Origin of the sequence: Paramesorhizobium salinisoli (assembly GCF_003335045.1) — a bacterium.
Lineage (GTDB): Bacteria > Pseudomonadota > Alphaproteobacteria > Rhizobiales > Rhizobiaceae > Paramesorhizobium > Paramesorhizobium salinisoli.
In genome coordinates this window covers 1-56,069 of record NZ_QOZG01000008.1, presented here as the reverse complement: position 1 = coordinate 56,069, position 56,069 = coordinate 1, and the positions used below count along the sequence as shown (strand labels likewise).

Here is a 56,069-nt window from a genome sequence, read left to right as displayed (position 1 = left end):
AGACATTTTCGCGGCAATCCCACAGCGAATAGCTATCCTTGAACTGCGCGCAGGTCGAAAATTCAGGTCTTTTCACAAAAGCGCCGATCGATTCGCCCTTGTAGTCGAAGCTCACGCCCTGGCGCACATAGGCCATCGCCTTGACGTAATAAGTCTGCAGCCTGTCATAGACATCGACATTGTAGGTGTGCTCGCCGACGATGGCCCCGACGATGTGCATCGGATCTATGCCGTAGGCGGCGGCGGTGCTTTTGATCTTGCCGCGGAGAGCTCCGTCATTTTTCAGGAGATTGTAGATCTTGCGGTATTTGGCTTCATAGGTGGTTTTCAGCTCGCGGGTACGCTTGGCGGAGGCGCCGGGAATGTTCGGCTGTTCGGCATGCCTGTTGCCTGGAGGCACTAGGGTGGCCGCGCCCGCTGCCTCGCAAAGGGCGATCGGAATGATAGCCGCGGCAAGAAAGCCTATGCCGGCGACGAGGTTCAGTCGGCTTTTCATGCTGTGCTGTCTGCCCCAAGGTAGGCCGGTTGCGGCCTGAAATTCGAAAGAAGGAAGTCGCCGGAAAATAGAAAACCCCCTGGCGCGAGTCGAGGGGGTTTTACAATTAGTTGCCTGCGATGCAGGAAAGACACAAAGGGCGATAATGTCTGCTTCGCCCTGTGCCGATCGTTCTACAGGATGAAGCGCGACAGATCAGAATTCTTGGCAAGATCGCCTATCCGCTCGCGCACATATTCCGCATCGACGGAAAAGGACGAGCCCCCCTTGTCAGGAGCCGAGAACGAGATCTCGTCGAGCACGCGTTCCATCACCGTCTGCAATCGCCGAGCGCCGATATTCTCGATGCTGGAATTGAGATCGACGGCGATGTCGGCCAGGGCATCGATGGCATCGTCGGTAATTTCGAGCGTCACGTCTTCCGTCGCCAGCAGCGCGATATATTGCTTGATCAGGCTCGCCTCGGTTTCGGTCAGGATGCGGCGGAGATCCTCGCGCGTCAGCGCGTTGAGCTCAACGCGGATCGGCAAGCGACCCTGGAGCTCGGGAAGCAGGTCCGAGGGTTTGGAGACGTGGAACGCGCCAGAGGCGATGAACAGGATGTGATCCGTCTTGACCGGCCCATATTTCGTTGCGACCGTGGTGCCCTCGACCAGCGGAAGCAGATCGCGTTGAACCCCTTCGCGCGAAACGCCGGCTCCGCCGCCGCCATCCCGCGCCGCGATTTTGTCGATCTCGTCGAGAAAGACGATGCCGTCATCCTCGGTGGAACGCAACGCTTCCTGCACGACCTGTTCCTGATCGAGCAACTTGTCAGACTCGTCATTGATGAGCAGCGCGTAGGACTCTTTCACCGACGTCTTGCGCAGCTTGGTGCGTCCACCCATCGCCTTGCCCAGCATATCGCTCAAATTGAGCACGCCGATATTGGCGCCGGGCATTCCCGGTATCTCGAAATTGGGCATGCCGGAACCGGTGTCGGCAACCTCGACCTCGATCTCCTTGTCGTCAAGCAGCCCGTCGCGCAGCTTTTTGCGGAAGGAATCGCGGGTCGCCGGGCTCGCTGTCTTGCCGACGAGGGCATCGAGCACGCGTTCCTCCGCGTTGAGATGCGCCTTGGCCTTGACCTCGTCGCGCTTCTTCTCGCGCACCAGGCCGATGGCGACCTCGACCAGATCGCGGATGATCTGTTCGACATCGCGGCCGACATAGCCCACCTCGGTGAATTTCGTCGCCTCTACCTTGATGAACGGCGCGCCCGCGAGCTTGGCAAGCCGACGCGAGATTTCCGTCTTGCCGACGCCAGTGGGGCCGATCATCAGGATGTTCTTCGGCATGACCTCTTCGCGCATCTGCCCTTCGAGCTGCTGCCGGCGCCAGCGGTTGCGCAGCGCGATGGCCACGGCGCGCTTGGCGTCCTTCTGGCCGATGATGAAGCGGTCGAGTTCGGAAACGATCTCGCGGGGGGAAAAATTGGTCATATCGGATTCTCGTTTGGGTGATGGGAGTATTGCATGATCAGGGTGTCGCCCGTACGGCCCTGCAGATGGGGAACGGGCTTGAAGCCGGCCTTCGCGTAAGCACGCACGGCGCGCATGTTCTCACAATCCGGGTCTATGATGATGGTTTCATGACCTTCATCGCGGAGCTTGCGGACGAATGCCCCGAGAGCCCGCGAGCCGATGCCCATGGACAGCTTCGCCGGATCGCCTATGGAAAGGTCCACGCCAACCGTTTCCGGCGGCAGTTCCTTGAGCCAGGGATGCTCCTTCGTCCACTGGTCGTTCTGGTGGTGCCCCAGGAACCAATACTGGATATAGCCGAGCGGCGCGCCATTCAGCGTCATGATGAACGGCCGGGTCGTATCGCGCCCTTCCACCATGTCGCGGATGAAGCCCATCTCTTCCTCGGGATCGCCCCACCATTCCCTGACATGCGGTTCGGTGAGCCACTTCCGCAGCATCGGATAATGGCCAGGCTCCACGGGCACGAAGCCGATCTCTTCAGGCTTGTTCGGCATCGAGGGTTTCGATGATGATGTTGCCGTTGGTGTAGACACAGATATCGGCCGCGATCTGCATCGCCTTGCGGGCGATTTCCTCCGCATCGATATCTGTATCGATGAGCGCGCGCGCCGCGGCGAGCGCATAATTGCCGCCGGAGCCGATCGCCATCACCCCATGTTCCGGCTCCAGCACATCGCCCGTACCGGTCAGCGCCAGCGTCACCTGCTTGTCGGCGACGAGCATCATCGCCTCGAGACGGCGCAGATAGCGGTCGGTGCGCCAGTCCTTGGCAAGCTCGACCGACGCGCGCATCAACTGGTCAGGATATTGTTCGAGCTTGGCTTCGAGCCTTTCGAGAAGCGTGAAGGCATCGGCGGTCGCGCCCGCGAAACCGGCGATCACATTGCCCTTGCCGATGCGGCGCACCTTGCGGGCATTGCCCTTCATGATCGTCTGACCGAGCGAAACCTGTCCGTCGCCCGCGATCACCACCTTTCCGCCCTTGCGGATGGTGACGATAGTGGTGCCGTAAATGGTGGTGGGATTGTGTTCGATCATGTGAAGCTCCTAATTGCAGGCCCTCACGCCCCTTCAGCGGCGGCAATGTGGGCCCCATATTCACAATCTATGTATGATCGGATGAACGAAATGCAAACTTGTGTCGTTCATCCTGCCTGATCAAAGCGTTTGGCAAAATCCTGGACCTGTTCTAGAACCCGGACCAGATAAACAGGCAGCGAGAATGATCATGGCCTCGAGCAGCAGCCGCGTTGCGTCGGTCGAACGCACGACGAAGGAAACCAGCATCGCCGTTTCGGTCGATCTGGACGGCACCGGTATATTCGACATCGTCACCGGGGTCGGCTTCTTCGACCATATGCTGGAGCAGCTTTCGCGCCATTCGTTGATCGACATGAAGATTGCCGCCAAAGGCGATCTGCATATCGACGATCACCATACCGTCGAGGATACCGGTATCGCCATCGGCCAGGCTATCGCCAAGGCGCTGGGTGAGCGGCGCGGCATCATGCGCTATGCCTCGATCGACCTTGCCATGGACGAGACGCTGACGCGCGCCGCCCTTGATGTGTCTGGCCGACCGTTCCTCGTCTGGCAGGTGGAATTCTCGGCTCCGAAGATCGGTACTTTTGATACCGAGCTGGTGCGCGAGTTCTTCCATGCGCTGGCGCAGAATGCAGGGATCACGCTGCATGTCGCCAACCATTATGGCGCCAACAATCACCATATCGCCGAGACCTGCTTCAAGGCAGTCGCGCGCGCGCTCAGGATGGCGATCGAGACGGACCCGCGCCAGAAGGACGCGATCCCCTCGACCAAGGGAACGCTGAAGGGCTAAGCAGGATTTCCGAAAAGCCGACATCGGTTTTCGGAGCAGGTCCTGCTGAATCGAAGGAATTGAGTCATGGCAAGCTTCGTCATCATGGAGCCTCCGGAAGCACGAAAGGCAAAAGCCGGCGCGAATGCGGCGGAACGAACCCTTTTCGTCCGAGACGGCTTCTCGGTCATGGCGCTTATCCTGCCTTTCCCATGGCTCCTGATCTACAGGCTTTGGTTCGAGGCGGCGCTCGTTCTTGCTGCAGCCGTTGCATTGGGATTGGCCGGCGAACACTGGAATATCGGAGCCCCCGCCGCTGTCCTGTCTTTTCTGGTATCGATACTGGTCGCGTTGGAAGGCAGCAACTGGCGCCTCGCTGCGCTCCGACGCCGTGGCTATACCGAAAAGGGCGTGATCGAGGCATCTGATCGGGCCGAGGCTGAAATCCGCTATTTCGCGGAAGATGTTTCTGGCAATGAGACATCGACCGCGACCCCTGTTCCCGCCGCGCGGGCCGAAAGGCCGGCTCTTCCCGTCTTCTCCCCGCCGGGCGGAACGGTCGGCCTCGTCGGCTACCCCAGAGGAAACTGAGCCCATGCGTGTCGCCATCATCGATTACGGCTCCGGCAACCTTCGCTCCGCAAGCAAGGCCTTTGAGCGCGCCGCTCGCGAAAGCGGCGTCGATGCTGAGATCGAACTCACCGCCGACGCCGAGCGGGTGCGGACGGCAGATCGCATCGTCCTGCCGGGCGTCGGCGCCTATGCGGATTGCCGTCGCGGGCTCGACGCCGTGCAAGGTATGGCTGAGGCCGTGCGGGAAGTGGCGATCGAAAAAGCCCGCCCCTTCCTCGGTATCTGCGTCGGAATGCAACTGATGTCGTCACGCGGACTGGAAAAGACGATCACGGAAGGCTTTGGCTGGATCAAGGGCGACGTGCGCGAGATGACGCCGTCGGACCCAGCCCTGAAGATACCGCAGATCGGCTGGAACACGATTCACGTGAAACATTCCCATCCGCTGTTCGAGGGGATCAGGACCGGTCCGGACGGGCTGCACGCCTATTTCGTCCATTCCTATATGCTCGATGCCGAAAATCCCGGTGACATCCTGGCGACCACGGATTATGGCGGCCCGATCACCGCCGCCGTCGCGCATGGCAATCTGGCGGGCACGCAGTTCCACCCCGAAAAGAGCCAGGCGCTCGGCCTGGCCCTCATCGCCAATTTCCTGAAGTGGAAGCCATGATCCTCTTTCCCGCCATTGATTTGAAAGACGGCCAGTGCGTGCGCCTGAAGCTTGGCGACATGGAACAGGCGACTGTCTACAATTCCGACCCCGCCGCGCAGGCAAAAACCTTCGAGGAGCAGGGTTTCGAATGGCTGCATGTGGTCGATCTGAACGGCGCATTCGCTGGCACGAGCGTTAATGGCGCGGCGGTCGAGGCGATCCTCAAGGCGACGAAGAACCCTGTACAGCTCGGCGGCGGCATCCGCACGCTTGCGCATATCGAAAGCTGGCTGTCGAAGGGGCTGGCGCGCGTCATCCTTGGCACCGTCGCTGTGCGCGATCCGGCACTGGTCATCGAAGCCTGCAAAAAGTTTCCCGGCAAGATCGCCGTCGGGATCGACGCCAAGGGCGGCAAGGTCGCCGTCGAGGGCTGGGCCGAAGCCTCCGAGCTCGGCGTCATCGAGCTTGCCCGAAAATTCGAAGGCGCAGGCGTCGCGGCGATCATCTACACCGATATCGACCGGGACGGCGTCCTGGCCGGGATCAACTGGGAATCCACCTTGTCACTGGCCGATGCGGTCTCCATCCCCGTCATAGCCTCCGGTGGCCTAGCCTCGATCGAGGATATCCGACGCATGACAAAGCCATTTGCTACCAAGCTCGAAGGCGCCATTAGTGGCCGCGCGCTTTATGACGGGCGCATCGATCCGGCAGAAGCACTGGCAATGTTGCGCCAGGCAAAGGAGCGTGCGGCATGACCCTTAAAGCTCGCGTTATCCCCTGTCTCGACGTCAAGGACGGCCGTGTCGTCAAGGGCGTCAATTTTGTCGATCTGATCGATGCGGGCGATCCGGTCGAGGCGGCGAAGGCCTATGATGCCGCCGGCGCGGACGAGCTCTGCTTTCTCGACATCACCGCTTCCTCCGAAAATCGCGAGACGATCTTCGATGTGGTGGCGCGCACGGCGGAGCAATGTTTCATGCCGCTGACCGTCGGTGGCGGAGTGCGGGCCGTTTCCGATATTCGCAAGCTCCTGCTGGCCGGCGCCGACAAGGTGTCGATCAATACCGCAGCGGTGAAAAATCCGGATTTCGTCGCCGAGGCCGCCGACAAGTTCGGCAACCAGTGCATCGTGGTGGCGATCGACGCCAAGAAGGTTTCCGCGCCCGGCGAGGCGGACCGCTGGGAGATATTCACCCATGGCGGGCGCCAGGCGACAGGCATCGATGCCATCGAATTCGCTCAAAGGGTCGTTGATCTCGGCGCGGGAGAACTCCTGCTGACCTCGATGGACCGCGACGGCACCAAGGCTGGTTACGATATCGCGCTGACGCGGGCCGTTGCCGATGCCGTCCGTGCGCCGGTCATCGCTTCGGGCGGCGTCGGCGATCTCGATCATCTGGTATCGGGCGTTCGCGATGGCCACGCGACGGCGGTTCTCGCCGCATCGATTTTTCACTTCGGCACCTATACGATCGGTGAGGCTAAGCGCTATATGGCGGAAGCTGGAATTCCCATGCGGCTCGATCCCACCGCATGATCCCAGATGATCGAATGCCTTATCCGAGCGCGTCCAATCCGGGCGGGAGGACAGATGACTGATTTCACCCTTGGGGATTTGGAGCGCATCGTAGCGGAACGCGCCAGCGCCACGGACGGTTCGTCCTATACGGCAAGCCTCATTGCCAAGGGCACGGCCAAGGCCGCCCAGAAGCTGGGCGAGGAAGCTGTTGAAACGGTGATCGCTGCCGTATCCGGGGACAAGGACGGCGTCGTCGCCGAAAGCGCCGACCTCCTCTACCATCTCCTGGTCGTCTGGAAGATTTCCGGCGTCGAGCTTTCAACTGTTCTGGCTGAACTGGAACGGCGCACCACGCAATCCGGCCTTGAGGAAAAGGCCGGACGCAAGACCTCCTGAGTCGCGCTCTCATGTGGGAATCCATGGATCAGCTCAGCCCCAGCAAATATTCGCCCTATCGCCTGTTTTCAGCGGATGAATGGGCGGAGTTTCGTGCCGATACGCCGCTGACATTGACCTATGACGAGGTCAAGCGGCTGCGCTCGCTGGGCGACCCGATCGACCTCGACGAGGTGCGACGCATCTATCTCTCGCTGTCGCGGCTTCTCTCGGCCCATGTCGAGGCTAGCCAGCTTCTGTTCCGCCAGCGCCAGCAATTCCTCAACATGGACGATGCGGTGAAGACGCCGTTCATCATTGGTATCGCCGGTTCGGTCGCGGTCGGAAAATCAACGACCGCACGCGTTCTGAAAGAGCTTCTCGCCCGCTGGCCCTCCAGCCCCAAGGTCGATCTGGTGACGACCGACGGCTTTCTCTATCCCAATGCCGTCCTGCGCGCCGAAAACTTGATGGAGCGCAAGGGGTTTCCAGACAGCTACGATGTCGGTGCTGTCCTGCGTTTTCTCTCCTCGATCAAGGCGGGGATGAGCAATGTCCGCGCTCCCGTCTATTCGCACCTGACCTATGATGTGGTCCCCGGCGAACATGTCACCATCGATCGCCCCGATATCCTGATTTTCGAAGGCATCAACGTGCTGCAGGTCCGCGATTTGCCCGAGGACGGCAAGATGGTGCCTTTCGTCTCCGACTTCTTCGATTTCTCCATCTATATCGATGCGGAAACCGCGCAGATCCGCAAATGGTATGCCGACCGCTTCATGCGGCTGCGAGAGACCGCCTTCCGCGACCCGCAGTCCTTCTTCCACCGCTACTCCCAGCTTTCCGAGGAGGCCGCGCTCTCCATGGCCGACGGGCTGTGGAACAATATCAATCTGAAGAATCTGAAAGAGAATATCCTGCCCACCCGCCCGCGCGCCGACCTGATCCTGCGCAAGGGCAACAACCATCTGGTCGAGGAAGTGGCGCTGAGGAAGATTTAAATCTGCCCGCGTTAGCGGTTCTGTTTCGACGCGTCGTTTCCCGTCTCAAGCCTTTGTCACCCGGCGCAGGGTCAGGTTGATCCGTCCGCCATTCTTCAGCAATGTCGAGGTGGAGGGATAGATGCGGTCTACGCCATGAAAGGCGAGCCGCGCCTCGCCACCGAGCACGACCACATCGCCGCTTTTCAGCCGGAAGGATTGTGTCGGATCGCCCCGCTTCGTGCCGCCCACGCGGAAAAGGCAGCTATCGCCCAGCGAGACGGAAACCACAGGCGCCTTGAATTCGCTTTCGTCGCTGTCCTGGTGCAGGCCCATCTTGGCTGAAGCCGAATAGAAATTGATCAGGCAGGCTTCGGGTGGATCGGGATAGTCGGAAACGTCGCGCCATAGCGCCAGCAGCATTTCAGGAATAGCCGGCCATGGGCGTCCCGTTGCCGGATGCATTGCCTGATAGCGATAGCCGCGTTCCTTGTCCGTAACCCAGCCCAGAGGACCGCAATTGGTCATCAGCACGCTCATCTCCTTCCCGGTCTTAGGCATGGTCGGGATGAAGAGCGGGGCTTCCGTGACGATGTTTCTGATCGCTTCGACCAGCGTTTGCTGCCCCGTGCGATCGAAGTAGTCCGGAAGATAGCGCAGACCGGTTGGCAGATCCGTCATGATGCGTAAACTCGAATGCAAGCGTTGCAGGCGCGAATTGATGCCAATCCGCGCCTTGCCTGCCGAAATCAGCCCAGCGGCGGAATGCGCAGCACCTGGCCCGGATAAATCTTGTCCGGACTGCTGAGCATCGGCTTGTTGGCTTCGAAAATCAGATTGTTCTTCGCGCCATTGCCCTTGCCATACTGGGCTTCTGCTATCTTCCAGAGATTGTCGCCCTTCTTGACCGTATAGAAGACCGGTTCCTGGGCGGGAGCGGCGCTGCCCACCTTCAGGCCCGACGCATCGACTTTGGAAACTCCGAGCGTGTTCCCGACCGCGACAACAGCCTTTTCGAATGTCGACTGGTCGCTTACGCTGCCTTGCAGGACAGCCTTGTCGCCATTGACGGCCACCTGCACGCCGCTCGTTCCGAGATTGTGCGAATCGAGTCCGTTCTTCAAATCGTCGGCCGTCGGGGCACCGTCACCCATGCCCAGCTTGGCTCCAACTGATTTGACAAAATCGAATATGCTCATTCTTCCAGTCTCCTTGGTCGTTTCAAATCATCCCGCAATGATTTTGCACTTAAATGCCAAAATGAAAAGCAGTTGGTCGAGCAAGTTCAGGAAAACTGCATTGCAGTTTCCGGAAAAGCGAGAGGTTTTCCAAGAAAAGCATGAGGTTTCCCGTCGGGGCTTGCGCAAGGCAAGGATTAAATTATGTCCCCCGTTCAAATCAGAACAGCAACTGCTCTAATCGCCGGTGACCCGCCCGCGCATTTTCTTAACGTCGGAACGGCCGGACTTCGCCTTGAGACGCCGTTCGACAGCACCTTTCGTCGGTCTTGTCTTCTTGCGTGGCGGCGGCGGTGGTTCGGCAGCTTTGGCGACCAGCGCGACAAGACGCTCGCGGGCATCGGAGCGGTTGCGTTCCTGTGTGCGGTAGCGGTTGGCCTCGATGAGAATATCACCGTCCTTGGTGGCGCGTTGTCCGGCAAGCTTGACGAGCCGCTGGAACACCTCGTCCGGCAAGCCGGCCTGCGCCGCCCGGAAGCGCAGTTGGACGGCGGTCGAGACTTTGTTGACGTTCTGTCCGCCCGGCCCGGCCGCTCGAATGAACGTTTCCTCGAGGTCGTCCTCGTGGATTGAGATGCGTCCATTGATGCGGATCAGGTGCCGACTTTGTTCCATGGAGGCATATATAGCAAATCTGGCTTCACGGAACAGAAGAACCCGGCGGTTTCCCGCCGGGCTCTCCCCTGATTCCTGAAATTATTCAGCTGCGAGCGCAAACCCGGGAGCCGCGCCCCTCACCTCGCCATCGACATGGTTTTCGAACTTGCCGAAATTGGCAACGAACATTTCAACGAGCTTCGCCGCCTGCGCATCATAGGCCGCTTTGTCGGCCCAGGTGGAGCGCGGATCGAGAATGGCCGTGTCAATGCCGGGGACTGCAACCGGCACCGCGAAGCCGAAATTCGCATCGATGCGGAATTCGGCGTTCTTCAAGGATCCGTCGAGGGCTGCGGTCAGAAGCGCCCGGGTCGCCTTGATCGGCATGCGGCTGCCCACGCCGTAGGCTCCCCCTGTCCAGCCGGTGTTGACCAGCCAACAATCCACCCCGTGTTCGGCGATGAGCCGGCGCAGCAGATTGCCGTATTCGGAGGGATGGCGCGGCATGAACGGCGCGCCGAAGCAGGTCGAAAATGTCGCTTCCGGCTCGGTGACGCCCTTTTCCGTTCCGGCCACCTTCGCGGTGTAGCCGGACAGGAAATGGTACATCGCCTGCGCCGGCGTCAGCCGGGCGATCGGCGGCAGCACGCCGAAGGCATCCGCTGTCAGCATGATGATGTTCCTGGGCTGGCCCGCCTTCCCTGTGGCGCTTGCATTGGGAATGAAATCCAGCGGATAGGCGCAGCGCGTATTTTCGGTCAGCGACCCGTCGTTGAAATCCGGCACGCGGTCGCGGTCGAGCACCACGTTTTCGAGGACCGTGCCGAACCGCCGCGTGGTGGCGAAGATTTCCGGCTCGGCCTCTGCGGAAAGCCGGATCGTCTTGGCATAGCAGCCGCCCTCGAAATTGAATACGCCTTCCGCTCCCCAGCCATGTTCGTCATCGCCGATCAGCGTGCGCTTCGGATCGGCTGAGAGCGTTGTCTTGCCGGTGCCGGACAGGCCGAAGAAAATCGCCGAATCACCGTCCGAATCCTGGTTGGCGGAGCAATGCATCGGCATGACGCCCTTGGGCGGCAGGATGTAGTTGAGCGCGGTGAAGACGGATTTCTTCATTTCGCCCGCGTAGGATGTTCCGCCGATCAGCACGATCATGCGGGTGAGATCGACCGCGATGATCGTTTCGCTGCGGCAGCCATGGCGCTTGGGATCGGCGCGGAAGGATGGCAGGTCGATGATGGTCATCTCGGGCACGAAGGAAAGAAGTTCGCTCGCACCAGGGCGGATCAGCAGATTGCGGATGAACAGCGAATGCCAGGCATATTCGGTGATGACGCGAGTGCGCAGGCTGTACTGGACATCGGCCCCGCCGATCAGATCCTGCACGAAAAGTTCCTTGCCCCCAGCATGCGCGATGAAATCGGCGTGGAGCGTATCGAAGGCTTCGCGGCTCATCGCCTTGTTGTTGTCCCACCAGACCTGATTGTCGGTATCGACATCGCGAACGATGAACTTGTCTTGTGCCGAGCGGCCAGTGTGCTGCCCGGTTCTGGCGACCAGAGCGCCATGGGCGGTGAGTTCCGCCTCGCCCCGGCGAATCGCTTCCTCGTAAAGCTGTGCTGGCCCGAGATTGTAAAAGACTGCGGAGATATCCTTCAGTCCTGAACTGATGATGGAAGCGGCCGCATTGCGGATGCCGGTCTCTTTCATTGTGTCTCCGCCATTCTTTCGAAAAAATTTAAGGAAGGCTGTCCTTGAGCAATTTCAACTGTCCAAATTGACTGGCCTGGAATTTTGACAACAGAAAAATCGAATGATTTCAAATAAATAATCGATTTAAAAATTCTCAAAAAAAATTAAATCGTTTAAAAATTCCAATAGCGGGAAGGTCGACTCTATTAACAACCTTTACGAGTATTATGTCGGAACATTTGTTTTCATGGCAGAAAAAGTGCTATGCCACATTTTGTACCTAATTTGTCCTGCACAAGCGCGTCGATCGAATTCGCATTGCCGACTGGTTTGACGTTTAAGGAGAGGCGCCGCATGAGGGAGATACCAGCAATGCAGACGATTGCGCTCGTTGATGACGACCGCAACATTCTGACCTCGGTTTCCATCGCGCTCGAATCGGAAGGCTATCGTGTCGAGACCTACACCGATGGCGCCTCTGCGCTCGACGGCCTGACGGCGCGTCCGCCCAATCTGGCGATTTTCGATATCAAGATGCCACGTATGGACGGAATGGAGCTTCTGCGTCGCCTGCGACAGAAATCCGACCTGCCCGTCATCTTCCTCACCTCCAAGGACGACGAGATCGACGAGCTTTTCGGGCTGAAGATGGGCGCCGACGATTTCATCACCAAGCCGTTCTCGCAGCGCCTCCTTGTCGAGCGCGTCAAGGCGGTCCTGCGCCGCGTCGCGGCGCGCGACGGCACGGTGAAGCCGGTTGGCCAGCAGGCGAAATCGCTGGAGCGTGGCCAGTTGGTCATGGACCAGGAACGCCACACCTGCACCTGGAAGGGTGAGCCGGTGACGCTGACGGTCACCGAATTCCTCATCCTGCATTCCCTGGCGCAACGTCCCGGCGTCGTGAAAAGCCGTGACGCGCTGATGGATGCGGCCTATGATGAGCAGGTGTATGTTGACGATCGAACAATCGATAGCCATATCAAGCGCCTGCGCAAGAAGTTCAAGGCGGTTGACGACAGCTTCGAGATGATCGAAACGCTCTATGGGGTTGGATACCGCTTTCGCGAGGCCTGATCGCCTTGCCCTGAGGCGGGGGCTGAACAGGAATCACGATCCGCATCATGGTGGCAGAAGCCGAGAACAGTGCCGTCACAGGCGTTAGCAGGGAACGTCGCGCGCGCCGACAGCGCTCGCTTCTGCTGCGCCGTCTGTTTTCACCGGCGCGCCATCTGCTCGGTCACTATCTCTTTTCCAGCCTGACGCGCCGTATCCTGTTTCTCAATCTGGCGGCGCTGGCGGTGCTGGTTTCCGGCATCATGTATTTGAACCAGTTCCGCGACGGGTTGATCGACGCCAAGATCGAGAGCCTGATGACCCAGGGCGAGATCATCGCCGGCGCCATCGCGGCATCGGCGACGGTCGATACCAACTCGATCGCCATCGATCCGGAAAAACTGCTCGAGCTTCAGGCCGGACAAAGTATCACCCCCTCCCCCGATTCACCCGAGAACTGGGAATTCCCCATCGATCCGGTGCGTGTCGCGCGGCTGTTGCGGCGGCTGATCTCTCCCACCAGCACGCGCGCCCGCATCTACGACAGCAACACCATTCTGCTGTTCGATTCGAGTCAGCTCTACTCCACCTATTCGGGCGGAACGGTTTCGGGTGGGCAGGTGCTGCGCTACGATCTTCCGCCGGTGGAAGACGAGGAGCCCGGGCTTTTCACTCGCCTCAACAATTGGCTTTCGCAATTCTTCTATCTCGGCAATTTACCGCTCGATCAGGAACAGCCGGGCGGCAATGGCGCGGCTTTCCCTGAAGTGGTCAAGGCCTTGACCGGTTCTCCTGCCTCGATGACCCGCCGCAACGATCTGGGCGAACTGGTCGTTTCCGTCGCCGTGCCCGTGCAGCGTTCGCGCGCCGTGCTCGGCGTGCTGCTGCTCTCGACCCAGGGCGGCGACATCGACAAGATCGTGCAGGGCGAACGCCAGGCGATCTTCCGTGTCTTTGCGGTTGTTTCCGTTGTCATGGTGATCCTGTCGCTGTTCCTGGCTTCGACCATCGCTAATCCGTTGCGCAAGCTGGCCGCCGCCGCCGACCGCGTCCGCCACGGCGTCAAGAACCGTGTCGAAATACCTGACTTTTCCGATCGGCAGGATGAGGTGGGCCATCTCTCCACCTCGATCCGCGACATGACAAATGCGCTCTATGCCCGCATCGACGCGATCGAGAGTTTCGCCGCCGATGTCAGCCATGAGCTGAAAAACCCGTTGACCTCGCTCCGCAGCGCCGTCGAGACGCTGCCGATCGCCAAGACGGAGGAGTCCCGCAAGCGCCTGCTCGATATCATCCAGCATGACGTCCGCCGTCTCGACCGGCTGATCACCGATATATCGGATGCTTCGCGCCTGGACGCCGAACTGGCGCGCGAGCATTCGGAAAAGGTCGATCTCAAGGCGCTTCTCACCAATCTGGTTTCCACGGCGCAGGAAGTGCAGCGAAACAAGTCGGGAACCAACATTGAATTGAAGGTCGGCAAGCTTCCACAGGGACGCAAGGGCTTTTTTGTTGCCGGACATGATCTGCGGCTGAGCCAGGTCGTCTCAAATCTTGTCGAGAATGCACGCTCCTTCGTGCCCGACGACACGGGAAAGATCATCGTTTCGCTCCGTTATTCCGGCAATCGGGTTCAAATCCTCGTCGAGGACAATGGTCCCGGCATCAGCGCCGAAAATATCGAGCGTATTTTCGAGCGCTTCTATACGGACAGGCCCTCGCCGGAAGCCTTCGGCCAGAATTCGGGCCTCGGTCTTTCCATCAGCCGCCAGATCGTTGAAGCGCATGGCGGCACGCTGACGGCAGAAAACATCCTCGACCCCGCCTCTCCCGAGCATTATCTCGGCGCGCGCTTCATTGTCGATCTGCCGGCTGCGTCGTGATGGCCGGCGGTATCGGCGAGAATGGCAATTTCCAGAATGTTCACGCCACATCGCTTCTGGTCGCCGACCGTGGCGTCCTGATCACCGGTGCGTCCGGTGCCGGTAAGTCGGCGCTGGCATTTGCGTTGATCGCCATGCAACGCTCTGCTGGACGCTTTGCCGCGCTTGTATCGGATGACCGCACCGTGCTGCGCGCGGCGAATGGCAGGCTTCTGGCATCGCCGCCTGAAACGCTCGCGGGCGGTATCGAGATACGCGGCGCGGGATTGTTCGCCATGGCGCATGAAAAGACCGCTATCATCCATCTCTTGGTCGATCTGGCGCCTCCTGAAGAGGCCGTGCGCTATCCCGACGGCGCGCAGCGCGCCCTCTGCGGTATAAAGCTGCCGCTGCTCGTGCTGCCCGCTCAGCAAAGCGAATCGCTGGCCGCCGGCCGCGCCGTCGAAGCCGCACTTTTCATGCCGCCATGGCCTTTCGGCTAGCCTGAAGCCGTATGAACTCGCGGCAGGGTTAAGGATAACGCAAGGTGAATCACCCCTTGTCTTGCTGCGCTGCGGCATATCGGCTAAATCAAGGCGTGCGTGAGATTTTTCGCTTGATATCACATTTTCGGCTGTCAAGATGTGCAACCTGCCGGAGATGGGTGTCATCCGGTGGTCACGGGCGCTTGCGGGGTTGTTATTCATGTCGATGCGAGCGCATGACGGGAGCAGTTTGAGAATGATCGGACTCGTGCTTGTGACGCACGGAAGGCTGGCCGTAGAGTTTCATCATGCAGTCGAGCATGTTGTCGGTCCCCAGGAACATTTCGAGACGGTTTGCATCGGTGCGGAAGACGACATGGAACAGCGTCGCCGCGATATCGTCGATGCGACGGAGCGCGCTGATCAGGGCCGGGGTGTCATCATCCTGACCGACATGTTCGGCGGGACTCCTTCCAATCTGGCGATTTCCGTGATGAAACCAGGAAAGATCGAAGTCATTGCCGGGGTCAATCTCCCCATGCTGATCAAGCTTTCCAGCGTCCGCATCGCCGGCGAGATGCAGGTGGCGCTGCGCGAGGCGCAGGACGCCGGCCGCAAATACATCAATGTCGCAAGCCAGGTCCTGACGGGGAAATAGCAGGCAAATGTACATGTGCAATCTTGCCACCGGAACCTATGATGAGGCCACGGCGCTCAGGCGTTCGTTCGAGATACTGAACAAACGAGGCCTGCATGCGCGCGCCTCGGCGAAATTGGTTCAGCTCGTCGATGGTTTCGATGCGCATGTCCGGGTTAAAAAGGATGGCGTCACGGTAGGCGGCACGTCCATCATGGGCCTGATGATGCTCGCCGCCTCGCCTGGCTGCTGCATTGAGGTCAGTGCGTCGGGGGTCCAGGCGAAAGAGGTTCTGGATGCCCTGCAGGAATTGATAGAGAACAAGTTCGGCGAAGAGGCCTGAGCAACCGGATCTCATCTCGGCATCCATATGCACGCATAAAGATTTCTTTATGTCCCATTGTGCGTTTCCCCCCGATCTGCTAGGCAACAGCAACCATCACGCATGAGTGGCGCACGAGCGCTGTTTGCCTGCGCGTACTGATTACTGTCTGTTGAATTGTTCTGATTGGAGCACGAGATGACCACCAAGCACGATTTTGTCGTCAAAGACATGAGCCTCGCCGACTGGGGCCGTAAGGAAATCGAGATCGCCGAAACCGAAATGCCGGGCCTGATGGCTTCGCGCGAGGAGTTCGGTACGTCGAAGCCTCTCAAGGGCGCGCGCATCTCCGGCTCGCTGCATATGACGATCCAGACGGCTGTCCTGATTGAAACGCTGCAGGCGCTGGGCGCCGAGGTGCGTTGGGCCTCCTGCAATATCTTCTCCACGCAGGATCACGCCGCTGCGGCGATCGCGGCCGCCGGAACGCCGGTTTTCGCCATCAAGGGCGAGACGCTGGAGGAATATTGGACCTACACCGATCAGATCTTCCAATGGCCGGACGGCCAGCCCTCCAACATGATCCTCGATGATGGCGGCGACGCCACCATGTACATCCTGATCGGCGCGCGCGCCGAGGCGGGAGAGGACGTGCTCTCCAATCCGGGCAATGAGGAAGAGGAAATCCTCTTCGCGCAGATCAGGAAGCGCATGGCCGCAACGCCGGGCTTCTTCACGAAGCAGCGTGACGCGATCAAGGGTGTGACGGAAGAGACCACCACCGGCGTCAACCGTCTCTACCAATTGCAGAAGAAGGGCCTCCTGCCCTTCCCGGCGATCAACGTCAACGACAGCGTCACCAAGTCGAAATTCGACAATAAATATGGCTGCAAGGAATCGCTGGTCGACGGCATCCGCCGCGGCACCGACGTGATGATGGCCGGCAAGGTGGCCGTCGTCTGCGGCTATGGCGATGTCGGCAAGGGCTCTGCCCAGTCGCTGCTGGGCGCCGGGGCGCGCGTCAAGGTCACGGAAGTCGATCCGATCTGCGCGCTGCAGGCCGCCATGGACGGTTTCGAAGTGGTCACGCTTGACGATGCCGCGCCGACCGCTGACATCATCATCACCACGACGGGCAACAAGGACGTCATCACGCTCGACCATATGCGCAAGATGAAGGATATGGCCATCGTCGGCAATATCGGCCATTTTGACAATGAGATTCAGGTGGCCGCCCTGCGCAATCTGAAGTGGACCAACGTCAAGCCGCAGGTCGACCTGATCGAATTCCCTGACGGCAAGCGCCTGATCCTGCTTTCCGAGGGCCGTCTGCTCAATCTCGGCAATGCTACCGGCCACCCGAGCTTCGTCATGTCGGCCTCCTTCACCAATCAGGTGCTGGCGCAGATCGAGCTTTATACCCGTCGCGAAAACTATGCCAACGAGGTTTATGTCCTGCCAAAGCACCTCGACGAAAAGGTCGCGCGCCTGCATCTCGCCAAGCTCGGCGCCAAGCTGACGGTGCTTTCGGACGAGCAGGCAGCTTATATTGGTGTCGCTCCACAGGGGCCGTTCAAGTCCGAACACTACAGATATTAACCACGTTTTAAATATCTACCACATATGGATGCCGGGCGGTTGACAAACTGCCCGGCATTTATTTTTGCCCCATGCCTCCTTCACGGCGATTCGCCATAAGAGTATTTTGAAGTGATTCGAGGCGTCGGCGGCACTGAATCGTGTCTGCGGATGGGGATGATCCTGGAGCGCCAAGCGTCCCTGGGGTGGATAAAAGGTGCTGCGGCTCATTGAATCTGCGCATCGGCTTTGGGAAAACCCGGAACGGGTTTTCAGGTCGATGCGTTAGCGTAGGTCAGAGCGGTCTTGGCTGGAACAAGGCGGCGGAGAGGACAGGACATGCCAGACGATTGCCCGTCACGGGGCGTTTGGAAACATATTACCGCGTATGCGAGGATACGCGGTCCTTATCTGGCTTTTACGCGCGCGAAGCGATGGCGTGTGCAAGCGCTCCGTGCGGGCGTGGCCGGCTCGGCTTTGTTGCCGGCGACTGCCGCATGGGCGCAGATCACTGAACCCTTCGGCAAGATCTCGACCCCCTTCGGCCCGTCGCTCGGCGCCTTCGAAGTCATCCAATTTGCCATGTTTCTAGGCGCCATGGGCGCCGCCTTGCTCTCGGCTGGCTGGCTTATCCGCGACCGCGGCAAGATCGCCGAGGAAAATGCGACGCTGCGGGCCAAGTTTGCCGATCTAAGCTATGCCGCCCAGCGCAGCGAGGCGCTTCTTAACCTGAAGGACCAGCGGATCGTCGTTTGGGACGGCAGCGATAGAAAACCTGAAGTGGTGGGTAGCCTGCCGGTGGAAAGCAGCGCGCCGCAGGATCGCGCCGGATTTCTCGCCTTCGGCCGCTGGCTCCGGCCCGATTCCGTGGCGGCGCTGGAGCGCGCGGTCACCGCTTTGCGCGAGCGGGCGCAATCTTTCGATCTTGTCATCGAGACGGTGAATGGAACGCCGCTTGACGTGCAGGGTCGCACGTCGGGAAGCTACGCGATCACCCGCTTTATCAGTCTTGAGGGCGTGCAGGCGGAGCGGGCCTTTCTGCAGACGGAGAACCGTCATCTCTCCGAAGCGCTCGCCACCTTGCGCGGGCTTCTCGACACGCTCGACCTGACCGTGTGGACGCGCGATGCCCAAGGCCGTCTCAATTGGGTCAACAAGGCATATGCCAAGGCAGTCGACGCGGCGGATAGCGCCGAGGTCGTCGCCCAGGGACACGAGCTTTTCGGCACCCAGGCCCGCCAGCGCATCGAGCGCGAACGCGCGACGCTGGCTCGGTTCCACGACCGTCTTTCCACGGTTATCGGTGGCGACAGGCATATGTTCGAGGTGACCGATGTGGCTGGTGCGGCGGGCTCCGCCGGCGTTGCCGCTGATGTCAGCGAAATCGAGCAGGTGCGCGAGGAACTGCAGCGTACCGTACGCAGCCACGCGGAGACCCTTGACCAGTTGAACACTGCCGTCGCCATTTTCGATCCCGATATGAAGCTGCAATTCTTCAACCAGGCCTTCACCAAGCTTTGGGCGCTCGATACGGCATTCCTGGAGGCGCAGCCGAGTAACGCAATGCTGCTCGACAGGCTGCGCAGCGAAGGCAAGCTGCCGGAGCAGCCGGAATGGCGCCGCTGGAAGGATTCAATGCTTTCGGCCTATCGCGCCGTCGATCCACAGGAGCATTGGTGGCATCTTCCCGACGGGCGCACACTGCGCATCGTCGCCAATCCGCATCCCAAGGGCGGCGTCACCTGGGTATTCGAGAACCTCACCGAAAAGTTCGACCTCGAAAGCCGTTATAACACGCTGATCAGGGTACAGGGTGAAACGCTCGATCATCTCGCCGAGGGCGTTGCGGTCTTCGGCTCGGATGGTCGCATCCGGCTTTCCAATTCGGCCTTCGCCAAGCTTTGGTCGCTCCCCGCCAATCTGACGGTCGAGGGAACGCATATCTCGTCCATCCGCACCTTCTGTGAAAGCGGTTCGGACCCCGTGCTGTGGGAAAATTTCGTCGCCACGGTGACGGGCGTTGCCGACACGCGGGAAGGCGAGGCCGGCCAGATCGAGCTGGCGGCGGGAACCATCCTGTCATTTGCGCTGGTGCCGCTGCCCAAGGGCCAGACCATGATGACCTTCGTGGACGTGACCGACACGGTGCGTGTCGAGCGCGCGCTGAAGGACAAGAACGAGGCGCTCGAGCTTGCGGATCAGATCAAGAATGATTTCGTCCAGCACGTCTCCTACGAGCTTCGCTCGCCCTTGACGAACATCATCGGCTTCACCGAGTTGCTGCAGACCCCATCCTTTGGTGAGCTGAATGAACGTCAGCGCGAATATCTTGATCATATCGGCACGTCCTCGTCGGTGCTCCTGACAATCGTCAACGATATTCTCGATCTCGCCACCGTCGATGCCGGCATCATGGAGCTGGACATCGACGATGTGCCGGTTGCCGACACCGTCGCCGCTGCCGCTGATCGCGTCGGTGACCGCCTGCGTGAGCATGATATTTCTCTCAAGGTCGATTTGGCCCACAACATTGGCTCGTTCCGGGGGGATGCCAACCGCGTTCGCCAGGTGCTGTTCAACTTGTTGAGCAATGCGGCGAATTATGCGCCGGAGGGCTCGACGATCCTGCTGACCGGCAGGCGTGAAGATGCCGAGATTGTCTTCTCCGTTCACGATGACGGGCCGGGAATGCCGAAAGACGTGCTCGATACCGTGTTCAAGCGTTTTGAGCCGCGCAACAATGGCGGCCGCCGCCGTGGCGCGGGTCTCGGCCTTTCCATCGTCAAGAGTTTCGTCGAGCTGCATGGCGGCTCTGTCGAGATCGATACGGCGGAAAACAGGGGCACGACCGTCATCTGTCGCTTTCCCGTCGAAGCCCGGGCTTTCCGAGCAGCAGCGGAATAGAATGTCAGCAGCCGCATGAAGGTTCTTGAAATTACGCTGGCTAACGAATCGGAGACTGCCGGCTTTGGCGAAGATTTCGCACTGGCATTGTCCAAGGGCGATCTGGTCACATTATCCGGCGATTTGGGGGCTGGAAAGTCCACTTTAGCACGTGCGATCATTCGTAAGCTGGCTAATGATACCGCTCTCGACGTACCAAGTCCGACCTTTACGCTCGTTCAATCCTATCCGGATCTGCGGCTGCCCGTCGCCCATGCCGACCTCTATCGCCTGTCATCGGGTTCGGAACTGGACGAGCTCGGCCTCGATGAAGCCTTGGATGAGGGTGTCGTGCTGGTCGAATGGCCCGAGCAGGCGCAAGGCTATCTCCCGGCGCCGGCATTCGCGGTGAAGCTTCTCCATGAAGGCGAGGGACGCAAGGTCGTCATCGAGTCGCATGGAGAGCCGCAGCAGCGGCTGGCGCGGTCGCTCGCCATCCGGCGCTTCCTCGATCGCAGCGGGCGAAAGAGGGCCGGGCGCCGCTATCTCTTGGGCGATGCCAGCCCACGCGGCTACGAAACGGTCATGGGATCGCATGGCCTCGAAATGTTGATGAACGCTCCGCCGATGCCCTATGACCCGCCGGTCAAGAACGGCAGGCCCTATCGCCAGATCGCGCATCTCGCCGAGAACATCTTCGCCTTCGTCGGCATGGACCGGCTCTTGCGGGCAAAAGGCTTCCATGCGCCGGACATTCTCGCGGAAGACCTCGATAATGGCCTTCTCCTGATCGAGCATATGGGAAACGACGGGGTACTCGACGCCGGGGGCAAGGCTATCCCCGACCGCTATGAGGTCTGTGCCCGGCTCCTTGCCCATATCCACCGCACGCAATGGCCTCGGCAGACGCCGGTTGCCGATGGGACCGTCCACACCATCCCCGATTTCGACCGCGATGCGATGATGATCGAGGTCGAGCTCCTGAGCGCATGGTATGCGCCGCGTATGACCGGAAGGACGCTGGACGACGACAGGAAAGCTTCCTTCGAGGCGGCGTGGGACGCGGTGTTCGCGCATCTCGACGGTGCTGAAAAAAGCCTGACCTTAAGGGATTTCCATTCGCCCAACATCATCTGGCGCGGTGCGGCTGAGGGTTTCGACCGTATAGGCCTGATCGACTTCCAGGATGCGATGATCGGCCCCGCCGCCTATGATCTGGCATCGCTTGCACAGGATGCGCGGGTAACGATCGAGCCAGAGCTGGAAAACAGCCTTTTCCAGGCCTATTGCGACGAGCGGCTGAAGCTTGGCGGGACCTTCGACGCGGAAAATTTCCGCGCGGCCTATGCGATCATGTCGGCGCAGCGCAACTCCAAGATCCTCGGCATCTTCGTTCGCCTGGATGAGCGCGACGGCAAGCCTTATTATCTCAAACACCTGCCACGCATCCGCGCCTATCTCCAGCGTTCGCTTGCCCACCCCGTGCTCGCTCCCGTGCGGATGTGGTATGAGGAAAACGATCTGCTGCGCGACACCGAATCAGGGCGCAGCGAAAACGTACAATTGATGGGATGAACATGATTGCTGGCACATCCATTCCGCAGACGGCGATGGTCTTGGCGGCAGGGTTGGGCAAGCGCATGCGGCCGATCACCGACACCATCCCCAAGCCGCTCGTCCCCGTGGCCGGCAAGCCGCTGATCGACTGGGGGCTCGACGCATTGGCGTCCGCGGGCGTGCCGCTGGCGGTAGTCAACGTGCATTATCTCGCCGGCAAGATGGAAGCCTATCTGATGACCCGCGCAAAGCCGCAAATCGTCATCTCCGACGAGCGCGAAGAATTGCTCGATTCGGCCGGCGGCATCGTCAGGGCATTGCCGCATCTGGGCTCGGAACCATTCTTCATCATCAATGCCGATACGTTCTGGGTCGACGGCGCTACCTCCAACCTGCGCCTTCTCGCCGCGAACTTCGATGAAACCCGCATGGATATCCTCCTCATGGTGGCAGCGCCGGGGCAGGCCACGGGCCATACCGGACGTGGCGATTTCACCATGGACAGGGAAGGGCGCCTGAGGCGTTTCAGCGAAAGCGCGGGTTCTCCGTTCATCTATGCCGGCGCGGCGATCGTGCACCCCAGGGTTTTCGCAGGCGCGTCGGACGGTCCGCAATCCCTCAACCGCTATTTCGACCGCGCCATCGCCGAAAACAGTCTTTTTGGCATGCAGATGGAGGGCCTGTGGCTGACTGTCGGCACACCAGACGCCATCGGTGAAGCGGAGGCCGTGCTCGCGGCAAAGGTATGAAGGCATGATGGCAAAGCGGCCGCCCCGCCTGTTTTCCATCGCGCCGGGAACGCCGTTTCTGCCCACGCTGGTTCGCGCGCTTCTCGAGGGTACGCTGATCCCCGGTTTCCCCGGAAAGACCGCCGACCCATTGACGCTGTCAACCGCAACCATCTACGTGCCGACGCGCCGCGCCGCCCGCACCTTGCGCTCGCTCCTGGTCGAAATGAATCCGGCTAAATCGGCAATCATGCCGACGATCCGCCCGTTGGGCGATGTCGATGAGGACGCGGCGATCTTCGATGCTGATCCCAGGGGTTTTCTCGACCTTGCTCCGGCAATCGGCGGCGCGGAGCGGCTCCTGCTTCTCGCGCGACTGGTGCGGCCATGGCGGGAAAGCCTGCCGGCGCATGTCCGCGCGCTATTCGGCAATGAGGATGTAGCGGTTCCCGCCACCACGGCCGATGCCATCTGGCTTGCCCGCGATCTGGCCGATCTGATGGATCAGGTGGAGACGGAAGGTGCAAGCTGGACGGAACTGGCCGCGATCACCCCTGACGAACTCGCCGATTGGTGGCGCGTGACGCTCGGCTTCCTCGATATCGTCACCCGCCTCTGGCCAGATATTTTGACGGAACGGCAGCGCTCCAACCCTTCCGCCCATCGTAACCGGCTGATCGCGCTGGAAGCGGAGCGGTTGCGCCGCCATCCGCCTGCAGGTCCCGTCATCGCGGCCGGCTCCACCGGCTCCATCCCGGCGACGGCGGAGCTCATTTCCGTCATCGCGAGCCTCCCCAACGGGGCAGTGGTGCTGCCGGGCCTAGATCGCGATCTCGATGCGGACTCCTGGGACATACTGAAGGAGGTTAAGGCCAATCCCTCAACCTTCGGCCACCCGCAATTCGGCCTGCGCAAGCTGATCGCCCATGTCGGATCTTTCCGCGATGACGTCGCGCATCTCGGCGCCACGCCTCAGGAAAAACGGATGCGAGAGCGCATCGTCAGCGAGGCGTTGCGCCCAGCCGAGACGACCCACGCCTGGGGCAGCCTGATGCTCGATCCGGCGGAACGCACCGCCGCCATGTGGAGTGTCGCGCTCATCGAAGCGGCAAACGAGCGCGAGGAGGCGCTGGCAGTCGCGCTGGCGCTGCGCCATGCCATCGAGCATCCGGACCGCACGGCGGCGCTGGTCACCGCGGACCGCGATCTCGCCCGCCGCGTCTCGGCCGAACTCGCCCGTTTCGATATCGAGGCGGACGATTCCGGCGGACGGGCGCTACGCGATACGCAGGCCGCGACGCTGTTCCGCCTGGCTCTGGAGACGGTGTTCAATCCCGGCGATCCCGTGGCGCTGCTGGCGCTGGCAAAGCACCCGCTGGTCAGCGTCGGAGGGGAGCGGGCGCAAATCCGCCGGGCTGCGGAAACGCTGGAACTCGTCGCCTTCCGCGGTGGCACGGGCAGGGCTTCGATCACCGATCTGCCTGAATTCTTCGACCGGCGGCTCGCGGAAAGCGCCGCGCGCTCCTATCGCCCTTCCTGGCAAGAGACCGTCGATCGGACAATGATCGCCGAAGCGCGCGCCCTCTGCGTGGCGCTGTCCGAGTCCGTCGCCGCGCTCGCCCGCATGGCCGGGACCGGACAGGTCGATATGGCGACAATCATCCGCGCCAGCGTCGAAGCGCTGGAAAATCTGGCGCGAGACGAGAGGGGAAGCGTCGCAACGCTTTATGAGGGCGAGGCGGGCGAGAAACTCGCCTCCTTCCTGCGCAATCTGGTGGCGGCGGAATCGGGCCTCGATTTCGATATCCGGGAATGGCCAGCGATCGCCGATGCGCTGATCTCGGGCGAGACGGTCAAGCCACGGCCGGGCGGCCATCCGCGCCTGTTCATCTGGGGTGCGCTCGAAGCCCGTCTCCAGACGGTGGATACCATGGTCATCGGCGGGCTCAACGAGGGCACATGGCCGGGCAAGACCCGCAACGATCCCTTCATGTCGCGTCCGATGAAGGCGGCGATCGCGCTGGAGCCGCCCGAGCGGCGCACCGGCCTTGCCGCGCATGATTTCCAGATGGCGCTCGGCATGGATCGTGTGGTGTTGTCGCGCGCCCAGCGCTCCGCCAATGCGCCGACCGTGCCGTCGCGCTGGCTGCAGCGGCTGGAAACGGTGCTAGGCGCCGACGAGACCAACGCGCTGCGGTGCAGGGGCGCGCGCTATCTCCACTGGGCGCGCGAGCTCGATGCCGCGCCCGATGTGCCTTTTGTCTGGCGGCCGGAGCCGGCGCCGCCCCTTGCGGCTCGGCCCAAGCATTTCTCGGTAACGGAAATCGAGACCCTGCGTCGCGATCCTTATGCCATCTTCGCCAAGAAGATTTTGCGGCTCCGCCCGCTCGAACCGCTGATCCGCGATCCGGCGGCAGCAGAGCGCGGCACGCTGTTCCACGATATCCTAGGCGCTTTCACTGAAAGTCGTAACGATCCCATGGGGCAGGGGGCCGAAGCCGCCTTGTTCGACCTGGCGAGGCGCTTCTTTGCAGCCGCCGCCCTGCCCTCCGAGATCGAGGCGGTGTGGTGGCCGCGCTTTGCGGCGCTGGTTCCCGAGTTTCTGCGCTGGGAGCGGGAGCGCGCGCATCATGTCGTCGAGCGCCACGCGGAGATCGCCGCGCACGCGCTGGAGGTGGACGGCCAGGGCGTCACGCTCTCGGGTCGCGCCGACCGGATCGATTTGATGCGCGGCGGCTCGGCCGAGATCATCGACTACAAGACCGGCTCCACCCCCTCGCGGCGTCAGGCGCATGTCCTGCTTTCGCCGCAGCTTGCGCTGGAGGCAGCGCTTCTCGCGCGTGGCGCCTTCCGCGAGACGGGCGCGATACCGGCATCGGACCTGCTCTATGTGCGCCTGCGCGGCAATGGCGCGGTCGAGCCGGAATCGGTCCTGACGCTCGGTGGCAAAGCCAGGAGCGAGAAAACCGCGCCCGAGCTTGGCGAGGAGGCATGGCGGCGGCTGGGCGAGCTGCTTGCGGAATATGCAAAGCCTGGAAAAGGCTATCTCTCCCGCGCGCTGCCCTTCCGCGAGACCGACCTGACAGGCGATTACGATCATCTCGCCCGGGTGCTCGAATGGTCGGCCGGTGGCGGCAATGGAAATGGCGAGGGCGGCGAATGAAGAAGCTTCCGCCGATTCCGCAGGAAACGCTCGCCGCCCAGGCGCGCGCCGCCAATCCGCACGATTCCGTCTGGGTTTCGGCCAATGCCGGCTCGGGCAAGACCCATGTTCTGACCGAACGCGTCATTCGCCTGCTTCTCGAAGGCACCGACCCGTCGAAGATTCTCTGTCTCACCTATACCAAGGCGGCGGCGGCGGTGATGCAGAACCGCGTCTTCAAGCGCCTCTCCGAATGGGCGATCCTACCCGACGAGGCGCTTGCCGAAAAGCTTGCCCAACTCGATGGCAAGCGTCCGGGTGCATCGCGCCTTGCCGTTGCGCGGCGGCTCTTTGCCCGCGCGCTGGAAACGCCGGGCGGCCTGAAGATCCAGACCATCCACGCCTTCTGCGAGGCGATCCTGCACCAGTTTCCGCTGGAGGCGAATATCGCCGGCCATTTCGAGCTGATGGACGATCTGATGCAGGTGGCGCTGGTCGGCGAGGCGAGGCGCCAGCTTCTGGAAAATGCCCGCACGGAGGCGCATCCGGGACTAGCGCAGGCCTTCGCCGATGTGCTGAGCGCCGGCGGCGAGATGGGCTTGCAGGCGCTGCTCGACGAAGCAATCAAATCCCGCCACGCCCTTCAGCATTTCATCCGCGAAGTCGGCGGCAATGAAACCCGCAAGCCCCTGTTCTACGCCTCCTTCGGCTTTTCCGGTGATGAGCGGGAGGAGGACATTCTGGAGCAGGTCTGGCCACTGACGGAATTTCCCGATGCTGTGCTCGACCGGATCCTGGCGATCCAGAAGGGCGCCACGCGGGCGCAGGATTTCGCCCTGCAATTGCGTGAGATGAAGAAGGCGTCGACCACGATCGACCGGGAAGCCATCCTGCGCCTTGCCTTCCTGAAATCGACGGGCGAGCCGAAGGCCGGAAACTACATCTGCTCCAAGCCCGTCATGGCTGTTTTGCCGGATTTCGAGGAAAATTTCGACCGTGTGGCGGCGCGCGTCCATGAAGCGCTCGACCGGCTGAAGCAGTTGCGTCTCATCCGGCTCAATCTTTCCGCCTTCGTGCTGATCGACGATCTCCTGAGGCGCTATCAGGCGATGAAGCGCAGCCGTGGATTACTCGATTTCGACGATCTCATCACCCGCACCGTCTCGCTTCTCGCGCGTGAAGGAGCGGGCCATTGGGTTCAATACAAGCTCGATCGCGGCATCGATCATGTTCTGGTCGACGAGGCGCAGGATACGAGCCCCGATCAATGGCAGGTCATCCGCATGCTGTCGGCGGAGTTCTTTGCCGGCGCTGGCCAGCGTGGTGTAAGGCGCACGATCTTCGCGGTGGGGGACGAGAAGCAGTCGATCTATTCCTTCCAGGGTGCTGTTCCGGAAGATTTCGCGGCCTCTGGCAAGGCGGTGGAGAAAAAGGCGAAGGCGGCGGAACTGACATTCGAAGGCGTCAACCTCAATTTCTCCTTCCGCTCGAGCCCTGATGTGCTTTCAGCCGTCGATCTCGTCTTCGAGCGGCCGGAAGCCTATCGCGGCCTTGGGCTCGAGCCGGGTCCGACGCAGCATGACGCCATCCGCCGCGATGCGCCGGGTGAGGTCGAGATATGGGACATGCTGACGCCGCAGGCGGTCGAGGAACCGGAGGACTGGCGCATACCCGTCGATCATCTGGCCGCCCCCGCCGTCAAGCTTGCCGAGCAGATCGCCGCCACTATTCGACACTGGCTCGACAAGGGCGAGATCATTCCCGGCCAGCAGCGCAAGCTCGAGGCGCGCGACATCATGGTGCTGGTGAGAAAGCGCGACCAGTTCATGCCGGCCCTGTCGCGGGCGCTGAAGAACCTCGGCGTGCCGGTCGCGGGCGCCGACCGGTTGAAGCTCACCGACCATATCGCCGTCAAGGATCTGATGGCGCTTGGCCGCTTCGTGCTGCAGCCGGCCGACGATCTGTCCTTGGCATCCCTTCTGAAAAGCCCGCTTTTCGGCTGGGATGACGAAAGGCTGTTCGCGCTCGCCCATCCGCGCGCTACCTACCAGACGCTGTTCGAGCGCATGGGGCGCGAGGCGGAGGGAGATCCGGCGCTTGGCCTCATTCACGAGACATTGCGGCGCTGGCGCAACCAGGCCGATACGATGCCGGTCTTTGAGTTCTATGCCCGCATTCTCGGCGCGGACGGTGCACGGCGCAAGCTTCTCGCCCGGCTCGGGCCGGAAGCAGGCGATGTCATTGATGAATTCCAGAATTATGCGCTGGCCACCGAGCGGACCGGCCTGCCGGGCCTTCAGGCCTTTCTCGAAACGCTGGATGCGGCGACGCCCGAGATCAAGCGCGAGCTCGACCAGAACCGCGACGAAGTCCGCATCATGACGGTTCATGCGGCCAAGGGGCTGGAAGCGGCGGTGGTTTTCCTCATCGATCCCGGGAGTGCTGCTTGGACGGCCAACCGCGCGCCCAAGCTCATTCCCTTCGACATGAAGGAGCCGGAGGGCTGGGAGGGCAGGGGGTTCGTCTGGCAGCCCAATGCCGGTTATGAAACAGCCTTCACCGCTGCCCTTATCGCCGGGCTCAAGCGCCGTTCCGAGGAGGAATACCGCCGTCTGCTCTATGTCGGCATGACGCGGGCCGAGGACCGGCTGATCATCTCAGGCTATCGCGGTGTGCGCGACGGCGGCGAAACCTGGCATCGTCTCGTTGCCGATGCCCTGGCGGAAAAGTGCCAGACGGTCGATCACCCCATCGAAGGCGTGGTGGCGAAGCGCTACCGCAAGACCGAGCCGGGCGAGATTGTGATCGGCGAAAGGGAGGAAGCCGTGGCTCCGCGCCCCGATCCATTGCCCGAAAGCTACCGCAACGCCATGCCGCGCGAGCCAGGCCTTCCACGCCCGCTCTCGCCATCGGGCGCATCCGTGCTGATCGAGACCAACGACGAAATGCTAGTCGGACCCGGCTCGCCGGTGCTGGCGCCGGATGAGGCGGCGTCCGGCTTTGCGATCCGGCGCGGCACCGTCATCCACAGCCTGTTGCAGCGCCTGCCCGATCTGCCGGTTCATGAAAGACCGGCTGTTGCGGAGCGCTATCTGGCCCATGCCGCCGCCGACTGGCCGGACGCCGAGCGGCAGAAGGCGCTGGCTTCGGTCTTCGCCGTGCTGGACAATCCCGCGTTTTCGCCTGTTTTCGCCGAGGGATCGCGCGCGGAGGTCGAGATCATGGGCACGTTGACGCTGCGCGGCAAGGAGCATGCGGTTTCCGGCAAAATCGACCGTCTTTCGGTCGAAAACGGCCGGGTCACCATTGTCGATTACAAGACGAATCGCCCCCCGCCGCGCGATTTGACCCAGGTTCCCGACGCCTATATCGCGCAGCTCGCCCTCTATCGCGCGCTGCTCCGGCCGCTTTATCCCGGCCTTTCCGTAGAGGCGGCGCTGCTCTTCACCGAGGGGCCGCACATCATCGCGATTCCCGCCGAGGCTATGGACAAGGCCCTTAAGCAAGTCCAGGAAATGTGCGAGGCGGTTTCCCGTCCGCACCGCGCGTAAAAAACAAAGAGCTAGAGCGACCGCTCCAGCCGACCTTGAAAGCCTCGCGCACTCGTGAGAAACAGAAGCTTGACGCGCGCGGTGAAACTCACCACATGATGCGCAACAGTTTCATCGCAAAGGAAAGCCAGATGGCAACCGTAAAGATCGACAACAGCAATTTTCAGTCTGACGTGCTTCAGGCAGAGGGCCCTGTCGTAGTGGATTTTTGGGCGGAATGGTGCGGCCCATGCAAGATGATCGCGCCGGCACTTGAGGAAATCGCGACGGAAATGGCTGGTCGGGTCACCATCGCCAAGGTCAATATCGACGAAAACCCGGAACTCGCCGCCCAGTTCGGCGTGCGCTCGATCCCGACGCTTCTCCTGTTCAAGGACGGCGAGCTTGCCGCCAACATGGTCGGCGCCGCGCCGAAGAGCCGCCTGTCCGACTGGATCAAGACCTCGGCTGCGTAACCGGCGGTACGCTTGAAATGATAAAGCCCGGTTTCGGCCGGGCTTTTTTACGTTTTCCTCGAGGATTTTTGTAGCATTCTTCCCCAAAAATGGGCGAAAACGGCTGCCGTTTTTCCCATATTTCAGCTTGGCGGCGTTTCATTATCTGCAAGAACGTCACCCGCCAGATAGAGCGAACCGCCGATGAGGATGCGCGGTGGGATATCGTTGGGGTCCCACGTGTCGCGCAGAAGCTTCAACGCATTCTCCACGGAATGGACAGGCTCGGCGGAAAGCCCCGCCTCTTCCGCCGCCACGGCGAGCGCCTCATGCGCAATACCCGCGTCGCTTGATTGTATCGGCACTGTGAAGACATGCCGCGCCATGCCGGCGAAAGCCTTGAAATAGCCCACGGGATCCTTGGTGTTGATCATCCCGGTGATCAGGAACAAAGGCCGCGACGAGCGTTCTTCCAACTCGGCGAAGGCTTCCGCGATAACGGCGCCCGCCCCCGGATTATGCCCGCCATCGAGCCAGATTTCGGCATCCGGCACCGCCACGTCGACAAGCCGCCCATGGGTCAGGCGCTGCATCCGCGCCGGCCAGTCCACCACGGTCATCGCCTTTTCGACGGCGCGATCGGGAATGTCGAACCCCGCGATGCGCACCGCTTCGATCGCCGCGGCGGCATTGGCAAGCTGGTGGCGTCCGACGAGGCGCGGCAGCGGCAGATCGATCAGGCCGGTCTCGTCCTGATAGACCATGCGGCCATGTTCCTCATAGGCGAAATAGTCCTGCCCATAGATGGAAAGTGGACAGCCAAGCCGTTCGGCGGTTTCCATCATGACCATACGCGCGTCGTCACTATCCTGAAAGCCGATGACCACAGGACAGCCGCGCTTGATAATGCCGGCCTTCTCCGCCGCAATCAGCTCGACCCGGTCTCCCAGATAGGATTGATGGTCGAGCGAAACCGGCATGATCAGCGAGACCGCCGGTTCGGGAATGACATTAGTGGCGTCATACCGGCCGCCAAGCCCCACTTCCAGCACGACCGCATCGGCGGGATGCTCGGAAAAGAGGACGAAGGTGACGGCGGTGAGGATTTCGAAGACGGTGATCGGCCGGCCGGCATTGGCCTCCGCCACGCGCGAAACCGCTTCGGCCAGCACGTCGTCGCGCACCAGCCTGCCGCCGCCGGGTTCGCCGAGCCGGTAGCGCTCGTGCCAGTTGACGAGATGCGGCGAGGTATGGACATGGACAGTGAGCCCGGCGCATTCGAGCAAAGCGCGGGCGAAGGCGCTCGCTGATCCCTTGCCGTTGGTCCCCGCGATATGGATGACCGGCGGCAGCTTCAGATGCGGATTGCCCAGCGCGTCAAGGAGCCGCGTGATGCGGTCGAGCGACAGGTCGAATCCCTTGGGATGCAAACCGAGAAGCCGCTCGATTTCCTGCTCGGCGGTTTTCAATGCCATGACATCAGAGCCTTTCCATGAAAGGTCTCTAGGCAGCGACGTTGCCAGCCGCCGGGTCGGACGCGCTGTTTGGGACGGTATCGGCCTCTTCCACCGGCTTTGCAATTTCGGTCGCAGGCTGCTTCATCATCATCTTGAGAATGCGCGCGATAGTCGTTTTCATCTCGAGCCGCGAGACGACCATGTCGACCATGCCGTGTTCCATCAGATATTCGGCGGTCTGGAAGCGCTCGGGCAGCTTTTCACGGATGGTCTGCTCGATGACGCGCGCGCCGGCAAAGCCGATCAGCGCGCCAGGCTCGGCGATATGCACGTCGCCCAGCATGGCATAGGACGCCGAAACGCCGCCGGTGGTCGGATTGGTGAGCACCACGATATAGGGCAGGCCCGCCTCTTTGAGCATTTCCACCGCCACCGTGGTGCGGGGAAGCTGCATCAGCGACAGGATGCCTTCCTGCATCCGGGCGCCGCCGGAGGCCGAAAACAGCACCATCGGACGCTTCTGTGCGATCGCCGTCTCGAATCCCTTGATGATCGCCTCGCCAGCCGCCATGCCGAGCGAGCCGCCCATGAAACCGAATTCATGGATGGTTGCGACGATGGGCAGGCCCTCAATGGTGCCCAGCGCATTGATGATGGCGTCATCGAGGCCAGTGCGCGCGCGATAGTCCTTCAGGCGATCAACATAGCGCTTTTCGTCGCGGAATTTCAGGGGATCGGCGGCAACTTTGACGCCTTCCAGCACTTCATATTTGCCTTCGTCGAAGAAGAAGCGCAGCCGGTCCCTGGCCGGAATCCGCATGTGATGGCCGGAAGCGGGGATCACCCACTGGTTGCTCTCGAGATCCTTGTGGAACACCATTTCGCCGGTCTCCGGATCCTTGATCCAGAGATTTTCCGGCATTTCGCGGCGACCCAGCATCGAATTGATCTTGGGCCGGACGTAATTTGTGATCCAGTTCATGATCCCGTTTCCGTTTGTTCAAAAGCAAGTCCAGGAAAAGTGGAAACCGGTTTTCCCTCCGGACTTGCGTAAACTAAAGACTAAGAGCGGGAACCGCTCTTATTTGAATTTAAGCGCTTATTCGGCAGGAGCAAGGCGCGCGGCGCGAATCCCGGTGGAAAGGCCGCGCACCATGGTGGCGACTGCTTCCGCCGGATCCGCGACGAGCGAACCGTCGGGCCGGATCGTATTGGCGACCGCGTTGACGATGGCCGTGCCGACAACGACGCCGTCAGCCGATGCGCCGATGATCTTCGCCTGCTCCGCGGTCTTGACCCCGAAACCGACGCAGACGGGAAGCCCGGTATGCGCCTTGATGCGGTTGACCGCGCCGGCCACCTTCGACGTGTCGGGCAGCGCCGATCCGGTTATGCCGGTCATGGAGACGTAATAGACAAATCCGGACGTGTTCTCGAGCACCTTGGGCAGGCGCTTTTCATCGGTGGTCGGCGTCGCCAGCCGGATGAAGTTCATCCCGGCCCTCAAGGCGGGAATGCAGAGCTCCTCGTCCATCTCCGGCGGCAGATCGACGATGATGAGGCCGTCGATGCCGGCCTGTACCGCTTCTTCCAGGAAGCGTTCGACGCCGTGGATATAGATCGGATTGTAATAGCCCATCATCACGATCGGCGTGGTATCGTCGCCTTGGCGAAATTCGGCCGCCATGGCCAGCGTCTTGACCAGCGTCTGTCCGCTTTTAAGCGCGCGCAGCCCCGCCGCCTGGATGGCCGGGCCATCGGCCATGGGGTCGGAGAACGGCACGCCGAGTTCGATGATGTCGGCGCCCGCTTCAGGCAGCGCCTTCATGATCCTCAGCGATGTTTCGTAGTCCGGGTCACCGGCCATGAAATAGGTGACGAGCGCCGGACGCCCCTCCTGCTTCAATGCGGCGAATTTCCTGTCGATACGTGTGGTCATACTGTGCCCCGTGGCATGGTGCGCGTCAGATAGTCGGAGATGGGTTTCCCGGACATTGCCGTTTCCATCCATGCGCGTCGTTCAAAATCGATAATTCCCAGTTCCCAGACACAGGCCATGAGCAGGGGTTCGGCGGGAATGAAGTGGGGCTCGCCGCTGAGCTTCGACCGCCACAGCATTTGCGTGGCGATGTCACCCTCGATCCACCAGTGAAGAAGCAGCCAAAGCCCTTCCTGTCCCTGATGAAGAATGGCAAAACCTGCACCGCGATGCTTGGTTTGCGCCAGCTTCTCACCTGTCGCTTCAATCAGCGCGCGTGCCTTCTCGATCGTGGCCGGTGCGATCGGCTTAGCCGGGTCGGACTCGATAAGGCTGAGCTTGATGCTTGCCGGGCCGCAGTCCACAAGGCCGTCGAACCATGCGGCGCGCGGCTGATAAGCGGATGTGTCGGATATATCGATGGCCGGCTGGCTCATGGTCGCGATCAAATCTCCATGCCGAGCATCTGCCCGACAGTATGCACGTCCTTGTCGCCGCGTCCGGACAGATTGACGATCATGATCTGGTCCTTCGCCATGGTGGGCGCAAGCTTGACCGCATAGGCGATGGCGTGGGCGGATTCGAGCGCCGGGATGATGCCTTCGACGCGCGTGGTAAGCTGGAAAGCGTCGAGCGCCTCATTGTCGAGGATCGGCACATAGGAAACACGGCCGGTATCGCGCAGCCAGGAATGTTCCGGGCCGACGCCGGGATAATCGAGCCCGGCCGAGATCGAATGGCCGTCGAGGATCTGGCCGTCCTCATCCTGCAGGAGATAAGTCCGGTTGCCGTGCAGCACACCAGGGCGTCCGGCGTTCATCGAGGCGCAATGCTCGTTGCCATCGAGACCATGTCCGCCGGCCTCGATGCCGTAGATCTTCACGTCCTTGTCGTCGAGGAACGGATGGAAAAGACCGATGGCGTTGGAGCCGCCTCCGACAGCCGCGACGAGGGCATCCGGCAGGCGGCCTTCCCGATCGAGGATTTGCTGGCGCGCTTCGATGCCGATGACCGACTGGAAATCGCGGACGAGTTCGGGATAGGGGTGCGGGCCCGCCGCCGTGCCGATGAGATAGTAGGTATCCTCGACATTGGTGACCCAGTCACGCAGGGCCTCGTTCATGGCGTCCTTCAGCGTGCCGTTTCCGGCGCTGACAGGCTTTACCTCCGCGCCGAGCAGCTTCATGCGGAATACGTTCGGCTTTTGCCGCTCCACATCGGTCGCGCCCATATAGACGACGCAGGGCAGGCCGAAGCGCGCCGCGACCGTGGCGGTCGCCACACCATGCTGGCCCGCGCCGGTCTCGGCGATGATGCGCGTCTTCCCCATGCGCTTGGCGAGCAGGATCTGGCCAAGGCAATTGTTAATCTTGTGGCTGCCGGTATGGTTCAGGTCTTCGCGCTTGAAATAGATCTTCGCGCCACCAAGATGCTTTGTGAGACCTTCGGCATAGTAGAGCTTCGACGGCCGTCCGGCATAGTGTGTCGAGAGATCCTGCAATTCCGCCTTGAACTCCGGATCGTTCTTTGCGGAATCATAGGCCTCCTGCAATTCCAGGATCAGCGGCATCAAGGTTTCGGCCACGAAGCGGCCGCCGAATATACCGAACATGCCCTCTTCGTCAGGACCCGTCTTGAATGAATTTGGTTCAGCCGGCTTGTTCAACACTCGCTCCATCGTATCAAGGCCGATTTCAGCCCGTTTCAGGCCGCGCCCGACATCGTGTTCGTTGCCGCGCGCACCGCCTGGAAGAATTCCGCTATCAGGCGCACATCTTTCTCGCCCGGCGCGACTTCTACGCCCGACGAGATATCGATCCCGGGCGCGTTGGTTGCCTTGAGCGCTTCGGCGATATTGCCCGCATTCAGCCCACCCGAAAGCATGTAATCGACATCGCCGTCAAGCGCCGCTAGCGCACGCCAATCAAACGAAACGCCATTGCCGCCGGGCAGATCCGAGCCCTTGGGCGGCTTGGCGTCGAAGAGTAGCCGGTCGGCAACGCCCCGATAAGGCATGATCGCGGCAAGATCCGTCGCATCGTGAACGGAAAAAGCCTTGATGACGGGGAGGCCATAGCGCGCCTTGAGTTCGGCCGTGCGCTCCGGCGTCTCGCGCCCATGCAGTTGCAGCATGTCAGGGCGCATGGCAGCGATAATCCTGTCGAGCGCCGCATCATCGGCATCGACGGTAACGGCCACCGCCTTTGCCCGGCCCTGCGCTGCAGTGCGCAGCCGGCCTGCGGTCTCCGGATCGACATTGCGTGGGCTCTTGCCGAAGAAAATAAAGCCGACATGCGACGCGCCGCCTGTCAGCGCGGCAGCGATTGCATCGGGCGTTTTCAAGCCGCAGATTTTGATATCGAGAGCCATGGCCTGCCACGTCGCATAATTTGCCCGAGGAGTCGAGCTTTTCGCGGGCAAAACCTAGCGCAGATGTTCGTCAAAACCATGTTCGACGAGAAAATCATAGGCCGCGACGACCTCTGGGGGCACGGCCTGCGGAATCTGGAAGCCCTTCGCGGGATAGTCGAGAATGCGTTTCAGGTCGCCGACCATTTCGTGGATCAGTTTTTCCAGCGGATAGGTGGCGGTCGGCTGCTGCTCGAAGCTGGTCAACGATGCGGTGATCAGCGCCTCGACCTCGGGCCATTGCTTGGCGACAGTGGCGAGCGCCCGGCGCTGCGTCTGCGGTTTGGTGACGATGATGACGCTTTTGGCGCTGTCCCCCAGGAGATCACGCGTGAAACGGATATTCTCGCCGATATTGGTCGCTTCCGGTTCTATCCTGATCGCCGCGCGCGGCACGCCTTGCGACATCGCCACATCGGCGAAGGCTTCCGCCTCGCTTTTTTCATAGAGCCCTTCGGTCCAGTTGCCGGATTTGCCGGTAAAGACCAGAAGCGGCGCAAGGCTGGCCTGAAACAGCGCCGCGGCGCGCTTCGCCACGCGCAGATCATAGCTGCCGAGGCCGATGATCGCGTCAACGGCGCGCAATTCGTCATGGACCAGATGGTAGTTCCACAGCGTATGAGCTGCATCGCGAATGCTGTCGTTCATGAGAAATCGATGGCCTGCAGGGCGCTGCCATTGCGCTTCAGCCAGGCCTTGCACCGGTCCGTGTCGGGGCAGAGTTCCCGGCACAGCTTCCAGAATTTCGGGCCATGGTTCATCTCGATGAGATGCGCCACCTCATGTGCGACGAGATAATTGATGACGGGGCCAGGGGCCATGGCGATGCGCCAGGAGAAGGAGAGCACGCCGTCGGAGGTGCAGGATCCCCAGCGGCTTTTCGTATCCTTGTAGCGGATCGTCTTGGCCCGCCTGCCCACCGTCGCCGTGTGGCGGGCGACGAGCGCTTCCATTTCGGTCCTGGCCTCGCGTTTGAGAAAATCGGCGATGCGGCGCGACAGATGCAGCCTGTCGCCATAGATGACCAGGGCGGGAGCGCCATCGTCGCCCGTTATCATCTGCGCCGTGCCGCGTCCCGGTGCGTGCACGACCAGATGCGGCACGCCGCGTATCGGGATCTTGATGCCGGGACGCACGGCTGGACGGTCCGGCAGCTTGGCAATGCGGGCCTCGATCCAGCCTTCGTGGCGGGAGAGAAAGCGGTCGACTTCACGCGCGGGCAAGCCCGGCGGGATGGTGACGCGCAGCCCCTTGCCGCCGGCTTCGATGCGCAGCGTCAGGCGCGTCGCGCGGGGATTTTCCACGACCCGCAGGGGCAGAGTGCGCCCGGCGACCTCATAGGCGCGGTCGCTCGTGGCCTGAGGGGCCTTTTTCGGCGCGGCACGGAACAGGGACAGGACCATGGAAAGGGACAATAAATGATTCGCGTGAAATTGTAGTCGGAGGAGCATGATAAGATCATGCGGTGAAAACAGAGACGGCGCGGATTATTCCGCGCCGTCTCCCGAATTTAAGTCAAATGAAGCGTCTCTTATTCGACATCGGTGACGTCGGAGTCGGACCTGCGGGCAGGAGTCTTCTTGCCGGAGGCACGACGTTCGGCCATGAAGCGGTCGAACTCCTCCTTGTCCTTGGCGCGGCGCAGTTCGTTCGCATAGGACTCGAATTCGGCACGCGCCTCGTCGAGCTTGCGGCGCTCTTCAGCGAGCCGGTCGAGTTCCTTGCCGCGCCATTCGTCGAAGGCGGCATTGCCCGTCGAGGAGGATGCGCCTGAAAAGGCTGTGCCGGCATGGCCGCAACTGCGGCGGAAGCCTTTGAATAGGCCATCGGTTGCGTCATTCACGTCGCGTTTGAAGCCTTCGAGGCGGTCGCCCCAGATGATGTAGGCAAGCATGGCGAGCCCCAGTGGCCAGTAGACGGCGAAGCCGAGGATCATCAATGCGATAGTAGCCGGCGTCCAGGCCGGGCGGATCAATGCGGAAGTGTTCATATCAACCCCGTTTGCAATCGAGAGCCGGCCCCTATTGGCCGCTTGAATATCGAATTGGTGAATGAATTATGGCTTTTCAAGGAGGAATTATACGATTTCAGGCTGCAATATCAGGTGGATTGCTTCTGCTTTGAAGTTCCTGCGGTTTTTTTGCCATGTTCGAGCGCCGCGACGGCGAGGCCGGCGACCAGCGCCCAAAAGGCGGAGCCGATGCCGCCGATCGTGATGCCGGAGGCGGTGACGGCGAAGGTGACGATCGCCGCAAGCCGCTCGTCCTCGACTTTCAGCGCCAGCACCATGGCATTGATAAAAGGCGCGATGAGAGCCAATCCGGCGATGAGCACGATCAGCACGACGGGTAGCACGGCGAACAACGCAACGAGCGATGCGCCGAAAATGGCGAAGACCAGATAGCACAGTCCGTAGGCGGGACCCGTCATCCAGCGCCGCGCCGCATCGGGATGTGCGTCAGGACCGGCGCAGAGCGCTGCCGATATCGCCGCCATATTCGTTGTATGTGCGCCGAAGGGCGCGATCAGAAGCGACAGTAGACCCGTCACCTGCAGGCAGGCGCCTGTCGGCGGCTCGTAGCCCGACGCACGCAGCACGGCAAAACCCGGCAGGTTCTGCGACGCCATCGTCACGAGATAGAGCGGCAATGCCAGGCCGATCATCGCGCTTGCGTGGAATACGGGACTGATCCAGGTGAGCGTCGAGAGTTCCGGGGCAGGAAGTTCCGTCACCCGGTTCATGGCGAGCGCAAAGACGATCCCGGCGAAGAGCACGGTCAGCACGGCCATCGCCGGATTGAACAGCCGGATGATGAAGAACAGTGCCACCAGCGGCAGGACCAGCACCGGATCGACAGGCAGCGTCTTCGCCGCGCCGATGACGAAGCTCATGAGGATGCCGGCCAGCATGCCCGACGCGACGGAAGCCGGAATGCGCGAGACCAGCGCCGAGATCGGCTTGATGAGGCCGGTCAGGATGATGGCAACCGCGGTGACGATGAAGGCCCCGACGGCCTCCGGCATGGTGAACCCGGCGCTCGCGCCGATCAGCGCCAGTCCCGGCGTCGACCAGGCGGTGATGACAGGCATCCGGTAGCGCCAGCTGAGGAAGGCCGAGGACACCGCGAGCGCCAGGCAGAGCGCCGTGACCCAGCTGGCGGTCTCGGCCTGCGTCGCCCCCAGCGCCTGTGCGGCCGCGATAATGAGCGCCAATGTGCCGCCGAAGCCGACGAAGGCGGCGACGCTGGCTGAGGCGAAGACCGAAAGGCGCATGATGTCAGTTTCCGAAGTGTGATGCGGCGATGCGCTCGGCGAGCGCCGAAACGGTAAGGGTGAGAAGTTCGAGATCCTGCGGCCGCGACAGGCGATGGTCGCCGTCGCGCACCAGCGTCAGCGTCACATCGTCCATCGGCAGGTGCTCGACGAGCGCCAGCGCATGACGGTAGGGCACATCGGCATCTTCCATGCCCTGCAAAATATGCACGGGGCAGCCGGTCTCGATAATGCCCTTCAGCACCAGATTTGCGCGGCCGTCCTCGATCAGCCCGCGCGTATAGATGTATGGGTTGGGCGAATAATCGGACGGCTTCTCGAAATAGCCCTTATCGACGAGGTCGCGCCGTTGTTCATCGGTCATGTGCGGCTCGACCAGCGCGGCGGTGAAATCCGGCGCCGGCGCGATCAGGACGATGCCGGCGGGCGAATCGCCGGAACGGCCAAGTTCCTGCGCCATGCGCAGCGCGATCCATGCGCCCATGGATGAGCCGACCAGGATCTGCGGACCCGAGGCAAAATGGCGATAGACGGCGAGGCTTTGCTCAAGCCAGCGCGAGATGGTGCCATCGTTGAAATCGCCGCCGGATTGGCCATGACCGGAATAATCATGCCGGAGGCAGGCATGGCCAGTCTCTGCCGCCCATTGGTCAAGATGCACGGCTTTGCTGCCCATCATGTCGGACCGGTAGCCGCCGAGCCAGACGATGCCGGGCGGCTTCGTGCCCGGACGATGCTGCACGGCAATCCCAACCCCGTCCACATCGAAAAAATCTGGTGCATCAGCGTTCATTCGCCATCTCCACATGCATTATCCGCCCATCGGCCAAGCTTGTGCCACGCAATCGGTCGACTTGAAAACCCTCACGAGGCATGGCCGCGTGGAATGGGCGTGCAATGGGCTTGAAATAGCCGCTGATATGGCCAATATTCCGGCTTCTGGCGGGCAAATGACAGGTTTTGCCCGTAGGGGTGATTTCTCGCCTGAAAGATGCTATTGACATCCGCGCCCGCTTGGCGACATTGCCGGCGAGAGCCCATTTTGTCAGGCATGACCTGTGGGAATTGAATACCAAGTGAAACAATTCAGGAGATAACGACCATTCGCCGACCCTTCAGAGCGGCGCCGGTTCAGAAAGACGGACCGCGCTCCAACCGAGATATCCGGGTTCCCCGGGTTCAGCTTATCGACGCCGAAGGTCAGAACCACGGCAACGTGTCCATACAGGAAGCGATAGCGCTTGCCGAGGAGGCGGGGCTTGATCTCGTCGAGATCGTGCCGAACGCCGAGCCTCCGGTGTGCAAGATCGTCGATCTCGGCAAGCTGAAATACCAGAACCAGAAAAAAGCTGCCGAAGCGCGCAAGAAGCAGAAGACGGTCGAGATCAAGGAAATCAAGATGCGGCCGAATATCGACACCCATGATTATGAGGTGAAGATGAAGGCGGTCGGCCGTTTCTTCGAGGAAGGCGACAAGGTCAAGATCACGCTGCGTTTCCGTGGCCGCGAAATGGCCCACCAGGAACTCGGCATGAAGCTCCTGGAGCGTGTCAAGGAAGACACTGCCGAAATCGCCAAGGTCGAGGCTGAGCCGCGCCTCGAGGGCCGTCAGATGATGATGGTGCTCGCTCCGCGATAGGGCTTCTGGCAAGGATGAAAGAAAGCCGCCTCCTGGCGGCTTTTTTGCGGCCCGCGCGGGATTTGCCGGTTTTCGCCACAAATTGCCCATGAAGTGCGCCAAGGGAGGCGGCCACAATCAATTTTCTCGGCGGGGATTTCGAGCAATGCAGACGTTGAGCGACATGGGTCGTTTCCAGAAGCGCCGACGCATCGTCGTCGCGCTGATTATCCTGTTGCTGCTGCTGGCACTGTTGTTCGTCGGCTCCGCCTGGGGCGACAACGACATTATGGATATCCCTGAATATGATATCCATGAATATATCGAGGCGGTGGGATTGAGCTTCATCGTCCTCGCCATCGTCGGACGCATGTGGTGCACGCTCTATATCGGCGGGCGCAAGAGCGCGGAAATCGTCCGGGACGGTCCTTATTCGGTCAGCCGTAACCCGCTTTATGTCTTCAGCACCCTGGGCGCGGCGGGCATAGGGGCGCTGACAGGCAGTCTCGTCATTGCGCTTGGCTTCGCCGTTCTTTGCTATCTCGCGTTCCATGTCGTCATCATTGCCGAGGAAAACTACCTGAAGAAGGCGTTCGGCGAGCCCTATCGCGCCTATCTGGCTGAAGTGCCGCGGTTCTTCCCGCGTTTTTCGCTCTTCCGCGACAGCGCAGAGCTTACGGTCCGGCCGGAAAGGGTTTATCGCACCCTGACCGATGGCCTTGTTTTCTTCGTCGCTTATCCCTTCTTCGAATTCGTCGAATATCTGCAAGGGGCCCATGTGCTGCCAGTGCTGTTCAGATTGTACTGACCGCAGGCTAAAGATAACGATTCCTCGCTTGCGTTTTTCGGCATTCATGCCTATAAGGCCGCGTTCGAACCGCCCGGCAGGGCATGCCGTGGCGGTTTTTAATGCTTTTCGGGCTTTGGTCGGCCTGAAAGTAAAATTTGATCCTTCTCTGCGGTAAGCCGCTGGAAAACGCCATAACAAGAGGCGTCGAGTGCCGAAGGCACGAGGGGGGTCGTAAAATAAGGAGTAGCAAAATGCCCAAGATGAAGACCAAGTCCGCTGCCAAGAAGCGGTTCAAGATCACCGCCACCGGCAAAATCAAGGCTGCTGCCGCTGGCAAACGCCATGGCATGATCAAGCGCTCGAACAAGTTCATTCGCGACGCACGCGGCACGATGGTTCTCGCAGAACCCGATGCCAAGATCGTGAAGAAGTTCCTGCCAAACGGCCTTTGAGCCGAACCTAGATTCTAAGGAGATCATATCATGGCACGCGTAAAACGGGGCGTAACGTCCCATGCCAAGCACAAGAAGGTTCTCAAGCAGGCCGAGGGTTTCCGTGGCCGCCGCAAGAATACCATCCGCGCCGCAAAGGCTGCTGTCGATCGTTCGAAGCAATATGCCTATCGCGACCGCAAGAATCGCAAGCGCTCCTTCCGCGCCCTGTGGATCCAGCGCATCAACGCTGCTGTTCGTGAGCATGGCCTGACCTATGGCCGTTTCATCGATGGTCTTTCCAAGACCGGCATCGAGGTCGACCGCAAGGTTCTGTCGGACCTGGCGATCCACGAGCCGGAAGCATTCGGCGCGCTGGTCGTTTCGGCCAAGAAGGCGCTCGAATATCTGAAAGACACCACGCCGAACGCTTTTGAAGGCGCTGTTCACTAAGCCAGCCGCCTCTCCCAAAGCTTGAATTATACTGTTTGGGAAACCCGCGCTGGCTTCGGCCTGCGCGGGTTTTTCGCGTTCTTACCTGCTAAACTCACGGAACTTTGCCCATGTCCGACATCGCTGAACTGGAACAGTCCCTGCTGGCCGAGATTGCCGCCGCCTCCGATGAGCAGGCCATCGAGGCCGTCCGGATCGCGGCGCTTGGTAAGAAGGGCTCGATTTCGGAGAAACTTAAATCGCTCGGCAGCATGTCGCCGGAAGAACGCCAGACGCACGGCCCGGCCATCAACGGGCTGAAAACCAGAGTCACCGAGGCGCTGGCGAGCCGCAAGGCGCAACTGCGCGACGCCGCGATCACCGCGCGCCTCGAAACGGAAAAACTCGACGTCACGCTACCGGTGCGCGCCTCGCCGGCGGAGCGCGGCCGCATCCATCCGATCAGCCAGGTCATCGATGAGATCACGGCGATCTTCGCCGATATGGGCTTCGCCATCGCCGAAGGCCCGGATATCGAGACGGACTATTATAATTTCACCGCGCTTAACTTCCCCGAAGGCCATCCCGCGCGCGAAATGCACGACACCTTCTTCTTCAATCCGGACGAGAAGGGCGAGCGCAAGCTGCTGCGCACCCATACCTCGCCGGTGCAGATCCATACGATGGAGGCGCAGAAGCCGCCGATCCGCATCGTTATCCCCGGCAAGACCTATCGCATGGATTCCGACGCCACCCATTCGCCGATGTTCCATCAGGTCGAGGGACTGGTGATCGATAAGGCGGCCAATGTGGCCAACATGAAATGGGTGCTGGAGGAGTTCTGCAAGGCCTTCTTCGAAGTGCCTTCGCTGAAGATGCGCTTCCGCCCGTCCTTCTTCCCCTTCACCGAACCGTCGATGGAGGTCGATATCCAGTGTGACCGCTCGGGAACCGAGGTCAGGTTCGGCGAGGGCGACGACTGGATGGAGATCCTCGGCTGCGGCATGGTGCATCCCAATGTGCTGCGCTTTTGCGGCCTCGATCCCGACGAGTATCAGGGCTTCGCCTGGGGCATGGGCATCGACCGCATCGCCATGCTGAAATACGGCATGCCGGACCTGCGCGCCTTCTTCGACGCCGATGTCCGCTGGCTTCAGCATTACGGTTTCCGCCCACTCGACATGCCGACGCTGTTCGGCGGTTTGAGTGCATAAGCGCGCAAGGAGATAAGGCACATGAAATTCACACTCTCCTGGCTCAAGGATCATCTCGATACCGACGCTCCGCTCGACAAGATCGTCGAGACGCTGACCGCAATCGGCCTGGAAGTCGAATCCATCGATGACAAAGCGGCGCTCAAGCCGTTCAAGATCGCTCGCGTCTTGACGGCCGAAAGGCATCCCGATGCCGACAAGTTGCAGGTGCTTTCCGTGGATACCGGCGACGGCAAGCCCGTTCAGGTGGTCTGTGGTGCACCCAATGCCCGCGCGGGCCTGATCGGCGCTTTCGCGGCGCCCGGAACCTATGTGCCGGGCCTCCATGTGACGCTTGGCGTGGGCAAGATCCGGGGCGTCGAGAGCCACGGCATGATGTGCTCCGAGCGTGAGCTTGAGATGTCGGACGAGCACAATGGCATCATTGACCTGCCGGCTGACGCGCCGGTGGGAACAAGCTTTGCCGCCTATGCCGGGCTCGACGATCCGGTGATCGAGATCAATCTGACGCCTAACCGCCCGGACTGCACAAGCGTCTACGGCATCGCCCGCGATCTCGCGGCGGCGGGTCTGGGCAAGCTGAAGGATGGCGCGGTTGCCGCCGTCAAGGGATCGGGGCAAGCGCCGGTCAAGCTGACGATCGACGCACCGGATCTCTGCCTGGGCTTCGGCTTGCGTCTCGTCCGGGGCGTGAAGAACGGTCCGAGCCCGAAATGGCTGCAGCAGCGGTTGACGGCCATTGGCCTCCGCCCGATCAACGCGCTGGTGGACATCACCAATTACATCACCTTCGACCGGGGCCGTCCGCTGCACGTCTTCGACGCGGCGAAGGTCAAGGGCAATCTTGTGGTACGCCGGGCGCGCGATGGCGAGACGGTGCTGGCGCTCGATGGGCGCGAATACAAGCTCAACGATCAGGTCTGCGTCATCGCGGATGATAACGGGGTCGAATCGATTGCCGGTATCATGGGGGGGGAGCACTCCGGCTGCGATGAAAACACCACCGATGTGCTGATCGAATCCGCGCTCTGGAACCCGCGCAATATCGCCCGGACCGGCCGTGAACTCGGCATCATCACCGATGCGCGCTATCGCTTCGAGCGCGGCGTCGATCCGGAATTCATGGTTCCGGGGCTGGAACTGGCGACGCAGATGGTGCTCGATCTCTGCGGCGGCACGCCGACTGAGACCGAGGTGGTCGGCTATGCCGGTCACGAACCCAAGCTGGTCACCTTCCCGACTTCCGAAGTGAAGCGCCTGACCGGCACCGACGTGGCGAAAGCCGAAAGTCTGGATATCCTGAAGCGCCTCGGCTTCGCTCCGCAAGGCGATGGCGATACCGTGGACTTCGCCGTGCCGTCCTGGCGGCCCGATGTCGACGGCAAGGCCGATCTGGTCGAAGAGGTGATGCGCATCCACGGCGTCGATAATATTACGCCGCAGCCTTTGTTGGGCCATGTGGCGGTCAACGGCAAGATCCTGACGACGCTGCAAATCCGCAGCCGCGCCGCCCGGCGCGCGCTGGCCGCGCGGGGCATGATGGAGGCCGTCACATATTCGTTCATCCCCGCCGCCCATGCGGAAGCCTTCGGCAGTGGCCATAATCATGGGGCCGCGCTCAAGCTTGCCAACCCCATCGCCGCTGACATGTCCGACATGCGGCCCTCGCTTCTGCCCGGCCTGCTGGCGGCGGGGCAGAGGAATGCCGATCGTGGTGTGCAGGATCTGGCGCTGTTTGAAGTCTCCGGCACCTATGAGGGCGACACGCCGGAGAAACAGCGCCGCGTCGCGGGCGGCGTGCGCCGTGGCACCGCGAAGCTCGATGGCGCGGGCCGCCATTGGGCCGGCAATGCGGGAGTCGTGGGCGTGTTCGATGCCAAGGCCGATGCGCTCGCGGTACTTGAGGCCTGTGGCGCGCCGATTGACCGGGTGCAGATCGAGGCAGGCGCGCCATCCTGGTATCATCCGGGCCGCTCCGGCACGATCAAGCTCGGCCCGAAGGTAGTTCTCGGCCATTTTGGCGAGTTCCATCCCAAGACGCTGGAAACGCTCGATGTGGGCGGTGCGCTCTGCGGTTTCGAGATATTCGTCGATGCGATCCCCGAACCCAAGCAGAAGGCGACGCGAACCAAGCCGCCGCTCAGCCTCTCCGCCTTCCAGACGGTGCGGCGCGATTTCGCGTTCGTGGTGGAGAAGTCGGTCGAGGCGGCAACGGTGATCCGCGCTGCGGGGACTGCCGACAAAAAGCTGATATCGGCTGTGCAGGTCTTCGATATCTTCGAGAGTCCGGCGCTGGGCGAGGGTAAGAAGTCCATCGCCATCGAGGTGGCGATCCAGCCGCAGGAGCGCACGCTGACCGACGAGGATCTCGACGGACTTGCAAAGCGCATCGTTGAAAATGTCGGCAAGCAGACCGGCGGCGTCCTGCGCGGCTGATAAAGGCTGCTTGAAACAATCCGCTCCCGCCACGACGGCGGGAGTGTGCCTACCTTATGACCGGCTTTCCTTCAGAAGCAGCGCCCGCTTGCGCTCCACCCCCCAGCGATAGCCGGAAAGGCCGCCATCATTCCGCACCACGCGGTGGCAGGGGATCGCTACGGCGAGTGCATTGGCGGCGCAGGCCTGGGCCACGGCCCTGACTGCCCGGGGTGCGCCGATGCGCTCAGCGATCTGCGAATAGCTCACCGTCTCGCCGGCCGGGATATCGCGCAATGCTTGCCAGACGCGCTCCTGGAACGCAGTGCCACGCAGGTCGAGCGGCAGGTCGAGACCTATGCCAGGCGCTTCGACGAAGCCGACCACCTTCGACACCAGTGCCTCGAACTCGGCATCGCCACCGATCAGATCGGCTTTTGGAAACCGATCCTGCAGGTCGCGCACCAACGCATCCGGATCGTCGCCCAGAAAGATGGCGCAGACGCCCTTGCCGCTTGTCGCCACCAATATCGCACCGAGCGAACATTCGCCGACTGCGAATTTGATTTGGGCCTCCACGCCGCCCGCCCGAAACGCGCTTGGCGTCATGCCGAGAACCTTGTTTGACGTCTCGTAGAAACGGCTGCTCGAACCGAAGCCGGCATCGTAGATGGCTTCGGTGACGCTTCCCTTGCCGTCCGAGAGATGGTCGCGGACGCGGCGGGAGCGATGCGCGGCGCCATAGGCCTTGGGCGTAAGTCCGGTGATCGATTTGAACAGACGGTGGAAATGATAGGGGCTGACGCCCGCCGCCCTTGCAAGCGTATCCAGCGCCGGCACCTCTTCCGAAGCTTCGATCCGGCGGCATGCATCGGCGATAACAGCGGCATGGCGCTCGGCAAGCGAAGCTTCATTGGGGCGGCAGCGCAGGCACGGGCGGAAGCCCGCTCTTTCGGCCTCCGCGCAATCGGCGTGGAACGCGATATTCTCCGGCTTGGCCAGGCGCGATGGACATGCCGGCCGGCAATAGACGCCGGTGGTCTTCACGGAATAGACGAATTTCCCGTCAAAGGCCGGATCGCGGGTGACCAGCGCCGCCCAGCGAGGGTCGCGCTCGGCGGACGTGACAGGTGCAAGATTGGCGACAAGGTTCATTGCTTTCATCCTTCAATTGCTCTTGGTCCACCTTTCTATTGCTACCGGCGATTCCAAACACTCCGACGCTTGCTTTCAAATTTCCAACCCCGCTCCGGCACCAATATAGTCACTATTGGCCCGATCCGCACGGCTCAGCTGATAGAAGAGCTTTCTTCCTCTCGCATCTGCCGCATTTGTTGCCGCGCGGCTTTTCTGGTCGAAAAGAAGAACGCTCCGATGAAGGCGATGGTCATCAGGAGAACGATGGTCGGCGCAGGCGCGCTGTCGATGAAGAAGCTAAGATAGACGCCGAGGAAGGATGCAAGCACGGCGATGACCACCGAAAGCAGGAGCATCGGGCCGAACGCACGCGTCAGCAGGAAGGCGATGGCGCCGGGCGCGATCAGCATGGCGATGGCGAGGATGATGCCGACTGCCTTCAACGCGCCGACGATGGTCAGCGAGATGATCGCCAGCAGCCCATAATGCAGGAGCCCAACTGGCAGGCCGACGACCTTTGCCTGCACCGGATCGAAGGCGTGCAGCAGCAGATCGCGCCATTTGACCGCGATGATGCCGGATGTGATTGCGGCAATGATGCCGGTCTCGAGAATGTCCCGCGGACCGACGCCGAGCATGTCGCCGAACAATATATGGTCGAGATGCACGTCCGACTGGATCTTGGTATAGAGCACGATGCCGAGGCCGAACATGCCGGAAAACACCACGCCCATCACAGTATCCTGCTTGATGCGGCTGTTTTCCTTCAGGAAACCGGTGGCAAGCGCGCAGATCATGCCCGCCACGAACGCGCCGATAGCATAGGGTATTCCGGCGATGTAGGAAATCACCACGCCGGGAAAGACGGCATGCGAAATGGCGTCTCCCATCAGCGACCAGCCCTTGAGCACGAGAAACCCGGACAGGAGCGCCGTCGGAATGGCGACCAGCACGGAAATCACCAGCGCATAGCGCATGAACTCGAACTGGAACGGCTGGAGCAGCATATCGAAAAGGCTCATCGGACGTCCTCCAGCGCACTCGCCACGCGGCGACGGGCGGCGAGCATCCCGTGTTTGGGCGCGAGGAAGAAGGCGATGAGAAAGATCAGTGTCTGCAATACGACAATGATGCCGCCGGTCGCCCCGTCGAGGAAATAGCTGAAATAGGCCCCGGAAAAGCTTGTGATGGCGCCGATTGCGACGCTGATGACCAGAAGCCTGGGGAAGCGGTCGGTCAGGAGATAGGCGGTTGCACCAGGCGTTACCACCATGGCGATGACCAGGAAAGCGCCGACCGTCTGCATGGCCGCAACCGTGCAGGCGGAAAGCAGCGTAAAGAAGACGATTTTCAGAAGCGTCGGGTTGAGGCCGATGGAACGCGCATGGTTTTCATCGAAGAACGTCACCATTAGATCCTTCCATTTGAATAGGAGCACGGCGAGCGAGACGAAGCCGATGATGGCGAGTTGCAGCGTATCCTCGGGCGTTATGGAAAGGATATTGCCGAGAATGATGGTCTGGATGTTCACCGAGGCCGGCGAAAGCGACATCATGAACAGCCCAAGCCCGAAGAAGGAGGTGAAAATGAGCCCGATGATCGCATCTTCCTTCAGCCGCGTGCGCTGGTTCAAAAACAGCATGGCGCCGGCGGCGAGCGCGCCGGAGAAGAATGCGCCGATGGAAAAGGGCAGGCCGAGCATATAGGCCCCGGCAACGCCGGGCACGATGGAATGCGAAAGCGCATCGCCGATCAGCGACCAGCCCTTGAGCATCAGATAGGCGGAGAGAAAGGCACAGACGCCACCGACAAGCGCGCTGACCCACATGGCATTGACCATATACTCGTAAGTAAAGGGTTCGAGCAGAAGGGCTGTCATTTCCGCTCTTTCCCGCGGCCGAGCGACCCGCGCGCCGCGAGCTTGGCGTCATAGAGCACCAGCGGCCGCTCATCGTCGGTGATCACATTGAACCCTTGCGGCTCGCCTGCTTCCTGGTGGCCGAGGACGAAGTGCCGGAGCACGCCACCGAACGTCTTTTCCAGATTTTCCTGCGTGAATATCTCTGCTGTCGGACCAAACGCCAGAACAGTCCGATTGATGAGGATCGTCCGGTCGCAGAATTCCGGCACGCTGCCGAGATTATGCGTTGAGACCAGCATGACCCGGCCCTCGTCGCGCAGCGACCGCAGCAACTGGATAATCGCGTCTTCCGTCTTGACGTCGACGCCGGTGAAAGGCTCGTCGAGCAGGATGACACGGCTGTCCTGCGCCAGCGCGCGTGCGAGGAAGACGCGCTTTTTCTGGCCGCCCGACAGTTCGCCGATCTGCCGCGTGCGAAAATCGGTCATGCCGACCCGCTCCAGCGCCGCTGCTACCGCTTCATGATCGCGTGCTTTCGCCATGCGCATCATGTTCATATGGCCGTAGCGGCCCATCATCACGACATCCTCGACCAGAACCGGAAAGTTCCAGTCGACATCCTCATTCTGCGGCACATAGGCCACCACATTCTTTTTCAGCGCCTGTCCCGCCGGCTGGCCCAGAATGGAGATCGCCCCCTTCGACGGACGGACAAAGCCCATGATCGCCTTGAACAGCGTCGACTTTCCGCTGCCATTGACGCCGACCAGCGCGCTGATCGTTCCCGCCGGAATCTCGAAACTGGCGTCATGGAGCGCGGTATGACCATTGCGATAGGTGACCGTTACATCCCTGACGGACAGGCCCGGCTCAGGATGCAGGGAGGCGAAGGGCTTTACCTCGTCGCTCATCCGGCAAGACCCTTGGCAATTGTGTCGGAGGTTACGCGCAGCAGGTCGATATAAGTCGGTACCGGACCATCGGGCTCGCTAAGCGAATCCACATAGAGTTCACCGCCATATCTGGCGCCCGTCTCGCGCGCCACCTGCTGGGCGGGCTTCGGCGATACGGTGCTTTCGCTGAAGACGACGGAAATTCCGTTGGCTCTCACGGCGTCGATCACCCTTCGTACCTGTTGCGGCGTCCCCTGCTGGTCGGCATTGATCGGCCAGAGATAGAGTTCCTTCAGGCCGAAATCACGGGCGAGATAGCTGAATGCACCCTCGCTCGTCACCAGCCAGCGCTTGTCCTGCGGAATGGCGTCGAGCTTCGCCTGGATAGGCCCGATCGCATCCATGATCTTCTTCTTGTAGGCCGTGGCGTTCGCCTCATAGGTCGCGGCGTTGGCAGGGTCGTATTTGGCGAAAGCGTCGCGGATATTATCGACATAGATCAGCGCATTTTTTGGCGACATCCATGCATGGGGATTGGGTTTTCCGGCATAGGGGCCTTCGGCGATGCCCATCGGTTCAATGCCTTTTGTGACCACGACGCCCGGAACCCCCTTGAGGTTATGGAAGAACCGCTCGAACCAGCGTTCCAGGTTGAGCCCGTTCCATAGGATAAGCTGGGCGTCCTGCGCCTTGAGGATGTCGCGCGGCGTTGGCTGGTAGTTGTGGATTTCCGCGCCGGGCTTGGTGATCGATTCAACGATGGCCGCATCGCCCGCGACATTCCTCGCCATGTCGGCGATGACGGTGAAGGTGGTGATCACCTTGAATTTCGGTTCTGCCTGCGAAACGCCGGGCAGGAGGCCCAGGGCCAGTGCTCCTACGATGCCTGCGAGTATGTGGTGTCTGATGCGGTAGAACATATCCAGGTTTTCCCAACTATGCATTGCCCCCCTCAATGGCGAGGCAGGTTCAATTTTTGCAATTGCATTTCATTCCCAATTGTAAAGTTATACATTTTCGAAAAACTTGCAACTGCGAATGATTTGCAAAAATGAACAAGCTGTACGATTGAGAAGGGCAATTGCATATGGCGTCGTCCCCCTCACCGACCGCTTCGCGGCCAACACTCTCCGAGGGGGAGAGGAGACGGGACGGCATCGTCTGGGCCCTCTACTCCCCCTTTGGGAAGAAGGTGCCTGAGCGAAGCGAAGGCGGATAAGGGGGCCTCGCATGGCTGTCTGAAGCTTCAGGCTGGAGCCAGCAGGAGGCTTGTCTCCGATCGGGCGATGCCGTCGATAAGCCGCACCGAATTGAGCACACGGTCGAAATCGATGAGGCTGGTCACCTCGATTTTTGCGACGAGATCCCAGGCGCCATTGGTCGTATGAAGGGAGAGGATTTCAGGAATCTTCCTGAGGCTCTGAACGGCTTGACGCGTGTTGCGGCCAACGACTTCAATCATCATGATCGCCCTGATGCGCTCGCTGGCGGCATTGTCCTTGACGCGCACGGTAAAACCGAGGATGACGCCGTTGGCGACAAGCCGGTCAAGCCTGTTCTGCACGGTGCCGCGCGAGACGGATAGAATATCGGCAAGCTTCGAAAGCGGTGCCCGCCCGTCATGCCTGAGCGCTGCTATGAGTTGGCTATCGAGATCGTCCATCGTCAACTCTTCTGTAAATATGCGCAGTATCGATACCAAAGATTACCAGAAAACTGCCCGAACTTAGAAGCTTTTGAGATTTTTTTTAAAACCCGCGATCCCTATCCTTCGACTGGAGTTACGAACCAAGAGGGACAGGGCGTTATGGTTCAGTTTGTCGGGACACAGCATGTGATCGATCTCATAGGGTCGATCGGCCTGGATGACCTCTTTCGCCGACTGGTCGCCTATATCGAGCAGGACTTTGCCCGCTGGAACGAATTCGACAAGACGCCACGCATCGCCTCGCATTCCGATAGTGGCGTTATCGAGCTGATGCCGACCGCCGACCACGATCTCTACGGCTTCAAATACGTCAACGGCCATCCGCAAAATCCCATCCATGGATTGCAGACCGTGACGGCCTTTGGCGTGCTGGCCGATATTGCGACCGGCTATCCTGAATTCATCTCCGAAATGACCATCGCCACGGCGCTGCGCACGGCGGCGACTTCCGCGATGGCGGCTAAATATCTCGCCCGCACGGATGCGAAGACGATGGCGCTGATCGGCCTCGGCGCGCAGGCCGAGTTTCAGGGGCTGGCCTTCAAGGCCATCCTGGATATAAGCGAGCTTCGCGTCTTCGATGTCGATGTGAAAGCCTATCCGAAATTCCTGCGCAACATGGCGCAATCGGGCGTTCGCATTACGCAGGCCGAGAGCGCCGAAGAAGCGGTGGTCGGCGCTGATATCATCACCACTGTCACCGCCGACAAGAGGCGCGCAACCATCCTTTCCGACAACATGATCGGCGCCGGCGTCCATATCAACGCGGTCGGTGGCGATTGCCCTGGCAAGACGGAATTGCATCGCGACATTCTGCTGAGGTCGGATATCTTTGTCGAGTTTCCGGACCAGACCCGGATAGAAGGCGAAATCCAGCAACTCGATGCTGACCATCCCGTGACGGAGTTGTGGGAGGTGATCGCGGGCGAGAAGCCGGGCCGCGTCTCTCCAAGGCAGATCACGCTCTTCGATTCGGTCGGCTTCGCGGTTGAGGATTTCTCCGCCCTCCGCTTCGTCCGCGATATGGTGCAGGGCACGCCCTTCTACAGGGATATCGACCTGATCGCCAATCCGGCCGACCCGCGCGATCTTTTCGGACTCCTCGCGAAAACCAGCTCTGCGGCGGTGTGCCCGGCTCCGGCGTTGACCCCTTAAAGTCGTCCGCTCAACACGAATTTTCAATTGGAAGATGACCCCGCTTCTGCGATGAACGCTCGCAGAAATGCAGGTGCAACGCGCAACGGAATAGCCATGATCAGCCAGATCGACCGTAAGAACATCGTTCTCCTGGGCGCACCTGTCGAGGAAGGCGCTGGAAGGCTTGGCTGCGCCATGGGACCAGCGGCGCTGCGCCTTGCCGGCATAGGGCCAGCACTGGAAAAGCTCGGCCACACGGTGGAGGACCGGGGAAATCTCGCACCCGAAAATCTCTCCGGATTCACCTTGCCGGGATTGGCCAGGAATGCCGCCCTGATCGGCGGTTGGACCCGAACGCTCGATTGCGCCGCTTACGAGACCCTGAAGAACGGCAAGATGCCGATCTTCCTCGGCGGTGATCACAGCCTTTCCATGGGAACAGTCGCCGGTGCGGTGCGCCATGCCGAGGAGCAGGGCCGCAAGCTCTTCGTCCTCTGGATGGACGCGCACGCGGATTTCAACACGCCCGCCACCTCGCCCTCCGGCAATATGCATGGCATGTCGGTGGCCTTCTTCTGCGGCGTCGATGGCTTCTCAGGCATATTGCCGGACGATCGGCCTGCCGTTGCGCCCGAAAACGTCTTCATGTGCGGCTTAAGGTCGATCGATCCCGACGAACGTGCCGAGCTGACCAGGGCGGGCGTCAATGTCTTCGACATGCGCTTCATCGACGAGAACGGCATCGTTGCCGCGATGAAGCGCGTCATCGAGACGGTCAGGCAGGCCGACGGATTGCTGCATCTGAGCTTCGACACGGATTTTCTCGATCCCGAGATTGCACCGGGTACCGGAACCACCGTCCGCGGCGGCGGCACCTATCGCGAGGCGCATGTCGTGATGGAAATGCTTTACGATAGCGGCCTCGTCACCTCGCTCGATATCGTCGAGCTCAATCCGTTCCTGGACGATCGCGGCAAGAGCGCCTATCTGCTCGTCGAACTGATGAGCAGCCTCTTCGGTCAGAAAATTTTCTAGCTCTCTCCGGTACCATCACGCGTTGCCGCGCAGCCTGCGGTGGACGCCGCAGGTTTCCGTTCGCCTGCCTTCCCAAGGGCTTGCCAATGCAACCCATATGTGAAAACATTATTCACAAAAGAAGATTGGGCTGGAGAAGACCACACAAATGACCAGAGATACCGACCTGCCGCTGACGGGGCTCCTCGTTGTCGACATGAGCCAGTTCCTTTCGGGCCCTTATTGCTCGCTGCGGCTGATGGACCTGGGCGCGCGCGTCATCAAGATCGAGCGGCCGGACGGCGGCGATCTCTCGCGCCGGCTCTATTTGAGCGACACCGAGATCGGTGACGATTCCACCATTTTCCACGCCATCAACCGGGCCAAGGAAAGCCTGTCGATCGATCTGAAGAACGCTGATGATCTGGCGGCGCTGCGCAAGCTCCTGGAAAGCGCCGATGTTCTCATCCAGAATTTCCGGCCGGGCGTCATCGAGCGCCTCGGCCTTGACTATGAAACGGTCAGGAACATCAATCCGCGCCTCGTCTATGCATCGATCAGCGGTTATGGCGAGGAGGGGCCGTGGGTGAAGCGTCCGGGACAGGACCTGCTGGCGCAGTCCCGCTCCGGCGTGATGTGGCTCAATGGCGACGAGGACCAGGGCCCGGTGCCGTTCGGCCTCGCCATCGGCGACATGCTGGCTGGTGCGGCGGCGGCGCAGGGCATTCTCGCCGCGCTCGTCCGCCGCGGCATTACCGGAAAGGGCGGCCATGTCGAGACGAGCTTGCTGGAAGCGCTGATCGATCTGCAGTTCGAGGTGCTGACCACCCATCTCAACGATGGCAGGCGATTGCCGAAACGTGCAGGCTTCCGGAGCGCCCATGCCTATCTTTCGGCGCCTTATGGCGTCTATCCAGCGGCCGATGGCTATCTGGCCATTGCCATGACGCCGATTCCCAGGCTTGCCGATCTGCTGGAGATGGATGAGCTCGCGCCCTATCGCGACGATCCTTCGAGTTGGTTCACGGCGCGCGACGATATAAAGGCGAAGATAGCAGCGCGCATCGCCACGAAGACGATTGAGGAATGGCTGGCCATTCTTGAGCCGGCGGATATCTGGTGTGCCAAGGTGCTCGACTGGAACGAATTGCTCGAGAGCGAAGGTTTTGGGGTCCTCGATATGCTGCAAACGGTAAAACGTGATGACGATGTCACGATCCACACCACGCGCTCGCCCCTCCGGATCGACGGCGTGCGGCCGAGCTTTACCCGCGCCGCGCCTAAAATCGGCGAGCAGAACATAGCGATCCGCAAGGAATTCGGCCTATGAATCCCGTCACTCTGAAAGGAATGACCTGGAGCCATCCGCGCGGCTATGATCCGATGGTCGCCTGTTCCGGCCTGTGGCAGCAAAAGACCGGCATCGCGATCGAATGGGACAAGCGTTCGCTGCAGGATTTTGAAAGCTTTCCCGTGGAGGAATTGGCAAAAGCTTACGACCTGATCGTCATCGATCATCCGCATGTCGGCCAGATCACCGGGGAAGGGTGCCTGGCGCCGCTCGACATCGCCGGCCGGGAAAGTGACTTCGCTGCGCTTGCGCTGGCAAGCGTCGGAAAATCTTTTCCAAGCTATCATTGGCAGGGTCGCCAATGGGCGTTTCCCATCGATGCGGCGACACAAGTCCAGGCCTGGCGTCCGGACCGCTTGCCGCAAGCGCCTGTGCGGTGGGAGGAGATGTTGGAACTGGCGCGGCAGGGCCGCGTGCTCTTGCCTCTCCGCCCACCCCATTCGCTGATGAGCTTCTTCACCCTGAGCGGCAATCTCGGCCACCCCTGCGCCAGCGACGGTCCGGCTGATCTGATCGGACTTGAAGCGGGATGCGCCGTGTTCGAAATGCTTCGCGAGATTGCAGCGCTTGTCGATCCCGACTGCTTCGAGATGGATCCTATCGCTACCCTCGAAAGAATGGCGCAGGCCGATTCGCCTTATCTCTGCTCGCCCTTGATCTATGGCTACGTGAATTACGCCATCACAGGGTTTCGACCCGCTACGATCCGCTTCGCCGATATTCCGATGGCCGGCGATGCAGGGCCGATCGGCTCCGCCCTGGGCGGCACCGGCATCGCCGTTTCAGCTTTCTCGAAGATGCAGGACGAGGCGATCGATTTTGCCTACTGGGTAGCCAGCGGGGATGTGCAGCGAGGCCTCTATGCCGCCTCTGGCGGTCAGCCGGGGCATGCTGCCGCTTGGCAGGACGGAACGGTGAACCAGGCGACCAGCGATTTCTACGCCGCCACGCGCCAGACGCTGGAAGGCGCTTGGTTGCGCCCGCGCCACGATGGCTACATGGCTTTCCAACAGGCCGGCTCCGACCGCCTCAACGGGGGTCTTCTGCGTGGAGATAGCGCGCGCGTCGTCATCGCCGATCTGAATAGGCTCTTTGTCGAAAGCTTCAGGAGATAGCGCTAGAACAGGCGTTCGCGGACATAGATTGTATCGCCCGGCAGGAGGGGATCGGTGATGAGGACGCGGCCTGTGATGATCTTGCCGTTGAATTGCCTGGTGATGTCGACATCGCCCTGGTTGGCGCGCGG

At 61.2% G+C, this 56,069-nt stretch carries 54 protein-coding genes and 1 pseudogene (1 of these 55 running past the window's edge); 29 read left to right on the top strand and 26 right to left on the bottom strand.

All coding sequences use genetic code 11. From position 1 onward, the window contains the following. The 4 genes from DUT91_RS18175 to hslV all read right to left on the bottom strand — a co-directional run. Nucleotides 1–496, bottom strand: partial view of a DUF1402 family protein gene (locus tag DUT91_RS18175; RefSeq protein ID WP_114441925.1) — the 5' portion only. It extends 485 nt beyond the left edge of the window; only the first 496 of its 981 coding nucleotides appear in the window; the start codon lies at nucleotides 494–496; the stop codon falls past the left edge of the window. Between the two features lie 173 nt (nucleotides 497–669). Continuing rightward, nucleotides 670–1,977, bottom strand: coding sequence for an ATP-dependent protease ATPase subunit HslU (gene hslU, locus DUT91_RS18170; RefSeq protein WP_114441924.1), 1,308 nt, complete (start codon nucleotides 1,975–1,977; stop codon nucleotides 670–672). Beyond that, nucleotides 1,974–2,516, bottom strand: coding sequence for a GNAT family N-acetyltransferase (locus DUT91_RS18165; RefSeq protein WP_114441923.1), 543 nt, complete (start codon nucleotides 2,514–2,516; stop codon nucleotides 1,974–1,976). The genes hslU and DUT91_RS18165 overlap by 4 nt, the downstream gene beginning before the upstream one ends. Continuing rightward, complete coding sequence (hslV, locus tag DUT91_RS18160) at nucleotides 2,500–3,060, bottom strand: ATP-dependent protease subunit HslV (RefSeq protein ID WP_114441922.1); 561 nt, start codon at nucleotides 3,058–3,060, stop codon at nucleotides 2,500–2,502. The genes DUT91_RS18165 and hslV overlap by 17 nt, the downstream gene beginning before the upstream one ends. Before the next feature lie 190 nt (nucleotides 3,061–3,250). Here hslV and hisB point away from each other — a divergent pair, with 190 nt between their 5' ends. The 7 genes from hisB to coaA all read left to right on the top strand — a co-directional run bounded on the left by hisB (nucleotide 3,251) and on the right by coaA (nucleotide 7,964). Beyond that, nucleotides 3,251–3,859, top strand: a complete 609-nt coding sequence (hisB, locus tag DUT91_RS18155; protein WP_114442091.1) for an imidazoleglycerol-phosphate dehydratase HisB — start codon at nucleotides 3,251–3,253, stop codon at nucleotides 3,857–3,859. A 66-nt stretch (nucleotides 3,860–3,925) separates the two neighbouring features. Continuing rightward, nucleotides 3,926–4,429 (top strand): DUF2628 domain-containing protein, encoded by a 504-nt coding sequence (locus DUT91_RS18150; RefSeq protein WP_114441921.1) that lies wholly within the window; start codon nucleotides 3,926–3,928, stop codon nucleotides 4,427–4,429. Nucleotides 4,430–4,433: 4 nt separating this feature from the next. Beyond that, on the top strand, nucleotides 4,434–5,084 hold the full coding sequence (gene hisH / locus DUT91_RS18145; RefSeq protein WP_114441920.1) for an imidazole glycerol phosphate synthase subunit HisH: 651 nt from the start codon (nucleotides 4,434–4,436) through the stop codon (nucleotides 5,082–5,084). After that, nucleotides 5,081–5,824, top strand: coding sequence for a 1-(5-phosphoribosyl)-5-[(5-phosphoribosylamino)methylideneamino]imidazole-4-carboxamide isomerase (gene hisA / locus DUT91_RS18140; protein WP_114441919.1), 744 nt, complete (start codon nucleotides 5,081–5,083; stop codon nucleotides 5,822–5,824). The genes hisH and hisA overlap by 4 nt, the downstream gene beginning before the upstream one ends. After that, a complete protein-coding gene (gene hisF / locus DUT91_RS18135; RefSeq protein ID WP_114441918.1) occupies nucleotides 5,821–6,606 on the top strand; it encodes an imidazole glycerol phosphate synthase subunit HisF in 786 nt (261 codons plus the stop codon). The genes hisA and hisF overlap by 4 nt, the downstream gene beginning before the upstream one ends. Before the next feature lie 54 nt (nucleotides 6,607–6,660). After that, nucleotides 6,661–6,984: a phosphoribosyl-ATP diphosphatase gene (locus tag DUT91_RS18130; RefSeq protein WP_114441917.1), complete on the top strand. Its 324-nt coding sequence runs from the start codon at nucleotides 6,661–6,663 to the stop codon at nucleotides 6,982–6,984. An 11-nt stretch (nucleotides 6,985–6,995) separates the two neighbouring features. After that, nucleotides 6,996–7,964, top strand: a complete 969-nt coding sequence (gene coaA / locus DUT91_RS18125; RefSeq protein ID WP_200835014.1) for a type I pantothenate kinase — start codon at nucleotides 6,996–6,998, stop codon at nucleotides 7,962–7,964. A 45-nt stretch (nucleotides 7,965–8,009) separates the two neighbouring features. Here the strand turns inward: coaA and DUT91_RS18120 are convergent, their stop codons facing one another. The 4 genes from DUT91_RS18120 to DUT91_RS18105 form a co-directional block, all read right to left on the bottom strand. After that, on the bottom strand, nucleotides 8,010–8,624 hold the full coding sequence (locus DUT91_RS18120; protein WP_114441916.1) for an alpha-ketoglutarate-dependent dioxygenase AlkB family protein: 615 nt from the start codon (nucleotides 8,622–8,624) through the stop codon (nucleotides 8,010–8,012). Nucleotides 8,625–8,692: 68 nt separating this feature from the next. After that, on the bottom strand, nucleotides 8,693–9,142 hold the full coding sequence (gene lysM, locus DUT91_RS18115; protein ID WP_114441915.1) for a peptidoglycan-binding protein LysM: 450 nt from the start codon (nucleotides 9,140–9,142) through the stop codon (nucleotides 8,693–8,695). A 216-nt stretch (nucleotides 9,143–9,358) separates the two neighbouring features. Then, nucleotides 9,359–9,796: an alternative ribosome rescue aminoacyl-tRNA hydrolase ArfB gene (gene arfB, locus DUT91_RS18110; RefSeq protein ID WP_114441914.1), complete on the bottom strand. Its 438-nt coding sequence runs from the start codon at nucleotides 9,794–9,796 to the stop codon at nucleotides 9,359–9,361. An 81-nt stretch (nucleotides 9,797–9,877) separates the two neighbouring features. Then, nucleotides 9,878–11,488 (bottom strand): phosphoenolpyruvate carboxykinase, encoded by a 1,611-nt coding sequence (locus tag DUT91_RS18105; RefSeq protein ID WP_114441913.1) that lies wholly within the window; start codon nucleotides 11,486–11,488, stop codon nucleotides 9,878–9,880. Between the two features lie 336 nt (nucleotides 11,489–11,824). On the opposite strand from DUT91_RS18105, the gene DUT91_RS18100 reads away from it, so the two are divergent. The 12 genes from DUT91_RS18100 (at nucleotide 11,825) to trxA (ending at nucleotide 29,726) form a co-directional block, all read left to right on the top strand. Then, nucleotides 11,825–12,544, top strand: a complete 720-nt coding sequence (locus DUT91_RS18100; RefSeq protein WP_199194729.1) for a response regulator transcription factor — start codon at nucleotides 11,825–11,827, stop codon at nucleotides 12,542–12,544. A gap of 47 nt (nucleotides 12,545–12,591) precedes the next feature. Further along, complete coding sequence (locus tag DUT91_RS18095) at nucleotides 12,592–14,409, top strand: sensor histidine kinase (protein ID WP_114441912.1); 1,818 nt, start codon at nucleotides 12,592–12,594, stop codon at nucleotides 14,407–14,409. Then, nucleotides 14,409–14,891 carry an HPr kinase/phosphorylase gene (locus DUT91_RS18090; protein WP_114441911.1) on the top strand — a complete coding sequence of 161 codons (483 nt, stop codon included), beginning with the start codon at nucleotides 14,409–14,411 and terminating at the stop codon, nucleotides 14,889–14,891. The genes DUT91_RS18095 and DUT91_RS18090 overlap by 1 nt, the downstream gene beginning before the upstream one ends. Before the next feature lie 238 nt (nucleotides 14,892–15,129). Then, nucleotides 15,130–15,531 carry a PTS sugar transporter subunit IIA gene (locus tag DUT91_RS18085; protein ID WP_114441910.1) on the top strand — a complete coding sequence of 134 codons (402 nt, stop codon included), beginning with the start codon at nucleotides 15,130–15,132 and terminating at the stop codon, nucleotides 15,529–15,531. 13 nt (nucleotides 15,532–15,544) lie between these two features. Further along, nucleotides 15,545–15,853 (top strand): HPr family phosphocarrier protein, encoded by a 309-nt coding sequence (locus DUT91_RS18080; RefSeq protein ID WP_114441909.1) that lies wholly within the window; start codon nucleotides 15,545–15,547, stop codon nucleotides 15,851–15,853. Between the two features lie 177 nt (nucleotides 15,854–16,030). Beyond that, nucleotides 16,031–17,431: an adenosylhomocysteinase gene (ahcY, locus tag DUT91_RS18075; RefSeq protein ID WP_114441908.1), complete on the top strand. Its 1,401-nt coding sequence runs from the start codon at nucleotides 16,031–16,033 to the stop codon at nucleotides 17,429–17,431. Nucleotides 17,432–17,749: 318 nt separating this feature from the next. Continuing rightward, nucleotides 17,750–20,314 (top strand): PAS domain-containing sensor histidine kinase, encoded by a 2,565-nt coding sequence (locus DUT91_RS18070; RefSeq protein WP_114441907.1) that lies wholly within the window; start codon nucleotides 17,750–17,752, stop codon nucleotides 20,312–20,314. 15 nt (nucleotides 20,315–20,329) lie between these two features. Beyond that, nucleotides 20,330–21,868: a tRNA (adenosine(37)-N6)-threonylcarbamoyltransferase complex ATPase subunit type 1 TsaE gene (gene tsaE, locus DUT91_RS18065; RefSeq protein WP_114441906.1), complete on the top strand. Its 1,539-nt coding sequence runs from the start codon at nucleotides 20,330–20,332 to the stop codon at nucleotides 21,866–21,868. 2 nt (nucleotides 21,869–21,870) lie between these two features. Beyond that, the gene (locus tag DUT91_RS18060; RefSeq protein ID WP_114442089.1) at nucleotides 21,871–22,599 is read left to right on the top strand and encodes a nucleotidyltransferase family protein; all 729 of its coding nucleotides are present in this window, start codon (nucleotides 21,871–21,873) and stop codon (nucleotides 22,597–22,599) included. Between the two features lie 4 nt (nucleotides 22,600–22,603). Continuing rightward, nucleotides 22,604–25,741 carry a double-strand break repair protein AddB gene (gene addB / locus DUT91_RS18055; protein ID WP_114441905.1) on the top strand — a complete coding sequence of 1,046 codons (3,138 nt, stop codon included), beginning with the start codon at nucleotides 22,604–22,606 and terminating at the stop codon, nucleotides 25,739–25,741. Further along, complete coding sequence (gene addA / locus DUT91_RS18050) at nucleotides 25,738–29,271, top strand: double-strand break repair helicase AddA (protein WP_114441904.1); 3,534 nt, start codon at nucleotides 25,738–25,740, stop codon at nucleotides 29,269–29,271. Before addB ends, addA begins: the two co-directional genes overlap by 4 nt. Nucleotides 29,272–29,402: 131 nt before the next feature. Then, nucleotides 29,403–29,726: a thioredoxin gene (gene trxA / locus DUT91_RS18045; RefSeq protein WP_114442088.1), complete on the top strand. Its 324-nt coding sequence runs from the start codon at nucleotides 29,403–29,405 to the stop codon at nucleotides 29,724–29,726. A gap of 122 nt (nucleotides 29,727–29,848) precedes the next feature. Here the strand turns inward: trxA and DUT91_RS18040 are convergent, their stop codons facing one another. The 11 genes from DUT91_RS18040 to DUT91_RS17990 form a co-directional block, all read right to left on the bottom strand. After that, nucleotides 29,849–31,180 (bottom strand): bifunctional folylpolyglutamate synthase/dihydrofolate synthase, encoded by a 1,332-nt coding sequence (locus tag DUT91_RS18040; protein WP_114441903.1) that lies wholly within the window; start codon nucleotides 31,178–31,180, stop codon nucleotides 29,849–29,851. Nucleotides 31,181–31,208: 28 nt separating this feature from the next. Then, the gene (accD, locus tag DUT91_RS18035) at nucleotides 31,209–32,144 is read right to left on the bottom strand and encodes an acetyl-CoA carboxylase, carboxyltransferase subunit beta (RefSeq protein WP_114441902.1); all 936 of its coding nucleotides are present in this window, start codon (nucleotides 32,142–32,144) and stop codon (nucleotides 31,209–31,211) included. A gap of 117 nt (nucleotides 32,145–32,261) precedes the next feature. Further along, complete coding sequence (gene trpA / locus DUT91_RS18030) at nucleotides 32,262–33,101, bottom strand: tryptophan synthase subunit alpha (protein WP_114441901.1); 840 nt, start codon at nucleotides 33,099–33,101, stop codon at nucleotides 32,262–32,264. Then, nucleotides 33,098–33,577 carry a hypothetical protein gene (locus DUT91_RS18025; RefSeq protein ID WP_114442087.1) on the bottom strand — a complete coding sequence of 160 codons (480 nt, stop codon included), beginning with the start codon at nucleotides 33,575–33,577 and terminating at the stop codon, nucleotides 33,098–33,100. The genes trpA and DUT91_RS18025 overlap by 4 nt, the downstream gene beginning before the upstream one ends. Nucleotides 33,578–33,585: 8 nt before the next feature. Beyond that, nucleotides 33,586–34,806 (bottom strand): tryptophan synthase subunit beta, encoded by a 1,221-nt coding sequence (gene trpB / locus DUT91_RS18020; RefSeq protein ID WP_114442086.1) that lies wholly within the window; start codon nucleotides 34,804–34,806, stop codon nucleotides 33,586–33,588. A gap of 38 nt (nucleotides 34,807–34,844) precedes the next feature. Continuing rightward, on the bottom strand, nucleotides 34,845–35,510 hold the full coding sequence (locus DUT91_RS18015; protein ID WP_114441900.1) for a phosphoribosylanthranilate isomerase: 666 nt from the start codon (nucleotides 35,508–35,510) through the stop codon (nucleotides 34,845–34,847). Nucleotides 35,511–35,564: 54 nt separating this feature from the next. Next, nucleotides 35,565–36,197 carry a YdcF family protein gene (locus tag DUT91_RS18010; protein WP_114441899.1) on the bottom strand — a complete coding sequence of 211 codons (633 nt, stop codon included), beginning with the start codon at nucleotides 36,195–36,197 and terminating at the stop codon, nucleotides 35,565–35,567. After that, nucleotides 36,194–36,952 (bottom strand): M48 family metallopeptidase, encoded by a 759-nt coding sequence (locus tag DUT91_RS18005; RefSeq protein WP_114441898.1) that lies wholly within the window; start codon nucleotides 36,950–36,952, stop codon nucleotides 36,194–36,196. The genes DUT91_RS18010 and DUT91_RS18005 overlap by 4 nt, the downstream gene beginning before the upstream one ends. A gap of 128 nt (nucleotides 36,953–37,080) precedes the next feature. Continuing rightward, nucleotides 37,081–37,539: a DUF2852 domain-containing protein gene (locus DUT91_RS18000; RefSeq protein ID WP_114441897.1), complete on the bottom strand. Its 459-nt coding sequence runs from the start codon at nucleotides 37,537–37,539 to the stop codon at nucleotides 37,081–37,083. A gap of 110 nt (nucleotides 37,540–37,649) precedes the next feature. After that, the gene (locus DUT91_RS17995) at nucleotides 37,650–38,822 is read right to left on the bottom strand and encodes a benzoate/H(+) symporter BenE family transporter (protein WP_114441896.1); all 1,173 of its coding nucleotides are present in this window, start codon (nucleotides 38,820–38,822) and stop codon (nucleotides 37,650–37,652) included. Nucleotides 38,823–38,826: 4 nt separating this feature from the next. Next, on the bottom strand, nucleotides 38,827–39,615 hold the full coding sequence (locus DUT91_RS17990) for an alpha/beta hydrolase (protein ID WP_114441895.1): 789 nt from the start codon (nucleotides 39,613–39,615) through the stop codon (nucleotides 38,827–38,829). Between the two features lie 309 nt (nucleotides 39,616–39,924). Between DUT91_RS17990 and infC the strand changes: the two genes are divergently transcribed. The 6 genes from infC (at nucleotide 39,925) to pheT (ending at nucleotide 45,743) form a co-directional block, all read left to right on the top strand. Next, on the top strand, nucleotides 39,925–40,461 hold the full coding sequence (gene infC / locus DUT91_RS17985; protein ID WP_114441894.1) for a translation initiation factor IF-3: 537 nt from the start codon (nucleotides 39,925–39,927) through the stop codon (nucleotides 40,459–40,461). A 145-nt stretch (nucleotides 40,462–40,606) separates the two neighbouring features. Further along, a complete protein-coding gene (locus DUT91_RS17980; RefSeq protein ID WP_114441893.1) occupies nucleotides 40,607–41,248 on the top strand; it encodes a methyltransferase family protein in 642 nt (213 codons plus the stop codon). A 233-nt stretch (nucleotides 41,249–41,481) separates the two neighbouring features. Continuing rightward, entirely contained in the window at nucleotides 41,482–41,682 is a 201-nt protein-coding gene (gene rpmI / locus DUT91_RS17975; RefSeq protein WP_114441892.1) for a 50S ribosomal protein L35, read from the top strand. A gap of 30 nt (nucleotides 41,683–41,712) precedes the next feature. After that, nucleotides 41,713–42,114, top strand: a complete 402-nt coding sequence (gene rplT / locus DUT91_RS17970) for a 50S ribosomal protein L20 (protein ID WP_114441891.1) — start codon at nucleotides 41,713–41,715, stop codon at nucleotides 42,112–42,114. 110 nt (nucleotides 42,115–42,224) lie between these two features. Further along, nucleotides 42,225–43,307 (top strand): phenylalanine--tRNA ligase subunit alpha, encoded by a 1,083-nt coding sequence (pheS, locus tag DUT91_RS17965; RefSeq protein WP_114441890.1) that lies wholly within the window; start codon nucleotides 42,225–42,227, stop codon nucleotides 43,305–43,307. 21 nt (nucleotides 43,308–43,328) lie between these two features. Then, nucleotides 43,329–45,743: a phenylalanine--tRNA ligase subunit beta gene (pheT, locus tag DUT91_RS17960; protein ID WP_114441889.1), complete on the top strand. Its 2,415-nt coding sequence runs from the start codon at nucleotides 43,329–43,331 to the stop codon at nucleotides 45,741–45,743. A gap of 54 nt (nucleotides 45,744–45,797) precedes the next feature. Here the strand turns inward: pheT and ada are convergent, their stop codons facing one another. The 6 genes from ada to DUT91_RS17930 form a co-directional block, all read right to left on the bottom strand. Further along, on the bottom strand, nucleotides 45,798–46,877 hold the full coding sequence (ada, locus tag DUT91_RS17955; RefSeq protein ID WP_200835012.1) for a bifunctional DNA-binding transcriptional regulator/O6-methylguanine-DNA methyltransferase Ada: 1,080 nt from the start codon (nucleotides 46,875–46,877) through the stop codon (nucleotides 45,798–45,800). A 134-nt stretch (nucleotides 46,878–47,011) separates the two neighbouring features. Next, nucleotides 47,012–47,881 (bottom strand): metal ABC transporter permease, encoded by an 870-nt coding sequence (locus DUT91_RS17950; protein ID WP_114441887.1) that lies wholly within the window; start codon nucleotides 47,879–47,881, stop codon nucleotides 47,012–47,014. Beyond that, nucleotides 47,878–48,738 carry a metal ABC transporter permease gene (locus DUT91_RS17945; RefSeq protein WP_114441886.1) on the bottom strand — a complete coding sequence of 287 codons (861 nt, stop codon included), beginning with the start codon at nucleotides 48,736–48,738 and terminating at the stop codon, nucleotides 47,878–47,880. The genes DUT91_RS17950 and DUT91_RS17945 overlap by 4 nt, the downstream gene beginning before the upstream one ends. Further along, on the bottom strand, nucleotides 48,735–49,631 hold the full coding sequence (locus DUT91_RS17940; RefSeq protein WP_114441885.1) for a manganese/iron ABC transporter ATP-binding protein: 897 nt from the start codon (nucleotides 49,629–49,631) through the stop codon (nucleotides 48,735–48,737). Before DUT91_RS17940 ends, DUT91_RS17945 begins: the two co-directional genes overlap by 4 nt. Further along, on the bottom strand, nucleotides 49,628–50,533 hold the full coding sequence (locus tag DUT91_RS17935) for a metal ABC transporter substrate-binding protein (RefSeq protein ID WP_114441884.1): 906 nt from the start codon (nucleotides 50,531–50,533) through the stop codon (nucleotides 49,628–49,630). Before DUT91_RS17935 ends, DUT91_RS17940 begins: the two co-directional genes overlap by 4 nt. Before the next feature lie 326 nt (nucleotides 50,534–50,859). Then, entirely contained in the window at nucleotides 50,860–51,276 is a 417-nt protein-coding gene (locus DUT91_RS17930) for an Lrp/AsnC family transcriptional regulator (protein ID WP_114441883.1), read from the bottom strand. 144 nt (nucleotides 51,277–51,420) lie between these two features. Here DUT91_RS17930 and DUT91_RS17925 point away from each other — a divergent pair, with 144 nt between their 5' ends. The 4 genes from DUT91_RS17925 (at nucleotide 51,421) to DUT91_RS17910 (ending at nucleotide 55,938) form a co-directional block, all read left to right on the top strand. After that, complete coding sequence (locus DUT91_RS17925; protein ID WP_114441882.1) at nucleotides 51,421–52,476, top strand: ornithine cyclodeaminase; 1,056 nt, start codon at nucleotides 51,421–51,423, stop codon at nucleotides 52,474–52,476. Between the two features lie 96 nt (nucleotides 52,477–52,572). Further along, nucleotides 52,573–53,493 (top strand): arginase, encoded by a 921-nt coding sequence (gene rocF / locus DUT91_RS17920; RefSeq protein WP_114441881.1) that lies wholly within the window; start codon nucleotides 52,573–52,575, stop codon nucleotides 53,491–53,493. A 148-nt stretch (nucleotides 53,494–53,641) separates the two neighbouring features. After that, nucleotides 53,642–54,802 carry a CaiB/BaiF CoA transferase family protein gene (locus DUT91_RS17915; protein WP_114441880.1) on the top strand — a complete coding sequence of 387 codons (1,161 nt, stop codon included), beginning with the start codon at nucleotides 53,642–53,644 and terminating at the stop codon, nucleotides 54,800–54,802. Continuing rightward, nucleotides 54,799–55,938, top strand: coding sequence for an ABC transporter substrate-binding protein (locus DUT91_RS17910; protein ID WP_114441879.1), 1,140 nt, complete (start codon nucleotides 54,799–54,801; stop codon nucleotides 55,936–55,938). Before DUT91_RS17915 ends, DUT91_RS17910 begins: the two co-directional genes overlap by 4 nt. Nucleotides 55,939–55,940: 2 nt before the next feature. On the opposite strand, the pseudogene DUT91_RS17905 reads toward DUT91_RS17910, so the two are convergent. After that, a pseudogene (locus tag DUT91_RS17905) lies at nucleotides 55,941–56,069 on the bottom strand (polysaccharide export protein); the annotation flags it as partial.

Bases quoted from the DNA above. Each gene is read 5' to 3' on its own strand.
- DUT91_RS18005 (WP_114441898.1), bottom strand. From the start codon at position 36,952: ATGGTCCTGTCCCTGTTCCGTGCCGCGCCGAAAAAGGCCCCTCAGGCC.
- DUT91_RS17930 (WP_114441883.1), bottom strand. From the start codon at position 51,276: ATGGACGATCTCGATAGCCAACTCATAGCAGCGCTCAGGCATGACGGG.
- hslU (WP_114441924.1), bottom strand. From the start codon at position 1,977: ATGACCAATTTTTCCCCCCGCGAGATCGTTTCCGAACTCGACCGCTTC.
- DUT91_RS18090 (WP_114441911.1), top strand. From the start codon at position 14,409: ATGGCCGGCGGTATCGGCGAGAATGGCAATTTCCAGAATGTTCACGCC.
- DUT91_RS18150 (WP_114441921.1), top strand. From the start codon at position 3,926: ATGGCAAGCTTCGTCATCATGGAGCCTCCGGAAGCACGAAAGGCAAAA.
- DUT91_RS18010 (WP_114441899.1), bottom strand. From the start codon at position 36,197: ATGAACGACAGCATTCGCGATGCAGCTCATACGCTGTGGAACTACCAT.
- DUT91_RS18040 (WP_114441903.1), bottom strand. From the start codon at position 31,180: ATGGCATTGAAAACCGCCGAGCAGGAAATCGAGCGGCTTCTCGGTTTG.
- trpA (WP_114441901.1), bottom strand. From the start codon at position 33,101: ATGACCACACGTATCGACAGGAAATTCGCCGCATTGAAGCAGGAGGGG.
- addA (WP_114441904.1), top strand. From the start codon at position 25,738: ATGAAGAAGCTTCCGCCGATTCCGCAGGAAACGCTCGCCGCCCAGGCG.
- pheT (WP_114441889.1), top strand. From the start codon at position 43,329: ATGAAATTCACACTCTCCTGGCTCAAGGATCATCTCGATACCGACGCT.
- hisA (WP_114441919.1), top strand. From the start codon at position 5,081: ATGATCCTCTTTCCCGCCATTGATTTGAAAGACGGCCAGTGCGTGCGC.
- ahcY (WP_114441908.1), top strand. From the start codon at position 16,031: ATGACCACCAAGCACGATTTTGTCGTCAAAGACATGAGCCTCGCCGAC.
- DUT91_RS18080 (WP_114441909.1), top strand. From the start codon at position 15,545: ATGTGCAATCTTGCCACCGGAACCTATGATGAGGCCACGGCGCTCAGG.
- DUT91_RS18120 (WP_114441916.1), bottom strand. From the start codon at position 8,624: ATGACGGATCTGCCAACCGGTCTGCGCTATCTTCCGGACTACTTCGAT.
- hslV (WP_114441922.1), bottom strand. From the start codon at position 3,060: ATGATCGAACACAATCCCACCACCATTTACGGCACCACTATCGTCACC.
- DUT91_RS18085 (WP_114441910.1), top strand. From the start codon at position 15,130: ATGATCGGACTCGTGCTTGTGACGCACGGAAGGCTGGCCGTAGAGTTT.
- pheS (WP_114441890.1), top strand. From the start codon at position 42,225: ATGTCCGACATCGCTGAACTGGAACAGTCCCTGCTGGCCGAGATTGCC.
- DUT91_RS17940 (WP_114441885.1), bottom strand. From the start codon at position 49,631: ATGAGCGACGAGGTAAAGCCCTTCGCCTCCCTGCATCCTGAGCCGGGC.
- DUT91_RS17945 (WP_114441886.1), bottom strand. From the start codon at position 48,738: ATGACAGCCCTTCTGCTCGAACCCTTTACTTACGAGTATATGGTCAAT.
- DUT91_RS18000 (WP_114441897.1), bottom strand. From the start codon at position 37,539: ATGAACACTTCCGCATTGATCCGCCCGGCCTGGACGCCGGCTACTATC.
- DUT91_RS18015 (WP_114441900.1), bottom strand. From the start codon at position 35,510: ATGGCTCTCGATATCAAAATCTGCGGCTTGAAAACGCCCGATGCAATC.
- DUT91_RS18060 (WP_114442089.1), top strand. From the start codon at position 21,871: ATGATTGCTGGCACATCCATTCCGCAGACGGCGATGGTCTTGGCGGCA.
- DUT91_RS18095 (WP_114441912.1), top strand. From the start codon at position 12,592: ATGGTGGCAGAAGCCGAGAACAGTGCCGTCACAGGCGTTAGCAGGGAA.
- rpmI (WP_114441892.1), top strand. From the start codon at position 41,482: ATGCCCAAGATGAAGACCAAGTCCGCTGCCAAGAAGCGGTTCAAGATC.
- DUT91_RS18100 (WP_199194729.1), top strand. From the start codon at position 11,825: ATGAGGGAGATACCAGCAATGCAGACGATTGCGCTCGTTGATGACGAC.
- DUT91_RS17995 (WP_114441896.1), bottom strand. From the start codon at position 38,822: ATGCGCCTTTCGGTCTTCGCCTCAGCCAGCGTCGCCGCCTTCGTCGGC.
- DUT91_RS17910 (WP_114441879.1), top strand. From the start codon at position 54,799: ATGAATCCCGTCACTCTGAAAGGAATGACCTGGAGCCATCCGCGCGGC.
- hisB (WP_114442091.1), top strand. From the start codon at position 3,251: ATGGCCTCGAGCAGCAGCCGCGTTGCGTCGGTCGAACGCACGACGAAG.
- DUT91_RS18025 (WP_114442087.1), bottom strand. From the start codon at position 33,577: ATGAGCCAGCCGGCCATCGATATATCCGACACATCCGCTTATCAGCCG.
- lysM (WP_114441915.1), bottom strand. From the start codon at position 9,142: ATGAGCATATTCGATTTTGTCAAATCAGTTGGAGCCAAGCTGGGCATG.
- hisH (WP_114441920.1), top strand. From the start codon at position 4,434: ATGCGTGTCGCCATCATCGATTACGGCTCCGGCAACCTTCGCTCCGCA.
- DUT91_RS17990 (WP_114441895.1), bottom strand. From the start codon at position 39,615: ATGAACGCTGATGCACCAGATTTTTTCGATGTGGACGGGGTTGGGATT.
- DUT91_RS18105 (WP_114441913.1), bottom strand. From the start codon at position 11,488: ATGAAAGAGACCGGCATCCGCAATGCGGCCGCTTCCATCATCAGTTCA.
- addB (WP_114441905.1), top strand. From the start codon at position 22,604: ATGATGGCAAAGCGGCCGCCCCGCCTGTTTTCCATCGCGCCGGGAACG.
- DUT91_RS18070 (WP_114441907.1), top strand. From the start codon at position 17,750: ATGCCAGACGATTGCCCGTCACGGGGCGTTTGGAAACATATTACCGCG.
- rocF (WP_114441881.1), top strand. From the start codon at position 52,573: ATGATCAGCCAGATCGACCGTAAGAACATCGTTCTCCTGGGCGCACCT.
- rplT (WP_114441891.1), top strand. From the start codon at position 41,713: ATGGCACGCGTAAAACGGGGCGTAACGTCCCATGCCAAGCACAAGAAG.
- coaA (WP_200835014.1), top strand. From the start codon at position 6,996: ATGTGGGAATCCATGGATCAGCTCAGCCCCAGCAAATATTCGCCCTAT.
- tsaE (WP_114441906.1), top strand. From the start codon at position 20,330: ATGAAGGTTCTTGAAATTACGCTGGCTAACGAATCGGAGACTGCCGGC.
- DUT91_RS18165 (WP_114441923.1), bottom strand. From the start codon at position 2,516: ATGCCGAACAAGCCTGAAGAGATCGGCTTCGTGCCCGTGGAGCCTGGC.
- DUT91_RS18130 (WP_114441917.1), top strand. From the start codon at position 6,661: ATGACTGATTTCACCCTTGGGGATTTGGAGCGCATCGTAGCGGAACGC.
- hisF (WP_114441918.1), top strand. From the start codon at position 5,821: ATGACCCTTAAAGCTCGCGTTATCCCCTGTCTCGACGTCAAGGACGGC.
- trxA (WP_114442088.1), top strand. From the start codon at position 29,403: ATGGCAACCGTAAAGATCGACAACAGCAATTTTCAGTCTGACGTGCTT.
- accD (WP_114441902.1), bottom strand. From the start codon at position 32,144: ATGAACTGGATCACAAATTACGTCCGGCCCAAGATCAATTCGATGCTG.
- DUT91_RS17935 (WP_114441884.1), bottom strand. From the start codon at position 50,533: ATGTTCTACCGCATCAGACACCACATACTCGCAGGCATCGTAGGAGCA.
- ada (WP_200835012.1), bottom strand. From the start codon at position 46,877: ATGAACCTTGTCGCCAATCTTGCACCTGTCACGTCCGCCGAGCGCGAC.
- DUT91_RS17915 (WP_114441880.1), top strand. From the start codon at position 53,642: ATGACCAGAGATACCGACCTGCCGCTGACGGGGCTCCTCGTTGTCGAC.
- DUT91_RS17950 (WP_114441887.1), bottom strand. From the start codon at position 47,881: ATGAGCCTTTTCGATATGCTGCTCCAGCCGTTCCAGTTCGAGTTCATG.
- DUT91_RS17980 (WP_114441893.1), top strand. From the start codon at position 40,607: ATGCAGACGTTGAGCGACATGGGTCGTTTCCAGAAGCGCCGACGCATC.
- arfB (WP_114441914.1), bottom strand. From the start codon at position 9,796: ATGGAACAAAGTCGGCACCTGATCCGCATCAATGGACGCATCTCAATC.
- DUT91_RS17925 (WP_114441882.1), top strand. From the start codon at position 51,421: ATGGTTCAGTTTGTCGGGACACAGCATGTGATCGATCTCATAGGGTCG.